This is a genomic window from Mycobacterium paraffinicum (assembly GCF_001907675.1).
Classification (GTDB): domain Bacteria; phylum Actinomycetota; class Actinomycetes; order Mycobacteriales; family Mycobacteriaceae; genus Mycobacterium; species Mycobacterium paraffinicum_A.
Window position 1 is genome coordinate 1 of the sequence record NZ_MPNT01000010.1, and the last position, 57262, is coordinate 57262.

General features: G+C 67.5%; 52 protein-coding genes, 1 tRNA gene and 2 pseudogenes (1 of these 55 cut by a window edge). 34 read left to right on the top strand and 21 right to left on the bottom strand.

The genetic code is table 11. The features are described 5' to 3' along the window. A pseudogene (locus BRW65_RS12705) lies at positions 1-164 on the top strand (acetyl-CoA C-acyltransferase); the annotation flags it as partial. Positions 165-343: 179 nt separating this feature from the next. Then, entirely contained in the window at positions 344-1267 is a 924-nt protein-coding gene (locus BRW65_RS12710) for a tetratricopeptide repeat protein (protein ID WP_073875096.1), read from the top strand. A gap of 84 nt (positions 1268-1351) precedes the next feature. On the opposite strand, the gene glgB is transcribed toward BRW65_RS12710, so the two are convergent. Then, on the bottom strand, positions 1352-3547 hold the full coding sequence (gene glgB / locus BRW65_RS12715; RefSeq protein WP_073875098.1) for a 1,4-alpha-glucan branching protein GlgB: 2196 nt from the start codon (positions 3545-3547) through the stop codon (positions 1352-1354). A 1-nt stretch (position 3548) separates the two neighbouring features. Continuing rightward, the gene (locus BRW65_RS12720; protein ID WP_073875100.1) at positions 3549-5663 is read right to left on the bottom strand and encodes an alpha-1,4-glucan--maltose-1-phosphate maltosyltransferase; all 2115 of its coding nucleotides are present in this window, start codon (positions 5661-5663) and stop codon (positions 3549-3551) included. Between the two features lie 345 nt (positions 5664-6008). Here BRW65_RS12720 and glgP point away from each other — a divergent pair, with 345 nt between their 5' ends. Further along, positions 6009-8654: an alpha-glucan family phosphorylase gene (gene glgP / locus BRW65_RS12725; protein ID WP_073875102.1), complete on the top strand. Its 2646-nt coding sequence runs from the start codon at positions 6009-6011 to the stop codon at positions 8652-8654. Positions 8655-8656: 2 nt separating this feature from the next. Here glgP and BRW65_RS12730 read toward each other — a convergent pair whose 3' ends face one another. Both BRW65_RS12730 and BRW65_RS12735 read right to left on the bottom strand, forming a co-directional pair. After that, a complete protein-coding gene (locus tag BRW65_RS12730) occupies positions 8657-10666 on the bottom strand; it encodes an ATP-dependent DNA helicase (RefSeq protein ID WP_073875104.1) in 2010 nt (669 codons plus the stop codon). Positions 10667-10684: 18 nt separating this feature from the next. After that, complete coding sequence (locus BRW65_RS12735; protein WP_073875108.1) at positions 10685-11998, bottom strand: nicotinate phosphoribosyltransferase; 1314 nt, start codon at positions 11996-11998, stop codon at positions 10685-10687. 67 nt (positions 11999-12065) lie between these two features. Between BRW65_RS12735 and clpS the strand changes: the two genes are divergently transcribed. The 8 genes from clpS to rdgB all read left to right on the top strand — a co-directional run bounded on the left by clpS (position 12066) and on the right by rdgB (position 17993). Further along, on the top strand, positions 12066-12371 hold the full coding sequence (gene clpS, locus BRW65_RS12740) for an ATP-dependent Clp protease adapter ClpS (RefSeq protein WP_073875111.1): 306 nt from the start codon (positions 12066-12068) through the stop codon (positions 12369-12371). 25 nt (positions 12372-12396) lie between these two features. Beyond that, positions 12397-12978 carry a DUF2017 domain-containing protein gene (locus tag BRW65_RS12745; protein WP_073875113.1) on the top strand — a complete coding sequence of 194 codons (582 nt, stop codon included), beginning with the start codon at positions 12397-12399 and terminating at the stop codon, positions 12976-12978. Between the two features lie 17 nt (positions 12979-12995). Then, positions 12996-14039, top strand: a complete 1044-nt coding sequence (locus BRW65_RS12750) for a P1 family peptidase (RefSeq protein WP_073875115.1) — start codon at positions 12996-12998, stop codon at positions 14037-14039. 36 nt (positions 14040-14075) lie between these two features. After that, positions 14076-14756 (top strand): rhomboid family intramembrane serine protease, encoded by a 681-nt coding sequence (locus BRW65_RS12755; RefSeq protein ID WP_084187810.1) that lies wholly within the window; start codon positions 14076-14078, stop codon positions 14754-14756. Continuing rightward, positions 14753-15568: a glutamate racemase gene (gene murI / locus BRW65_RS12760; protein WP_073875117.1), complete on the top strand. Its 816-nt coding sequence runs from the start codon at positions 14753-14755 to the stop codon at positions 15566-15568. Before BRW65_RS12755 ends, murI begins: the two co-directional genes overlap by 4 nt. 190 nt (positions 15569-15758) lie before the next feature. Next, on the top strand, positions 15759-16541 hold the full coding sequence (locus tag BRW65_RS12765; protein ID WP_073875119.1) for a cyclic nucleotide-degrading phosphodiesterase: 783 nt from the start codon (positions 15759-15761) through the stop codon (positions 16539-16541). Between the two features lie 22 nt (positions 16542-16563). Continuing rightward, positions 16564-17343 carry a ribonuclease PH gene (rph, locus tag BRW65_RS12770; RefSeq protein ID WP_073875121.1) on the top strand — a complete coding sequence of 260 codons (780 nt, stop codon included), beginning with the start codon at positions 16564-16566 and terminating at the stop codon, positions 17341-17343. A 44-nt stretch (positions 17344-17387) separates the two neighbouring features. Continuing rightward, complete coding sequence (gene rdgB, locus BRW65_RS12775) at positions 17388-17993, top strand: RdgB/HAM1 family non-canonical purine NTP pyrophosphatase (RefSeq protein ID WP_073875123.1); 606 nt, start codon at positions 17388-17390, stop codon at positions 17991-17993. A 37-nt stretch (positions 17994-18030) separates the two neighbouring features. Here the strand turns inward: rdgB and BRW65_RS12780 are convergent, their stop codons facing one another. Beyond that, positions 18031-18381, bottom strand: coding sequence for a DUF3817 domain-containing protein (locus tag BRW65_RS12780; RefSeq protein ID WP_073875125.1), 351 nt, complete (start codon positions 18379-18381; stop codon positions 18031-18033). Continuing rightward, positions 18378-18758 (bottom strand): hypothetical protein, encoded by a 381-nt coding sequence (locus BRW65_RS12785; RefSeq protein WP_073875127.1) that lies wholly within the window; start codon positions 18756-18758, stop codon positions 18378-18380. Before BRW65_RS12785 ends, BRW65_RS12780 begins: the two co-directional genes overlap by 4 nt. Positions 18759-18855: 97 nt before the next feature. Here BRW65_RS12785 and BRW65_RS12790 point away from each other — a divergent pair. Then, a tRNA-Leu gene (locus BRW65_RS12790) sits at positions 18856-18942 on the top strand. A 115-nt stretch (positions 18943-19057) separates the two neighbouring features. Here the strand turns inward: BRW65_RS12790 and BRW65_RS12795 are convergent. Continuing rightward, positions 19058-19480 (bottom strand): hypothetical protein, encoded by a 423-nt coding sequence (locus BRW65_RS12795; RefSeq protein ID WP_073875129.1) that lies wholly within the window; start codon positions 19478-19480, stop codon positions 19058-19060. A gap of 143 nt (positions 19481-19623) precedes the next feature. On the opposite strand from BRW65_RS12795, the gene BRW65_RS12800 reads away from it, so the two are divergent. The 4 genes from BRW65_RS12800 to BRW65_RS12815 all read left to right on the top strand — a co-directional run bounded on the left by BRW65_RS12800 (position 19624) and on the right by BRW65_RS12815 (position 23531). Next, positions 19624-21132 carry a hypothetical protein gene (locus BRW65_RS12800; protein ID WP_073875131.1) on the top strand — a complete coding sequence of 503 codons (1509 nt, stop codon included), beginning with the start codon at positions 19624-19626 and terminating at the stop codon, positions 21130-21132. Between the two features lie 33 nt (positions 21133-21165). Further along, positions 21166-21657 carry a hypothetical protein gene (locus tag BRW65_RS12805; protein WP_073875133.1) on the top strand — a complete coding sequence of 164 codons (492 nt, stop codon included), beginning with the start codon at positions 21166-21168 and terminating at the stop codon, positions 21655-21657. 738 nt (positions 21658-22395) lie between these two features. After that, positions 22396-23040: a hypothetical protein gene (locus tag BRW65_RS12810; protein ID WP_244168078.1), complete on the top strand. Its 645-nt coding sequence runs from the start codon at positions 22396-22398 to the stop codon at positions 23038-23040. Between the two features lie 182 nt (positions 23041-23222). Continuing rightward, on the top strand, positions 23223-23531 hold the full coding sequence (locus BRW65_RS12815) for a hypothetical protein (RefSeq protein ID WP_073875135.1): 309 nt from the start codon (positions 23223-23225) through the stop codon (positions 23529-23531). Here BRW65_RS12815 and BRW65_RS12820 read toward each other — a convergent pair. Beyond that, positions 23528-23953: a thiol-disulfide oxidoreductase DCC family protein gene (locus BRW65_RS12820; RefSeq protein ID WP_073875137.1), complete on the bottom strand. Its 426-nt coding sequence runs from the start codon at positions 23951-23953 to the stop codon at positions 23528-23530. The two genes, BRW65_RS12815 and BRW65_RS12820, sit on opposite strands and share 4 nt — an antisense overlap. A 156-nt stretch (positions 23954-24109) precedes the next feature. On the opposite strand from BRW65_RS12820, the gene BRW65_RS12825 reads away from it, so the two are divergent. The 3 genes from BRW65_RS12825 to BRW65_RS12835 all read left to right on the top strand — a co-directional run bounded on the left by BRW65_RS12825 (position 24110) and on the right by BRW65_RS12835 (position 29592). After that, positions 24110-26695, top strand: coding sequence for an ABC transporter ATP-binding protein/permease (locus BRW65_RS12825; protein WP_073875139.1), 2586 nt, complete (start codon positions 24110-24112; stop codon positions 26693-26695). Next, positions 26692-28428, top strand: coding sequence for an ABC transporter ATP-binding protein (locus tag BRW65_RS12830; protein WP_073875141.1), 1737 nt, complete (start codon positions 26692-26694; stop codon positions 28426-28428). Before BRW65_RS12825 ends, BRW65_RS12830 begins: the two co-directional genes overlap by 4 nt. An 87-nt stretch (positions 28429-28515) precedes the next feature. Continuing rightward, positions 28516-29592 (top strand): phosphotransferase family protein, encoded by a 1077-nt coding sequence (locus tag BRW65_RS12835; RefSeq protein WP_073875143.1) that lies wholly within the window; start codon positions 28516-28518, stop codon positions 29590-29592. On the opposite strand, the gene BRW65_RS12840 is transcribed toward BRW65_RS12835, so the two are convergent. The 4 genes from BRW65_RS12840 to BRW65_RS12855 form a co-directional block, all read right to left on the bottom strand. Beyond that, the gene (locus BRW65_RS12840) at positions 29585-32899 is read right to left on the bottom strand and encodes a helix-turn-helix transcriptional regulator (RefSeq protein WP_244168079.1); all 3315 of its coding nucleotides are present in this window, start codon (positions 32897-32899) and stop codon (positions 29585-29587) included. The two genes, BRW65_RS12835 and BRW65_RS12840, sit on opposite strands and share 8 nt — an antisense overlap. A gap of 101 nt (positions 32900-33000) precedes the next feature. After that, positions 33001-33426: a pyridoxamine 5'-phosphate oxidase family protein gene (locus tag BRW65_RS12845; protein WP_073875145.1), complete on the bottom strand. Its 426-nt coding sequence runs from the start codon at positions 33424-33426 to the stop codon at positions 33001-33003. Positions 33427-33472: 46 nt separating this feature from the next. Continuing rightward, positions 33473-34294, bottom strand: a complete 822-nt coding sequence (locus BRW65_RS12850) for a mycofactocin-coupled SDR family oxidoreductase (RefSeq protein WP_073875147.1) — start codon at positions 34292-34294, stop codon at positions 33473-33475. Beyond that, positions 34294-35487, bottom strand: a complete 1194-nt coding sequence (locus BRW65_RS12855) for an acyl-CoA dehydrogenase family protein (RefSeq protein WP_073875149.1) — start codon at positions 35485-35487, stop codon at positions 34294-34296. The genes BRW65_RS12850 and BRW65_RS12855 overlap by 1 nt, the downstream gene beginning before the upstream one ends. 172 nt (positions 35488-35659) lie before the next feature. Between BRW65_RS12855 and fabG the strand changes: the two genes are divergently transcribed. The 6 genes from fabG to BRW65_RS12885 all read left to right on the top strand — a co-directional run bounded on the left by fabG (position 35660) and on the right by BRW65_RS12885 (position 41153). Next, positions 35660-36394: a 3-oxoacyl-ACP reductase FabG gene (gene fabG, locus BRW65_RS12860; RefSeq protein WP_073875390.1), complete on the top strand. Its 735-nt coding sequence runs from the start codon at positions 35660-35662 to the stop codon at positions 36392-36394. After that, complete coding sequence (locus BRW65_RS12865; protein WP_073875151.1) at positions 36391-37617, top strand: acetyl-CoA C-acetyltransferase; 1227 nt, start codon at positions 36391-36393, stop codon at positions 37615-37617. The genes fabG and BRW65_RS12865 overlap by 4 nt, the downstream gene beginning before the upstream one ends. Further along, positions 37614-38837, top strand: a complete 1224-nt coding sequence (locus BRW65_RS12870) for a CoA transferase (protein ID WP_073875153.1) — start codon at positions 37614-37616, stop codon at positions 38835-38837. The genes BRW65_RS12865 and BRW65_RS12870 overlap by 4 nt, the downstream gene beginning before the upstream one ends. Next, the gene (locus BRW65_RS12875) at positions 38834-40027 is read left to right on the top strand and encodes an acyl-CoA dehydrogenase family protein (protein ID WP_073875155.1); all 1194 of its coding nucleotides are present in this window, start codon (positions 38834-38836) and stop codon (positions 40025-40027) included. The genes BRW65_RS12870 and BRW65_RS12875 overlap by 4 nt, the downstream gene beginning before the upstream one ends. A gap of 2 nt (positions 40028-40029) precedes the next feature. After that, positions 40030-40722, top strand: coding sequence for a GntR family transcriptional regulator (locus BRW65_RS12880; protein ID WP_073875157.1), 693 nt, complete (start codon positions 40030-40032; stop codon positions 40720-40722). A gap of 77 nt (positions 40723-40799) precedes the next feature. Then, a complete protein-coding gene (locus BRW65_RS12885; RefSeq protein ID WP_073875159.1) occupies positions 40800-41153 on the top strand; it encodes a hypothetical protein in 354 nt (117 codons plus the stop codon). Here the strand turns inward: BRW65_RS12885 and BRW65_RS12890 are convergent. After that, on the bottom strand, positions 41150-42124 hold the full coding sequence (locus BRW65_RS12890) for a GlxA family transcriptional regulator (protein ID WP_073875161.1): 975 nt from the start codon (positions 42122-42124) through the stop codon (positions 41150-41152). The two genes, BRW65_RS12885 and BRW65_RS12890, sit on opposite strands and share 4 nt — an antisense overlap. Before the next feature lie 75 nt (positions 42125-42199). On the opposite strand from BRW65_RS12890, the gene BRW65_RS12895 reads away from it, so the two are divergent. Beyond that, positions 42200-42856 (top strand): DJ-1/PfpI family protein, encoded by a 657-nt coding sequence (locus tag BRW65_RS12895; RefSeq protein ID WP_073875392.1) that lies wholly within the window; start codon positions 42200-42202, stop codon positions 42854-42856. Further along, positions 42857-43165 (top strand): hypothetical protein, encoded by a 309-nt coding sequence (locus tag BRW65_RS12900; protein ID WP_073875163.1) that lies wholly within the window; start codon positions 42857-42859, stop codon positions 43163-43165. Here BRW65_RS12900 and BRW65_RS12905 read toward each other — a convergent pair. The 6 genes from BRW65_RS12905 to BRW65_RS12930 are packed head-to-tail and all read right to left on the bottom strand — an operon-like array spanning position 43139 to position 50188. Further along, complete coding sequence (locus BRW65_RS12905; RefSeq protein WP_073875165.1) at positions 43139-44689, bottom strand: class I adenylate-forming enzyme family protein; 1551 nt, start codon at positions 44687-44689, stop codon at positions 43139-43141. The two genes, BRW65_RS12900 and BRW65_RS12905, sit on opposite strands and share 27 nt — an antisense overlap. After that, positions 44682-46286: a class I adenylate-forming enzyme family protein gene (locus BRW65_RS12910; protein ID WP_073875167.1), complete on the bottom strand. Its 1605-nt coding sequence runs from the start codon at positions 46284-46286 to the stop codon at positions 44682-44684. The genes BRW65_RS12905 and BRW65_RS12910 overlap by 8 nt, the downstream gene beginning before the upstream one ends. Next, positions 46276-47766, bottom strand: a complete 1491-nt coding sequence (locus BRW65_RS12915; protein WP_073875169.1) for a class I adenylate-forming enzyme family protein — start codon at positions 47764-47766, stop codon at positions 46276-46278. The genes BRW65_RS12910 and BRW65_RS12915 overlap by 11 nt, the downstream gene beginning before the upstream one ends. Beyond that, positions 47766-48563 (bottom strand): enoyl-CoA hydratase/isomerase family protein, encoded by a 798-nt coding sequence (locus BRW65_RS12920; protein ID WP_073875171.1) that lies wholly within the window; start codon positions 48561-48563, stop codon positions 47766-47768. Before BRW65_RS12920 ends, BRW65_RS12915 begins: the two co-directional genes overlap by 1 nt. Continuing rightward, positions 48554-49366 carry an enoyl-CoA hydratase/isomerase family protein gene (locus BRW65_RS12925; protein ID WP_073875173.1) on the bottom strand — a complete coding sequence of 271 codons (813 nt, stop codon included), beginning with the start codon at positions 49364-49366 and terminating at the stop codon, positions 48554-48556. The genes BRW65_RS12920 and BRW65_RS12925 overlap by 10 nt, the downstream gene beginning before the upstream one ends. A gap of 9 nt (positions 49367-49375) precedes the next feature. Next, positions 49376-50188: an enoyl-CoA hydratase/isomerase family protein gene (locus tag BRW65_RS12930; RefSeq protein WP_073875175.1), complete on the bottom strand. Its 813-nt coding sequence runs from the start codon at positions 50186-50188 to the stop codon at positions 49376-49378. A gap of 133 nt (positions 50189-50321) precedes the next feature. On the opposite strand from BRW65_RS12930, the gene BRW65_RS12935 reads away from it, so the two are divergent. Together BRW65_RS12935 and BRW65_RS12940 are read left to right on the top strand one after the other, a co-directional pair. After that, positions 50322-51050 carry a hypothetical protein gene (locus BRW65_RS12935; RefSeq protein ID WP_073875178.1) on the top strand — a complete coding sequence of 243 codons (729 nt, stop codon included), beginning with the start codon at positions 50322-50324 and terminating at the stop codon, positions 51048-51050. Beyond that, the gene (locus BRW65_RS12940) at positions 51025-51924 is read left to right on the top strand and encodes an enoyl-CoA hydratase/isomerase family protein (protein ID WP_073875180.1); all 900 of its coding nucleotides are present in this window, start codon (positions 51025-51027) and stop codon (positions 51922-51924) included. Before BRW65_RS12935 ends, BRW65_RS12940 begins: the two co-directional genes overlap by 26 nt. A 20-nt stretch (positions 51925-51944) precedes the next feature. On the opposite strand, the gene BRW65_RS12945 is transcribed toward BRW65_RS12940, so the two are convergent. Then, entirely contained in the window at positions 51945-52757 is an 813-nt protein-coding gene (locus BRW65_RS12945; protein WP_073875182.1) for a TetR/AcrR family transcriptional regulator, read from the bottom strand. A 226-nt stretch (positions 52758-52983) separates the two neighbouring features. Between BRW65_RS12945 and BRW65_RS12950 the strand changes: the two are divergent. Both BRW65_RS12950 and BRW65_RS12955 read left to right on the top strand, forming a co-directional pair. Continuing rightward, a pseudogene (locus BRW65_RS12950) lies at positions 52984-53188 on the top strand (SDR family oxidoreductase); the annotation flags it as partial. A gap of 46 nt (positions 53189-53234) precedes the next feature. After that, complete coding sequence (locus tag BRW65_RS12955) at positions 53235-54242, top strand: dihydrodipicolinate synthase family protein (protein WP_073875184.1); 1008 nt, start codon at positions 53235-53237, stop codon at positions 54240-54242. A gap of 87 nt (positions 54243-54329) precedes the next feature. Here the strand turns inward: BRW65_RS12955 and mbp1 are convergent, their stop codons facing one another. Further along, positions 54330-54569 carry a microaggregate-binding protein 1 gene (mbp1, locus tag BRW65_RS12960; RefSeq protein WP_073875186.1) on the bottom strand — a complete coding sequence of 80 codons (240 nt, stop codon included), beginning with the start codon at positions 54567-54569 and terminating at the stop codon, positions 54330-54332. 281 nt (positions 54570-54850) lie between these two features. Between mbp1 and BRW65_RS12965 the strand changes: the two genes are divergently transcribed. The 3 genes in view from BRW65_RS12965 to BRW65_RS12975 are tightly spaced (at most 30 nt apart) and all read left to right on the top strand, a layout consistent with a single transcriptional unit that may run on beyond the window. Continuing rightward, positions 54851-55693 (top strand): enoyl-CoA hydratase, encoded by an 843-nt coding sequence (locus BRW65_RS12965; protein ID WP_073875188.1) that lies wholly within the window; start codon positions 54851-54853, stop codon positions 55691-55693. A gap of 30 nt (positions 55694-55723) precedes the next feature. Then, a complete protein-coding gene (locus tag BRW65_RS12970) occupies positions 55724-56926 on the top strand; it encodes an amidohydrolase family protein (RefSeq protein ID WP_073875190.1) in 1203 nt (400 codons plus the stop codon). Positions 56927-56937: 11 nt separating this feature from the next. Continuing rightward, positions 56938-57262, top strand: the start of a protein-coding gene (locus BRW65_RS12975; RefSeq protein ID WP_073875192.1) for an acyl-CoA synthetase. Its footprint extends 1298 nt past the window's final position; only the first 325 of its 1623 coding nucleotides appear in the window; the start codon lies at positions 56938-56940; the stop codon falls past the right edge of the window.

A 57262-nucleotide genomic window follows, 5' to 3' on the forward strand; every position in this document is an offset into this window, starting at 1 on the left:
TCAACGGCGGCGCGATCGCCGTCGGGCACCCGATCGGCATGTCGGGCGCGCGGATCACGCTGCACGTGGCGCTGGAACTGGCGCGGCGCGGCGGCGGATACGGCGTCGCCGCGCTGTGCGGCGCCGGTGGGCAGGGCGACGCCCTGATCCTGCGGGCACAGTAAGGCGGCCGGAACGCCGGCGCGCTGACGTTGCTGGGTCCAGACGCGTCCGAAGTTTTGTGATCTTCGTCATACCGCCCGGGGAACGGCCTCGCAGCGCGATTTTCCGGCGGCAGCGGTGGGTTTGAGGGTCCGCCCCACCGGGTGGATCGGTCACCGACGCGCATGACAAACTTGACGGCGTGACGCGTCCACGACCCTCGATCGGCCCCGCGATGGCCGGCGCCGTCGACCTGTCCGGCCTCAAGCAGCGTGCCCAGCAGCAACCGCCGGGCGGCGGGCCAGGCGGTGGCGGCCCGTCGGCCGCCGAGGGCGGCCCGGGAGCCACCGCGATCACCGAGGCCAATTTCGAGGCCGAGGTCCTGCTGCGGTCCGAGGAAGTGCCCGTCGTGGTGCTGCTGTGGTCCCCGCGCAGCGACGCCTGCGTCCAGCTGTTGGACACGTTGTCCGGCATGGCCGCCCAGGACAACGGACAGTGGTCGTTGGGCACGGTCAACGTCGACGTGGCGCCCAGGGTGGCCCAGATATTCGGTGTCGACGCGGTGCCCACCGTCGTGGCTTTGGCCGCCGGGCAGCCTATTTCGAGTTTCCAGGGCCTACAGCCGCCGGATCAGCTGCGCGGCTGGTTGGACCAGATTCTTTCCGCGACCGCCGGGAAGCTCAGGGGCTCAGGCGGTCCCGGCGCTACCGACGAGGTCGACCCCGAGTTGGCCGCCGCCCGTGAGCAACTGGAAGCCGGCAACTTCGAGGGCGCCCGAGGGGCGTACCAAGCGATACTGGACGCCAATCCGGGCAGTGCCGAAGCCAAGGGCGCGATCCGGCAGATTGACTTCCTCACGCGCGCGACCGCGCATCCACCGGACGCCGTGGCCACCGCCGATGCGGCACCGAGCGACGTCGACGCGGCCTTCGCGGCCGCCGACGTCGAAATCCTCAACCAAGACGTGAGCGCGGCGTTTGAGCGCCTGATCGCCTTGGTGCGCAACACATCCGGTGATGAGCGCACCCGGGTGCGCACCCGGCTGATCGAGCTTTTCGAACTCTTCGATCCCGCCGATCCCGAAGTCGTCGCCGGGCGGCGCAATCTCGCCAACGCCCTCTACTGAGGTTCGCGGTCCGCGGGTTCTTGCGGCGAAAGCGGCGGCCGGATTTCAGCAACAAGTCGACGTTCGCGCTGGACGGCCGGCGGCCTACTCGGGCTCGAGCCACAGGGCCGAGTTGGGCGGTAGCACCAGCACCGCCGAGGCGGGACGCCCATGCCAGGGGTCCTCGGTGGCATCCACTCCGCCCATGTTGCCGATACCGGAGCCGTTGTAGTCCGTCGCGTCGGTGTTGAGCACCTCGCGCCAGCGACCGGCGGACGGCAGCCCGAGCCGGTAACCGCTGTGCTCGCTGCCCGCGAAGTTGAAGATGCACGCCATCACGGATCCGTCGCTGCCGTAACGCAGGAAGCTGAGCACGTTGTTGGCCGAGTCGTTGGCATCGATCCAGGAGTATCCGTCGGGGATGGTGTCCTGGCTCCACAGCGCGGGGTGGCTGCGGTAGATGGCGTTGATGTCACGCACCAGCCGCGCGACGCCGTTGGAGAACCCTTGCTCGTCGAGCTGCCACCAGTCCAAGCCGCGTTCCTCGGACCATTCGGCGCGCTGGCCGAATTCCTGCCCCATGAACAGCAATTGCTTGCCGGGATGTGCCCACTGGTAGGCGAGCAGGCTGCGCAGGCCGGCGGCCTTGACGTGGTTGTTGCCCGGCATGCGGCCCCACAGGGTGCCCTTGCCGTGCACCACCTCGTCGTGACTGATCGGCAGCACATAATTCTCGCTGAACGCATACAACATCGAGAACGTCATCTCGTGGTGGTGGTAGTTGCGGTAGATCGGGTCCCGGCTGATGTAGTCGAGCGTGTCGTGCATCCAGCCCATGTTCCACTTCATCGAAAAGCCCAGGCCGCCAAGGTTTGTCGGACGCGTGACGCCCGGCCACGACGTCGACTCCTCGGCGATGGTGACGATGCCCGGGGCGCTCTTGTGCACCGTGGCGTTCATCTCCTGCAGGAACTGGACGGCCTCCAGGTTCTCCCGGCCGCCGTAGATATTGGGCGTCCAGCCGCCCTCGGGGCGCGAGTAGTCCAGGTACAACATGGAAGCGACCGCGTCCACCCGCAGTCCGTCGACGTGGTACTCCTCGAGCCAATACAGCGCGTTGGCCACCAGGAAGTTGCGCACCTCGGCGCGTCCGAAGTCGAAAACGTAAGTGCCCCAGTCGAGTTGCTCACCACGCTTAGGGTCTGCGTGTTCATAGAGCGGGGTGCCGTCGAAACGTCCCAGCGCCCAGGCGTCCTTCGGGAAGTGCGCCGGCACCCAGTCCACGATGACGCCGATGCCGGCGCGGTGCAGTGCGTCGACCAGGGCCCGGAATTCGTCGGGCGAGCCGAACCGCGACGTCGGCGCGTAGTACGACGTCACCTGGTAGCCCCAGGACCCGGCGAACGGGTGCTCGGCGACGGGGAGCAGCTCCACGTGGGTGAAGCCGTGCCCCACCACGTAATTCGTCAGCTCCTCGGCGAGCTGCCGGTAACCGAGCCCGGGACGCCACGAGCCCAGGTGTACCTCGTAGGTGCTCATCGGTTCGAACACCGGATTGCGTCGGGCGCGCTCCTCCATCCATTCGGTGTCCTGCCAGGTGTAACTGCTGCGCGTGACGCGGGAGGCGGTGTGCGGCGGGACTTCGGTCGCGAAGGCCATTGGGTCGGCGCGCTCGGTGACGACGCCGTCGGCGCCGTGCACGCGAAACTTGTACAGGCCGCCGATGGGGAAGTCCGGCCAGAACAGCTCCCACACGCCGGACGAGCCGAGCGAGCGCATGGGAGCGTCGCTGCCGGTCCAGCCGTTGAACTCGCCGATGAGGCTGACGCCCTTGGCATTGGGCGCCCACACCGCGAAGGACACCCCGTTGACCACGCCGTCGGCGGTGGTGAACGAACGCGGATGCGCGCCAAGGACTTCCCACAGCCGCTCGTGTCGACCCTCGCCGAACAGGAATAGGTCGACCTCACCCAGGGTGGGCAGGAACCGGTACGCGTCGGCGACGGTGTACGGGTCGGCGCCCTCGTATCTGATTTGCAGCCGGTAGTCGATCAGGTTGGTGAACGGCAGGACCGTGGCAAACAAGCCGGATTCGATGTGCTCCAAGGGAAACCGATCGTCTCCGACGAGTGCGACCACCTCGGCCGCATGCGGGCGGAAGGCCCGGATGACGGTGTGATCGGCGTACTCGTGGGCGCCCAGGATGCCGTGCGGGTTGTAATGCGTGCCGGCCAGCAGGCGGGCCAGGTCGGTCGGGTCGGGCGCCAGGTGCGTCCTGGCCAGTTGGTCGGCTTGGCTCATGTCACAATCCCTCCGGTCCGTTCGGTGGCCTGCGGAGCAGCTTCGTTCGCGACTCCTGCGGGACGAGTGGCATGTTGATCACATGCGCGACCGCTCGCGCAGGGTCGATGCGAACGTAGTTTGCTTGCCCCCATTGAAATTCTTGGCCGGTGATTTCGTCGCGCACCCAAAATCGTTCGTAGGGCTCCATACCCAAAGCCGCCATGTCCAAAAACAGGGTGGCTTCTTCGGGGCCGAACGCGTTGAGCGTCACCACCACCAACACGCAGTCGCCGGTCGCCGGGTCGAACTTGCTGTAGGCCAGCAATGCGTCGTTGTCCACCGCGTGGAAATGAATGGTTCTCAACTGCTGCAGCGACGGATGTAGCCGGCGAATCGAGTTGAGCAGCGTGATGAACGGCTCCAGCGAGCGGCCCTCGGCCAGCGCGCCCGCGAAATCGCGAGGCCGCAGTTCGTATTTCTCCGAGTCCAGGTACTCCTCGCTGCCCTCCCGCACCGCGCGATGTTCGAACAGCTCGTAGCCGGAATACACGCCCCACGCCGGACTCATGGTCGCCGCCAACACCGCGCGGATCGCGAACATGCCGGGGCCGTTGTGCTGCAAGATGGCGTGCAGGATGTCGGGCGTGTTCACGAACAGGTTCGGCCGCCGGAAGTCCGCGGCGGCGGCGATGGCGTCGCCGAATTCGGTGAGTTCCTGCTTGGTAGTGCGCCAGGTGAAGTAGCTGTAGGACTGGGTGAACCCGAGCTTGGCCAGACCGTACTGCCGGGCCGGCGGCGTGAACGCCTCCGACAGGAACAGCACGTCGGGGTCAATGCCCTTCGCCTGGGCGATCAGCCACGCCCAGAAGTTCGGCGGCTTGGTGTGCGGATTGTCCACCCGAAAGAACTTGACGCCGTGGTCCATCCAGTGCCGCACCACGCGCAGCACCTCGTCGTAGAGACCCGCCGGGTCGTTGTCGAAGTTCAGCGGATAGATGTCCTGATACTTCTTCGGCGGGTTCTCCGCATAGGCGATGGTGCCGTCGGGCAATTCGGTGAACCACTCCCGGTGGTCCCGCGCCCAGGGGTGGTCCGGGGCGCACTGCAGCGCCAGGTCCAAGGCCACCTCCATGCCCAGTTCGCGCGTTGCGGCGACGAAGGCGTCGAAATCCTCGATGGTGCCCAACTCCGGGTGGATGGCGTCGTGGCCGCCCTCATCACTGCCGATCGCCCACGGCGAACCCACATCTCCGGGGGCGGCGGTCGGAGAGTTGTTGCGCCCCTTGCGATGTACCTTGCCGATCGGGTGGATCGGCGGCAGGTAAACGACGTCGAATCCCATCGCCGCGATCCGCGGAAGCTGGGCGGCCGCCGTGGCGAACGTGCCGTGCACGGGCTTGCCGTCGGCGTCCCAGCCGCCGGTCGAACGCGGGAACATCTCGTACCAGGCGCCGAAGCGGGCCAGCGGCCGGTCCACCCACACTCCGTACTGCTCGCCGCGGGTGACCAGATCGCGCAACGGATACTCGGCCAGGATCTCGTCGATTTCGGGCGCGAGGGCCAACGCGGTGCGGGTGACGGGGTCACCCGGATTGCGCAACGCCGCGGCGGCCGCCAGCAGCGGCTCGCGCTTGGCGCGCGGCACCCCCGTCGCTGCGCGCTCGAACAGCCCGGCCCCGACCAGCAGGTCGTTCGATAGTTCCGTCTCGCCCTGGCCGGCCTCGAGCTTGGCGACTACGCCATGCCGCCAGGAGTCGATGGGGTCGCCCCAGCCGTCCACGCGGAAGGTCCACAGGCCGACCCGGTCGGGCGTGAATTGCCCGTGGAACACGTACGGCTCGAGGCCCATCGTCATCGGCAGCAGCAGCGGCTTGACCCGTTGCTGGTCCACAACGCCGTCGACTTCCGTCGCGGCTTGGACGGGGGCTTGAACTGCTTTGATTCGGCGGGTTTCCGTTACCTGCGGATAGCGCGGCCCGTGGTAGCGCACGACCAGCGTCGCCGCGACGGCCTCGTGGCCTTCCCGCCACACCGCCGCGCTGACGGGGACGATCTCACCGACCACGGCCTTGGCGGGGTACGCGCCGCATGAGACGACGGGTTGGACGTTATCGATCTCAACACGACCAGGCACAACACTCCGTTCCGATTTGCCCGTTTCTCCCGGCCCGATCTCTCGGGTCGCGGAGCCGCCGGCAGTTCCGACTGGCCGACTCCTGCTCGATCCGCTTCCTCGGACTCGGACCGCATCGTCGTCGGCTGGTTCCGATTGTGTGCGGGCAAACCGCGTGTGCTCCGTCGCGGGATGCCTCTCGTCTGGCGAAAACTTCCTGTCGTGCGGAACTTCCTCTGCGGGGAAGCGCCGTTGCGGCCCCAATAACTAACCGATACCCACCCTAGTGTCCGGTCACACCCCCGGCGGGAAAAGCTCTCCTCCGCCGTCGTGCGCGACGCGAAATCCTCAGTAAGGTAAGGATGCGTGAAAGCCCTCCGCCGCTTTACCGTCCGTGCTCACCTTCCCGAACGGCTGGCCGCGCTGGACCAGTTGTCGACCAACTTGCGATGGTCATGGGACAAACCGACCCAGGACTTGTTTGCGACCGTCGACGTGGACCTGTGGGAGCGGTGCGGGTCTGATCCGGTGGCATTGCTGGGCGCGGTGAATCCGGCACGGCTCGACGAGTTGGCGCTCGACGAAAACTTCCTCGGGCGGCTCGACGAGTTGGCCGCCGAACTGAACGATTACCTGTCCCGGCCGCTGTGGTATCAGCAGCAGCAGGCCGACGGTGTGGCGATGCCGACGGCCATCGCCTATTTCTCGATGGAGTTCGGCGTAGCCGAGGTGCTGCCGAATTACTCGGGCGGCCTGGGCATCCTCGCCGGGGACCACCTGAAGGCGGCCTCCGACTTGGGGGTACCGCTGGTGGCGGTGGGCCTGTACTACCGGTCCGGGTATTTCCGTCAGTCGCTGACCGCGGACGGCTGGCAGAACGAGACGTACCCGTCGCTCGACCCGCAGGGGTTGCCGTTGCGGCTGCTCACCGACGCCACCGGGGATCCCGTCCTCGTCGAGCTGACGCTTCCCGACTCCGCCCAGCTGCACGCGCGGATCTGGGTCGCGCAGGTGGGGCGGGTTCCGCTGCTCCTGCTCGACTCCGACGTCCCCGAAAACGAGCACGAACTGCGCAGCATCACCGACCGGTTGTACGGCGGTGACCAGGAACACCGGATGCGTCAGGAGCTGCTGGCCGGCATCGGTGGGGTGCGGGCGATCCGCGCGTTCACCGCCGTCGAAGGCCTGCCGGCGCCCGAGGTGTTCCACATGAACGAGGGGCACGCCGGCTTCCTGGGTGCCGAACGCATCCGCGAGTTGATGACCGATGCCGGACTCGACTTCGACACCGCGCTGGCCGTCGTGCGTTCCAGCACGGTGTTCACCACCCACACCCCGGTGCCCGCCGGTATCGACCGATTCCCGATCGACATGGTGCGGCTCTACTTCGACGGGCACATCGAGGAGGACCCCGGGAAGAAGGCGGAAAAGGCGGGTGGCAAGAACGCGCCCGCGTTGTTGCCCGGCGTGCCGACCGCCCGCATACTCGCGCTCGGCGCCGAGGACGACCCGACCAAATTCAACATGGCCCACATGGGATTGCGGTTGGCGCAGCGCGCCAACGGCGTCTCGCTGCTGCACGGCGAGGTCAGTCGGGCCATGTTCAACGAGCTGTGGCCCGGATTCGACTCGAACGAGGTGCCGATCGGGTCCATCACCAACGGAGTGCACGCGCGCACCTGGGCGGCGCCGCAATGGTTGCAGCTGGGTCGTGAGCTGGCCGGTTCCGATTCCTTCGGTGATCCCGGCGTCTGGCTGCGGCTGAACCAGGTTGATGCGGGCCATCTCTGGTGGATCCGTTCGCAACTGCGCACGTCGCTGGTCGATGACGTCCGGCGCCGGCTGCGCAAGTCCTGGCTCGAACGTGGCGCATCGGACGCCGAACTAGGTTGGATAACAACGGCATTCGATCCCAACGTGCTCACCATCGGGTTCGCCCGGCGGGTGCCGACCTACAAGCGGCTGACGCTGATGCTGCGCGACGCGGAGCGGCTCGAACGCCTGCTGCTCGACGAGGACAGGCCCATCCAGCTGATCGTCGCCGGGAAGTCGCACCCCGCCGACGACGGCGGCAAGGCGCTGATCCAGCAGGTGGTGCGCTTCGCCGACCGCCCGGAGGTGCGCCACCGCATCGCGTTCCTGCCGGACTACGACATGTCCATGGCCCGGCACTTGTACTGGGGATGCGACGTCTGGCTGAACAACCCGCTGCGGCCGCTGGAAGCCTGCGGCACCTCCGGGATGAAGAGCGCGCTCAACGGCGGGCTGAACCTGTCCATCCGCGATGGCTGGTGGGACGAATGGTACGACGGCGAAAACGGTTGGGAGATACCGTCTGCCGACGGTGTGGCCGACGAGGGCCGCCGCGACGACCTGGAGGCCAGCGCGCTCTACGACCTGCTGGAACAGGCCGTCGCGCCCAAGTTCTATGAGCGCGATGAACACGGCGTGCCGCCACGGTGGATCGAGATGGTGCGGCACACGTTGCAAACGCTCGGGCCCAAGGTGCTGGCCTCGCGCATGGTGCGCGACTACGTGGAGCGGTACTACACGCACGCCGCGCAGTCGCTGCGTAGGACCGTCGGGCCCGCCGAGGAGGGCGAGGACGTCGGTGAATTCGGCGCCGCGCGCGAGGTGGCCGGCTATCGTCGGCGCGCCGAAGAGGCGTGGCCGAAGATCACCATCACCGATGTGGACAGCACCGGGCTGCCGGACACGCCGGTGCTCGGCTCCAAGCTGACGCTGACCGCCACGGTGGCCCTGGACGGGCTCGCGCCCGACGAGGTCACGGTTCAAGGGCTGGTGGGAAGGGTGGACGCCAGCGACGCGCTGCTGGATCCGGTCACCGTCGAGATGTCGTACACCGGGACCGCCGAAGGCGGCAACCAGGTGTTCTCGACGACGTTGTCGTTACCGCTGGCCGGGGCGGTCGGGTACACGGTCCGCGTGCTGCCTCGCCATCCGATGCTTGCTTCCAGCGCCGAGCTCGGCCTGGTTACCCTGGCCCGCTGAGCTCACGCGGGCTGGCTTTCGGAGGCGGTGCGCAGCCGCTCCAGCGCGGCGCGAACCTGGGCCGGGTCCGTGGTCTGCCAGAACGGCGGCAGCGAGGCGCACAGGTAGCGGCCGTAGCCGGCCGTCACCATCCGCGAGTCCAGCACCGCCACCACTCCGCGGTCGCTGACGCGCCGCAGGAGCCGACCCGAGCCCTGAGCCAGCAGCAGAGCAGCGTGGCTGGCGGCGACGGCCATGAAGCCGTTGCCGCCGCGCGCGGCGACCGCGCGTTGGCGCGCGCCCAGTAGCGGGTCGTCCGGCCGGGGAAACGGGATGCGATCGATCAGCACCAGGGACAACGACGGACCTGGCACGTCAACGCCCTGCCACAGCGACAGGGTGCCGAACAGCGAGGTCGGCGCGTCGGCGCTGAACTGCTCGACCAGCGCGGAGGTGCTGTCGTCGCCCTGGCATAACACCGGCATCGACAGCCGCTGGCGCATGGCCTCCGCGGCGGCCCGCGCGGCCCGCATCGACGAGAACAGTCCCAGGGTCCGGCCGCCCGCCGCGGTGATCAGCTCTTCGATTTCGGTCAGCTGCTCGGCGGAACCCGTGCTGTCGCGGCCCGGCGGCGGCAGGTGGGCGGCGACGTAGAGGATCCCGGCCTTGGCGTGGTGGAACGGCGAGCCGACGTCGATGCCGCGCCAGCGCGCGTCGTTGGTGTCCGCAGCGGTCAGGCCCCACGCCGTCGCCATCGCGTCGAACGACCCGCCGATGGCCAGCGTGGCCGACGTCAACACCGTGGTGGACCGGGAGAACACCCGGTCGCGCAGCAGGCCCGCGACCGACAACGGCGCCACCCGTAGCACCGGGCGCATGGCGCCCCTGTTGTCCTCGTGATCCAGCCACACCACGTCGGTCCGGTCCGGAATCGCCGGGGCGAAGGACGTGAGGACGCGCGAGGCGGTGTCGGAGATCTCGCTCAGCGCCGCCACCGCTTCGGCCCGGGCCGCGGCGGCTTTCGCATCGCTTGTGCTGTCGATCGCCGAGCGTGCCGCGCCGGCCGCGTCGCGCAGCGCGGTCAGGTAGGTCGCCAGCTCGTCGTCGAGGCGGTCGATACGGCCCGGAGCGGCCTCGTGAATCGCCGCGGCGAAGTTGGCCGTCGCCGCGTCCAGGCGTTGTGTCAGTTCGGGATTCACCAGCCGGGCGATCCGGCGCGCCGCCACCCCCAGGGCGGCGGGCGTCAGCTCGGCGGTGGCCACCGACGTCACCCGGTCGACCAATTCGTGGGCCTCGTCCACCACCAGCAGCTCGTGCTCGGGCAGCACCGCCGATTCGGCCACGGCGTCGATGGCGAGCAGCGCGTGGTTGGTCACCACGATGTCGGCGGCGCCGGCTTTGCCCCGCGCCCGTTCGGAGAAGCACTCGGCGCCGAACGGGCAACGCGCGACGCCCAGGCATTCCCGCGCCGACACGCTGACCTGCGACCAGGACCGGTCGGGCACGCCGGGTTTGAGGTCGTCGCGGTCGCCGGACTCGGTCGTCGACGCCCATGCGGTGAGCCGTTGGACGTCGCGGCCCAAGGCGGTGGCGGCCATGGGATCGAAGAGCTCTTCCTGCGGCCGGTCGCCGGCGGCGTCCTCGGCCTCCGCGCCGCCGTTGTGGATCTTGTTCAGGCACAGATAGTTTCGACGCCCCTTCAGCAGCGCGAACCGCGGGCGGCGGGGGAGCGCATCGGCGAGCGAATCGACGAGCCGGGGCAGGTCGCGATCGACGAGCTGGCGCTGCAGCGCGATGGTGGCCGTGGACACTACGACGGGCGAGTCGTCGTCGATGGCGCGGAGGATCGCGGGGACCAGGTAGGCCAGCGACTTCCCGGTGCCGGTGCCGGCCTGCACCACGAGATGCTCACCGGTGGTGAACGCCCGCGCGACGGCGTCGGCCATCTCGAGTTGGCCGCTGCGCTCGCTGCCGTCCAGCGCGGCCACGGCGAGGGCCAGCAACTCGGGTACGGACACTTCGGACGTGGCTATCCTCTTTGCTCTGCGGTGCTACGGGCGGGCGGCGGGAATCTGCGTCGTCGGGATCGCGGGCTCGCCCTGCGACAGGTTCAAGCCCTCCCACGGCAGACTGCGCAGCCCGGAAGCTACCAGCTCGCGCGCCGCGGCCACATTCGGTTTGGACACCAGGTCGCCGCCGCGCACCAGCGGGACGGTCAACGCCCGCGACGGTTCGGTGACCGTGGGCGGGCGGCACACCGGATACACCACCTCCTCGGTGACGGTCCCGGACGAGCGCATCAGGCGCAACGCCTCCTTGCGGCCGCCGCGGGATTCCTTGTGGCTGCTGCGCTTCTGCACCGGCAGGCCGTCCACTTCGACCAGCTTGTAGACCATGTTCGCCGTGGGTGCGCCCGAACCCGTCACGAGCGACGTGCCGACGCCATAGCTGTCGACCGGTTCGGCGCCCAAGGCGGCGATCGAGAACTCGTCGAGGTCGCCGGAGACCACGATGCGGGTCCTGGTGGCGCCCAGCCGGTCGAGCTGATCGCGGACCTGGCGGGTCAGCACGCCCAGCTCGCCGGAGTCGATGCGGACCGCCCCGAGCGACTCCCCGGCCGCAGCCACGGCGTTGGCCACGCCGGTCGTCACGTCGTAGGTGTCCACCAGCAGCGTGGTGCCGGCGCCCAGCGCGTCGACCTGGGCGCGGAATGCGGCCAGTTCGGTCACTTCGGCGGGTTCGCCGCTCGCGTGCAGCATCGTGAACGCGTGCGCGGAGGTGCCCTCCGCGGGAATGCCATATCGGCGCCGGGCCTCGAGGTTGGAGGACGCGGCGAAGCCGGCGATATACGCGGCGCGCGCCGCGGCGACCGCGGCGTGCTCGTGGGTTCGGCGCGATCCCATCTCGATCAGTGGGCGGTCCCTGGCAGCGCTCACCATCCGCGCCGCCGCCGACGCGACCGCCGTGTCGTGATTGAAGATCGACAGCGCCAGCGTCTCGAGCACGACGCACTCGGCGAACGTGCCGGTCACCGACAGCACGGGCGACCCGGGGAAGTACAGCTCGCCTTCGGCGTAACCGTCGATGTCGCCCCCGAAACGGAAATCGCGCAAGTAGCGCAACGTATCTGGATCGAGGAATTCCGCCAGTGACTCGCACGCCTCGTCGCCGAAGCCGAATTGCGGCAACGCCTCGAGCAGCCGCCCGGTGCCGCACACCACGCCGTAACGGCGGCCCTCGGGAAGCCGGCGTGCGAACAATTCGAAGGTCGTCGTGCGCTCGGCCGTGCCGTCTCGCAGCGCCGCCGCCAGCATCGTCAACTCGTACTTGTCGGTAAGCAGCCCAGTTACGACCGGGTCATTCATTCCATAACGGTATCGGCTGCCGTCGGGGGCTCGGAAACCTCACCTAACCCTCGGTATCGTGTGAGCCATGGTTGTAATGTCAGCGCCCACTAAGCCGGGCACTACAGCACAACGCGAGTCCGCCCCGGTAGACGTCACGGCTAGTCCGTGGGTCACGATCGTGTGGGATGACCCGGTCAACCTGATGACCTACGTGACGTATGTGTTCCAGAAGTTGTTCGGTTATAGCGAGCCGCACGCCACCAAGCTGATGCTGCAGGTGCACAACGAAGGCAGGGCGGTGGTGTCGGCGGGCAGCCGGGAATCCATGGAAGTCGACGTGTCCAAGCTGCATGCCGCCGGTTTGTGGGCGACCCTGCAGCAGGACCGGTAATCCTCGAGGGCCTCGGCGATTAGCTGTGCGCAAATGGAAGCGCGTCGAGACCGCGGACGGTCCCCGGTTCCGGTCCGCGCTGGCGGCTCACGAAGCTGCCCTGCTGAATAACCTGGCGACCGCCATGGTCGGGTTGCTCGATGAGCGTGAATCTGCCTCTCCCTCAGACGAACTCGAGGAGATCACCGGCATCAAGACTGGAAGCAGCGAGCCTCCCAGGGATCCGACGCTGCGCCGGCTGCTGCCCGATTTCGTCCATCCGGACGACGCTGACCCCTCGGGCCCCGACGTCGCGGAAAGTCTCAACGCCGCGCTGCGCAGCCTGCACGAGCCCGAGATCATCGACGCCAAACGCCTTGCCGCGCAGCGGTTGTTGGATACCGTTCCCGAGGGCGGCGGCCGGTTCGACCTGAGCGAGGAGGACGCGAACGCCTGGGTCGCCGCGGTCAACGACATCCGGCTGACGCTGGGGGTCATGCTCGACGTCGGTCCGCAAGGCCCGGAGCGCCTGCCCACCGACCATCCGCTGGCGGTGCACTTCGACGTTTACCAATGGCTGACCGTCCTGCAGGAATACCTCGTCCTGGTGCTGATGGGGCCCCGATGAGCCTCGATGGCCGCCGGATGGACGCCATCACCGACGTCGGGGGCATCCTCGTCGGGCATCACCAACGGCTCGACCCCGACGCGACCATGGGCGCCGGATGGGCCTGCGGCGTCACCGTCGTGCTGACGCCGCCCGGGACGGTGGGCGCGGTGGATTGCCGCGGCGGTGCGCCCGGCACCCGGGAGACCGACCTGCTCGATCCCGCCAACACCGTCCGGTACGTCGACGCGGTATTGCTCGCGGGCGGCAGCGCCTACGGTCTGGCGGCGGCCGACGGCATCATGCGCTGGCTGGAGGAACGCGGCCGCGGCGTGGCTATGGATGGCGGGGTGGTGCCCATCGTGCCCGGCGCGGTGATCTTCGATCTGCCGGTCGGCGGCTGGGAATGCCGTCCTACCGCGGAGTTCGGTTACCAGGCGTGCGAAGCCGCCGCGGGCGGCGAGGGACCGCCGGCCGTCGGGAGCGTCGGCGCCGGCGTCGGGGCGCGCGCGGGGGCGCTCAAGGGCGGCGTCGGGACGGCCTCGACGGCTTTGCCGTGCGGGGTGAGCGTCGGTGCGGTCGTCGTGGTGAACTCCGCCGGCGACGTCGCCGACCGGTCGACCGGCCTGCCGTGGATGGCGGACTTGATCGACGAGTTCGGGCTGCAACCACCACCGGCCGAGCAGGTCGACGCCTTCGCGCGGCTGCCCACCAAGGCGGCTCCGCTCGAGAACTCGCTCAACACCGTCATCGGGGTGGTGGCGACCGACGCGGCGCTGAGCCCGGCCGCGTGCCGCCGCGTCGCCGTCGCCGCCCAGGACGGCCTGGCCCGCGCCGTCCGCCCCGCGCACACCCCGTACGACGGCGACACGATCTTCGCGTTGGCGACCGGGGCGGTGGAGGTGCCGCCCGTGGCCGATTCGCCGGCCTCCTTCTCGCCGGAGATGCGGCTCGCCGCGGAGGTGGGTGCCGCGGCGGCCGACTGCCTGGCGCGGGCGGTGTTGGTCGGAGTGTTCGCCGCGGATTCGGTGGCGGGGATACCGACCTTCCGCGGCCTGTTGCCCGGGGCGTTCGCCCGATGAGGAGTTCGCTGTCGTCGGTGCCGGTAACCTGCAGCTATGGGTAAGACGACCCCGAAGGGACGCCCCGGCGCGCCCGCCGGCTCGGCGAAGCGGCCGACGTGGATGGTGGGCGGGGCCACGATCCTCACCTTTGTCGCCCTGCTCTACCTGATCGAGCTCATCGATCAGCTGACGCGGCATTCCCTGGACGAAAACGGCATCAGGCCGCTCGAGGCCGATGGGCTGTGGGGGATCGTCTTCGCCCCGGTCCTGCACGCCAACTGGCAGCATCTGATGGCCAACACGATCCCGCTTCTGGTGCTGGGTTTTCTGATGACGCTGGCCGGGCTGAGCCGATTCGTCTGGGCCACGGCGATCGTATGGATCCTCGGCGGTTTCGGCACCTGGCTGATCGGCAACGTGGGCAGCGCCTGCGGGCCGACCGATCACATCGGGGCGTCCGGCCTGATCTTCGGCTGGCTGGCCTTCCTGCTCGTGTTCGGGATCTTCGTGCGCAGGTTCGCCGACATCGCGATCGGACTGGTGGTGTTGTTCGCCTACGGCGGCGTGCTGCTGGGTGCCATGCCGGTGCTCGGCAGGTGCGGCGGCGTGTCGTGGCAGGGTCACCTCTGTGGCGCGATCGCCGGTGTCATCGCCGCGTACTGGTTGTCCGCGCCGGAACGCAAGGCCCGCGCGAAGAGAAAAGCCGGCGCCGTGACGCCGCGCCCCACGACATGACCTCGCCGTTGGCGCCCGTCGGGATCTTCGACTCCGGCGTCGGAGGACTGACCGTCGCGCGGGCCATCATCGACCAACTGCCCGACGAGGACATCGTCTACGTCGGCGACACCGGCCACGGGCCGTACGGTCCACTCACCATCCCCGAAGTCCGCGCGCATGCGCTGGCCATCGGCGACGACCTGGTGGGCCGCGGCGTCAAGGCTTTGGTGATCGCGTGCAACACCGCGTCGGCGGCCTGCCTGCGGGACGCCCGTGAGCGTTACGACGTGCCGGTCGTCGAGGTCATCCTGCCGGCGGTGCGCCGCGCGGTCGCCACGACGCGCAACGGTCGCATCGGCGTCATCGGCACGCGGGCGACCATCAACTCGCACGCCTACCAGGACGCGTTCGCCGCGGCCCGCGACACCGAGATCACCGCGGTGGCCTGTCCGCGCTTCGTCGACTTCGTCGAGCGCGGCGTGACCAGCGGACGCCAGGTGCTGGGGCTGGCCGAGGGGTACCTGGAGCCGCTGCAGCGCGCCCAGGTCGACACGTTGGTGCTCGGGTGCACCCACTACCCGCTGCTATCCGGGTTGATCCAGTTGGCGATGGGCGAGCACGTGACGTTGGTGTCCAGCGCCGAGGAAACCGCCAAGGAGGTGCTGCGGGTGCTCACCGAGCGCGACCTGCTGCGCCCGCATGACGCGCCGGCCGCGACCCGGGTCTTCGAAGCCACCGGCGATCCCGAGGCGTTCACCAAGTTGGCGGCCCGATTCCTGGGTCCCGCGGTCACCGGCGTGCAGCCCGTCCACCATGTGCGGATCGACTAGTGCCAGCGATGGCGACCCACTTCGCCCGGCTTCGCCGCGCTTGTGATCGCCATGTGCCAGCGATGGCGACCCACTTCGTCCGGCTTCGCCGCGCTTGTGATCGCCATGTGCCAGCGATGGCGACGGCGAGATTCTCATCACACGAATGCGGCGATGTTTTCGTCACGGTCGCATCGGGCATGGCACAGTAGTGTCCGTGCGAATAACCGTGCTCGGCTGCTCGGGCAGCGTGGTGGGGCCGGATTCGCCCGCGTCGGGTTATCTGCTCCGGGCACCGGACACTCCGCCGTTGGTCATCGACTTCGGCGGCGGCGTATTGGGCGCTCTGCAGCGCTTCGCCGATCCCGCCTCCGTGCACGTGCTGCTGTCGCATCTGCACGCCGATCACTGCCTCGATCTGCCCGGCCTGTTCGTGTGGCGGCGCTATCACCCCTCGCGCCCCGGCGGCAAGGCGTTGTTGTACGGCCCCGGTGACACCTGGTCCCGGCTGGGTGCCGCCTCGTCACCATATGGGGGCGAAATCGATGATTGCTCAGACATTTTCGACGTTCGGCACTGGGTCGACGGCGAACCGGTGACGTTCGGGTCGCTCACGGTGACGCCGCGGGTGGTGGCCCACCCGACGGAGTCCTACGGCATGAGGATCACCGATGCCACCGGCGCCTCGTTCGTCTACAGCGGCGACACCGGTATGTGTGATCAGCTGGTCGAGCTCGCTCGCGACGCCGACGTCTTCCTCTGCGAAGCCTCTTGGACCCACTCGCCGGATCGCCCGCCCGCTCTGCACCTGTCGGGCACCGAGGCCGGCAGGACCGCGGCGCAGGCCGGCGTTCGCGAGCTGCTGCTCACGCACATCCCGCCGTGGACCTCGCGTGAGGACGTGATCAGTGAGGCCAAGGCCGAGTTCGACGGTCCCGTGCACGCGGTCGTGTGCGGAGAAACGTTCGACATCCGCCGCTCTGAAAGGGTCTGAGCGCCCGCGTTAGGGTGGCGTCGTGACCAGACGAGAAGACGGACGCCTCGATGACGAGCTTCGCCCCGTAGTCATCACCCGAGGGTTCACCGATCACCCGGCGGGGTCGGTGCTGATCGAATTCGGCCACACCAAGGTCATGTGCACCGCCAGCGTCACCGAGGGCGTCCCGCGCTGGCGCAAGGGGTCGGGCCTGGGATGGCTGACCGCCGAGTACGCAATGTTGCCATCGGCCACCCACACGCGCTCCGACCGCGAAGCCGTCAAGGGACGGCTGTCCGGGCGCACCCAGGAGATCAGCCGGCTGGTCGGCCGCTCGCTGCGGGCCTGCATCGACCTGGCGGCGTTGGGGGAGAACACCATCGCCGTCGACTGCGACGTGCTGCAGGCCGACGGCGGCACCCGCACCGCCGCCATCACCGGCGCCTTCGTCGCGCTCGCCGACGCCGTGACCTACCTGGCGGCGGCAGGCAAGCTGTCCGATCCCCGGCCGCTGTCGTGCGCCATCGCGGCGGTCAGCGTCGGGGTGGTCGACGGGCGAATTCGGGTGGACCTGCCCTACGAGGAAGACGCGCGGGCCGAGGTCGACATGAACGTCGTCGCCACCGACACCGGGACACTCGTGGAGGTGCAGGGGACCGGCGAGGGGGCGACCTTCCCGCGTTCGACGCTGGACAAGATGCTCGACGTCGCGCTGGCCGCCTGCGACAAGTTGTTCGCCGCCCAGCGCGAGGCGCTGGCCCTGCCGTACCCGGGCGAGTTGCCCGAGGGGGCGCCGCCGCCGAAGGCGTTCGGCAGCTGACCGTGCCAGATGGTGATGACCCGCGGCGCCCGGCTTCGCCGCGCTTGCGATCATCACGCCTCCTGGTCGCCAGCCGCAACGGCAAGAAGCTGGCCGAGCTGCGCCGGGTGCTCGACGCGGCCGGCCTGACGAAGCTGACGTTGGTGTCGTTGCACGACGTGCCCCCGTTCGACGAGGCGCCCGAAACAGGCGCCACCTTCGAGGAGAACGCGTTGGCCAAGGCGCGGGATGCGTTCGCCGCGACGGGCCTGGCGGCGGTCGCCGACGATTCCGGTCTGGAGGTTGCCGCGCTGAACGGGATGCCCGGCGTGCTGTCGGCGCGCTGGTCGGGCAACCACGGCGACGACGCCGCCAACACCGCTCTGCTGCTGGCCCAGTTGCGCGACGTGCCCGACGACCGGCGCGGCGCGGCGTTCGTGTCCGCCTGCGCCCTGGTCGGGCCGTCCGGCGAGGTCGTCGTCCGCGGCGAGTGGCCCGGGAGCATCGCTCGGGAAGCGAGGGGCGACGGCGGTTTCGGCTATGACCCGGTCTTCGTTCCGCACGGTGCCGACCGCACCGCGGCGGAGCTCAGCCCCGAGGAGAAGGACGCGGTCTCCCATCGCGGCCGCGCGTTGGCACAGCTGGTGCCGGCGCTACGCGGCCTGGCTTAGGGGCAGCGGAGTGTGAAGCCAGCCGCACGCTCGAGCCCTACAGGCCGAAGCGGGTCTTAACGTCCTTGGTCTGGAAGTGCTCGACGATGATGCCCAAGAGCGGGATCGTCCCGGCAAGCAGCACCCCGATCGTCTTGGGAATCGGCCACCGCACCTTGATCGCCAGGTTGAAGGCTGTCAGCACGTAGACGAAGTAGACCCAACCGTGGACCACCTCGATCCAGCGGATCTCGTGGTGAAAGGCCAGATGCGAGACGATCTCGTAGCACAACGCGATCAGCCACAGGCCCGTCGTCCACGCCATGATCCGGTAGCCGAGCAACGCGGTGCGGATCTTCTCGACGGGGAATGCCGACGCGGGCGCGCCGGGCGTCTCCGGTGTGGTCATGCGGTGGTCCTGTTCTGTTTCTCGGTGTCGTGTTTGGCCAGCTCGGCCAGGTAGGCGTTGTACTCCGCAAGCGCGGGATCGTCGGACGGCCGCGGCACCGGTTTGGGTCGCTCGGGTAGCAGGCCGGGGGGAATCTCGGTGAGGGCGGTGTCGTGTCGGGGCTCCGGCGGCAGCTCTTCGTAGCGCACGTATTTGCGGTACGCGTAGACGCAGAACCAGGCGAACAGTGGCCACTGCAACGCATAGCCGAGGTTCTGGAACGTGCCCGAAACGGACTGGAACCTGGTCCACTGCCACCAGCCCAGTGCCAGGCAACCGCAGGCCGCGACGATCACCAAGGCGATCAGCGCAGGCCTGCGACGACGCGTAGTGGACACCCCTTGACGGTACCGCTCACGATTTGGGTCCGACGAATTCGTCGAGGCGCGCCACCGGCAGGTCCGTCAGCCAACTGAGCGGTACGATCGGCACGCTGCGGGCGTGGTGGAATTGGCAGACACCCCGGCTTTAGGTGCCGGTGCTCGAAAGAGCGTGGGGGTTCGAGTCCCTCCGCCCGCACCAGTGTTTGCTCAGCTCAAGGAATCGGTTTCGGGCCTTTTGCGGGCTTCGTGGACACCAAATGGACACGGGATTCCGGCGAAAATTTTGCGTGGGAGATCTCAGCAAACACCGGTCATCAGGCGTGTGCGCGGGCGTGCGGCGGTAGTCCCCGGTTCCCGTTTGCCTTGTAGAGGGCGCGGTCCAACTCACGGAGGTCGTAGCCGCACCGCTGGCTGACCCGCTGGCACACGTCGAGGTAATCCAGGTAAGGCGGCAGTTTGCCGACTGGCGGTTTGGGGATCATCCTCTGTTCCACAAACGAGTTGACCGCGCGCCGGTCGATCACAGTGTGCCGCTTGTCGTTCCACACCATCAGCAAGGCTGACGCCACCGGAACCGCGACGCCGTAGAGCAGGCCCATCACACGGTGCTGGATGGTCAGGGGAGCGGTCAGGGCGGTCCGGGCGATATCGCGGATATCGTCGTCGAGGTTGCGGTCCAGCGTTTTGCGGTGCATGGGCCAGTAGCTCCCCTTCAGTTTCCACTCCGCGACGGCCATCAGGACGGCGCGATCCTAGTAACCACGGGCGTTGGAACGTACGACAGCCGCGACGTCCATGGAAACCGGCGTCGCCGACCACCTCGGCGGGGTAGGTTTATAGGGCTGTTGTACTGCGCCGATGTTCGTGCGGGGGCGGTGGAGTGCTAGATATCGCGGACCTGATCGCGAAGGCTGGGGGAAACCCGTGGGAGATAAATCGGAGCCTGCAGGCGGGCAGCCCCTGGCAGATCGACCGTCTTGCCCAGGTATTTCACGACGCAGGCCGGTGCACAGCTGCGGCCAGTGAGGATTTTGATCAAGCCAAGAAGCGATTCGATGCGGCCTGGAACCACCAAGATGGCGATCATCCGATCAACGACTCCGCTGAAGTGGAACGCGTGACAAAGGGTCTCGGGTGGCAATCTGAACGGCTGCCCAAGATTGGGTCGGATTTGGAAAATGTCGCCGCTGCTTTAGCGGAGGCGCAGCAACGAGGCACGACTGAAATCCGCACGCTGAATCACCAGTTGGAGCTGCTGGACAAAGTCGTCGTCGCGGCGCAGAAAGACCTTGAAGACCCCACCCTCGATGCGAAGAGCCGACATGCGCTGATGACGTTGATTGAGGACGCCAAAGCCGATGAGGCAGACGACGTTCGCGACGCCCTGGTGCAGATGCGGTTGATCCGTGGCGTGTACACCGGCACGCTTCACGCGGCGCAGGCTGACCTCGTCAAGGACGGCTACGACCCGGCCGGGATCTGGGCTGATGATGCCCACGTCGGCCCCGGCGGACCACCTCTTAACACAGGCGGCACTGGTCCGCGGATCGACGGTCCCGGCACGCCGCCCCTGCTTGAAGGCCAGAACACGAGAGACCAAGACGACCTGGACTTGTCAATTCCCGGAACGGGAATCGCGCTTGGCGGCGACGGCGCTCACGGTTACCCCAACATCCTGGTTCCACCCGACGGTGATGCACCTGGCATCAACGGTCCGAACCCGATTCCGCATCCGGAAGGGACGCGTCCGTTGCCGACCGGAACCGCAGTCGGCCCCAATGGTGAGCACTACGGCTTCTACGGTCTTGTCCCGTATAAGGGACCCGATGGCCAGCCCAACAAGCAATTCTCTGTGCCCGACACTGTGGTGGTCGACCTCGCGCACCCCGACAAGGTGCTGTTCACACTTCACGGCATCTCTCAAGCCAGCGGCGCATTCGACCCGAACACCGGGAAGATGATCATCATGGGAAACAACCAAAACGGGCAGCGCGGATTGTGGGAATCTGCACCGGTGAACCAGAACGGCAACTGGGGAAATACGTTGCAACCCAAGGGAACTTTCAACGGCGCGCTCAACGGTAACCGGGAAAGCCAGATCGTGGCCCTACCCCAAGGGAAAGGCTTCATGGTGGTCGGCGCGGCTGCTGACAAGCCGATCCAAGGTGCCGTCGCCAGCACTCCCCAAGGCCTGCTCAATGCAACACCGACGCCGCTCGTCGGACAGCTGCCAGACACCCAAATCCCTTATGGGCCTGCCATTACCGACATACGACAGGTAGACGGCAAAGACGTTGTCACCATGCGCGTCAGCACGTACGGGCTCGGTGTCGACGTCTACGATCCGAAGACCTACACAACAACTTTCACGGTCACTCCGGGAAGCTGAAAGGGGCTCAAGCCGATGCCAACCGTCCGTCGAATGCTCACTGCAGCCGCCTCGGTCATCAGCGTGACCGCGATGTCGGCGTGCACCCAGTCACACGCTGACCCGGCATTTCCCGACCCGTCCGGCTACCCGCGCGTCAACGTGTTCGATTACGGGATCGAGCTGCCAAATCCTCAGCGCGATCCCACCACCGCCATCTATTTCCTGACACCCGAAGGGATTCCGTGCAACTTCCACACCGGTAGCGTCGAATGCATCGGCAATATCCCGGGCGTACCGGATAGTGACAAGAGCCCGTTCACTTCGGTGTCGACAGACAGCGGCATTCGGGCAGCCACAACAACTCCGTACAGTGATGGGTCGGTTCAGGGACACCCGCTCAAGCCGCTGCCCCCGCTGCAAGCCTTAGCCGCTGGCGGGACATTTTGTGGGGTCGACAGCTCGGGCGCTACCGCTTGCAAGGACTCCCGAGGCCGAGGTTTCGTGATCTCGCAACAAGGGACTCGCTGGCTGCCCCACGTCTAAGCCGCCAGCTCGGCGTGCCACCCGGATGACTCGCAAATTGCAAGCAGCTGAACGTGTCTCGGATCGCAGCACATCGGTGGATTCTGCCGAGGCCAGACCGCCCTCTACTCCGACAATTTTCCTCTTGGTCGTCGTCAGCGGGTCATCATTGTTGTGTCAAAAGCGTCCGCGTGACCTTCTAGTTGTCTTTATAGATACTGTCCATCAAGAGGGCCGCGCGATCAGGCTACATACAAAATTTCGCTGGAATCCCGGCACCCTGATTTCCCCGTCCAGAACGCGACTGACCAATTTCGTGATCTGTAGTGGATCGCTCAAGACCCAAGACCCCCATCTTCAACTCGTGATTCTCCCGCGAGGTTAGCTTCCCCCAGGAACGCAGCAGCGCGGAGAAGAACCGAGGGGCAACGCGTGACCAGTTCCCTAGCCGCCGAGCCTGGCAAATGGTCGTGAGCGGACTCCCAGGACACCAAGTGGACACAAAACTCCGGCAGTTACAGCTAACTAGCGTTAAGTCGCGAAGCGTGTTTATGCAGCTAGATGCGAACTTAGGCCGCTGACCGGGATAGCTGATGAGGGTTCGAGTCCCTCCGCCCGCACCAGTGTTTACGCAGCTCGAAGCCGTGTTCGTGGTCCAGTGGGATGCTCCGGGCACCTTCGCGGCGGGCATGCGAACTGTCGCCACGGCATCTCATCGATCCGCACCTCCAGTTCGATGTCCAGGCGGATGATTGGTTCATGCCCGAAGTTGCTCTTGTTCGACGCACCGATGGCTCGTGGACGACGGGCTTTTTCGCGGCGGCGCCGCGGGTGACCCCCGGGGTGGGGGCGAAATCTGCAATTGCTGCAGCCACGGTCGCCGTGTTTGTTGCCGCATGCCCGTGTCCCGTCGGTTCGGCAGACCCCACGTCCGAAAGTCCACCGTTCCCCATCGGTCAGATGGGCGTGCCCGTGCATGCCCGGGCGGCCAGCGGCGCGACCGCCGACATCACCGTCAACAGTGCAACGTGGTTTCCACCCGGGTGCGCCTCTCATTTTGCGAGTCCGACGGATGGCTCCGCTTGCAACGTGGTCGAACTGACTATCACCGCGACGTCCCACCGGTTCTTCCAGTTCGACCGGAACCACGTGTTTGCCGGATACGGTGGCGGTAATCAGCCATGGACCCATCCCGACGACGCACCCCGGCCGGCAACGCTTGCGGTCGACTTCCAGAGGCTCGACAAGATGCCCCCGCTGCAATCGGGCGGCCTTCAAGACGGGCAGAGCGCGCATGGATTCGTCGGCTTCGTTATGCCGACGGCAGGCGACCTGTACATCACGATCAACGATCCCGAGCAACCCGCGCCCTACACCGAAGCGGGCCTGATCGTCCACACCTGATCGGGCGCGATGAACCCACGGTCGTGCTCCCAGCTACCGCCCGCACCAGGGAAACCCGCTTGCTGAGCGGCGGCCTGGGTGCCACTTCAAAATCCCTCCGCCCGCATCACCAATTCGCCTTCGCCAGGCGTTAAACCCTCCATCCGGGGTACGCGCAACTGCACGGACGCGAGGGAGACGCCATGGCCACCGGAAACGACGACGCCGTCACCGCAAAAGATGTGGAGCGCGCGGAACGCAAAGCCGCGGAGGCTCGCGAACGCGCCGCGCATGCGGGCCTGGCGGCGGCCCGCAGTTTCGAGCAATCGGCCCTGCAGCACGAACGAGTCGCGCGCGTCCAAGACCGAATCGTCGAACAAGGCGACTTTCATCAGGCCCCGCACCGGGAATCGGCGGCCAAGCATCGCCAAGCGGCGGACGAGGACCGCAAACTGGCCGAGCTGAAGCGAAAAGAGTCCGAGGCGGACCTGGCCCTCGACGCCGACTTCTAAGGGTCCAAGAAGCGGGCGCGAACCTCCGGCCCGGGCAGCGGACACGTGTCGTACTTGCCGAAGATGCGGTAGCGGACGTCGGCGATCCGGTCGTAGAGCCAGTCGCGCAGCGGAGCGGGGATGACGCGGGCGACCCCGAACAGCTTCCACGGGCCGCCAAGGTAGTCCACCACGCGCAGGGCGGCCGAGGACCGGACGGCGACACGTTCTCCCGGCTGCTCGGGTTCGTCGACGAACACCACGGAGTCCACGTCTTTGATGGTCGGGTGCCGGGCAAAGACCGCCCGGGCGAAGTCGCTGTCCAGGGCCGCGAAGCGCAGCGTGCCGTGGGGATCGAACCGAAGTATGGTCCGCACCGCCGCGTTGCAGACGCCACAGACCCCGTCGTAGAGCAACACCGGCGAAACCGATTCACCGCTCACACATCCAGGCTACCGATCGAGCTCGGCGACCCCGGGTTTGACCTTTGGTAAGGCAACCCTTAGTTTGTGGGCGGGAGCCTATTCAGCGAGGGGTCCGCCCGCCCGTCCGTTCGCTGAGGTCGTCGCGCAGGTGAGCGACGCGAGAAAGGACCGTTGATGGCACGCGGATTCTCCGGTGTGATGCTGCGAAGCTTCGGTGCTCGCGACCACACCGCGACGGTGCTCGAAACCGTACACATCGCACCGCATTTCGTGCGGGTGCGAATGACGTCGCCGACGCTGTTCGAGGACGTGGATGCCGAACCCGCCGCCTGGCTGCGGTTCTGGTTTCCCGACCCGGACGGGTCCAGTACCGAGTTCCAGCGCGCTTACACCATCTCGGAGGCCGACGTCCCCAGCGGCCGCTTCGCGGTCGACATCGTGCTGCACGAGCCCGCCGGCCCGGCGTCGAAGTGGGCTCGCACCGTGCAGCCCGGCGCGACGATCGCCGTCATGGCGCTGATGGGCTCGTCGCGGTTCGACGTGCCCGACGAGCAGCCGGCCGGCTACCTGCTGATCGGTGACTCGGCGTCGATCCCCGGCATCAACGGGATCATCGGCGTCGTCCCCGACGACGTGCCGATCGAGATGTATCTCGAGCAACACGACGACCACGACGTCCTGATCCCGATCGCGTCGCACCCCCGGCTGCGAGTGCATTGGGTGGCCCGGCGCGACGAGAAATCCCTCGCCGCGGCGATTGATAACCGCGACTGGTCCAACTGGTACGCGTGGGCCACGCCCGAAGCGGCGGTGCTCAAGCACGTCCGCACGCGGCTGCGCGACGAGTTCGGCTTCCCCAAGTCCGAGATTCACGCCCAGGCCTACTGGAGCGCAGGCCGGGCGATGGGCACCCGCCGCGGCGACGAGACCGAATCCGCGAATGATGGTGCACGGGGACCGGTTTCGCCCGAGCAAGCGCCCGGCCAGCCAAGCACCCCCGCCGCCCACGGCAATTGGCGCGCCCAGGCCGCCGGGCGGTTGCTCGCGCCGCTGCGCTCGGCCCTGATCCTTTCCGGCGTGCTGCAGGCCGTGATCACGGTGGTCCAGCTGGCGCCGTTCGTCCTGCTGGTCGAGCTGGCGCGCCTGCTGGTGGCCGGGGCGCCCGCGTCCCGGCTCTTCGACGTCGGGATCGCGGCCGTTGCGCTGCTGGGAACGGGCACCGTCCTCGGCGCGGCGCTCACCTTGTGGCTGCACGTCGTCGACGCCCGGTTCGCCGCCGACCTGCGATCTCGGCTGTTGCGCAAGCTATCCCGGTTGTCGCTGGGCTGGTTCACCGCGCGCGGATCGGGCTCGATCAAGCAGCTGTTGCACGACGACACGCTGTCGCTGCACTATCTGGTCACCCACGCCATCCCGGACGCGGTCGCCGCGATCATCGCCCCGGTGGCGGTGCTGGTCTACCTTTTCGTCGTCGACTGGCGAGTGGCGCTCGTGCTGTTCGTGCCCGTCCTGGTGTATCTGGTGTTGACGTCGTCGCTCACCATTCAGTCGGGCCCGCGGATCCCGCAATCGCAACGCTGGGCCGAGAAGATGAGCGGCGAGGCCGGTGCCTACCTGGAGGGCCAGCCGGTGATCCGCGTCTTCGGCGGCGCGGCCGCCTCCAGCTTCCGCCGCCGCCTCGACGAGTACGTCGAATTCCTCGTCTCCTGGCAGCGACCGCTGGCCGGCAAGAAGACGTTGATGGACCTGGTCACCCGGCCCTCGACCTTCTTGTGGCTCATCGTGCTCACGGGCACCCTGCTCACCGTCACCGGGCGGATGGATCCGGCCAATCTCCTGCCGTTCTTGTTGCTGGGCACCACCTTCGGCGCGCGGCTGTTGGGTATCGCGTACGGAGTGGGTGGTATCAGCGCCGGCATGCTCGCCGCCCGGCGGCTGCAGAACACGCTCGACGAGCCGGAACTCGCCGTGCGGCCGCAAGACGGGTCCGGGGATTCGTCGGCCACGGTGGTGTTCGACGGAGTCAGCTTCGGCTATCGGCCGGGAGTTCCGGTGATCCGTGACGTGTCCCTGACGCTGCGGCCCGGCACGGTCACCGCCCTCGTCGGCCCGTCCGGGTCCGGCAAGTCCACGCTGGCCGCCCTGCTGGCCCGGTTCCACGACATTGATCAGGGTGCGATTCGCGTTGGGGGCCAAGACATCCGATCGATGACCGCCGATGAGCTCTACGCGAAGGTCGGCTTCGTCCTGCAGGAGACGCAACTGGTGCACGGCACCGTCGCGGAGAACATCGCGCTGGCCGTCCCCGACGCCACCGCGGCGCGAATCCAGGAAGCGGCGCGCCAGGCCCAGATCCACGACCGGATCATGCGATTGCCGGACGGCTACGACACCGTGCTGGGCGCAGGAGCGGGGTTGTCGGGCGGGGAACGGCAGCGGCTCACCATCGCCCGGGCGATCCTGGCGGACACCCCTGTTCTGATCCTCGACGAAGCCACCGCGTTCGCCGACCCCGAATCGGAATACCTGGTGCAGCAAGCGCTCAACCGGCTGACCCGGAACCGCACCGTCCTGGTGATCGCCCACCGCCTGCACACGATCACGGGCGCCGACCAGATCGTCGTGCTCGACCACGGCCGGATCGCCGAACGGGGTACGCACGACGAGTTGCTGGCCACCGACGGCCGATACCGGCGGCTGTGGGAAGGCGGCCGGCGGGACCGGATCACCGCCAGCGCGGCGCAGGAGGGGACACGATGATTCGCACCTGGTTGGGGCTGGTGCCCGCGGATCGCCGAGCCAAGGTCATCGCCTATGCCGTGCTGGCGCTGCTGTCCGTGGTGGTGCGGGCGGCGGGCACCGTCCTACTGGTGCCGTTGGTCGGCGCCCTGTTCGGCGACCCGCACCGCGCGCTGGGGTGGCTCGGCTGGCTCACGGCCGCCACCGTCATCGGATGGCTGATCGACACCGCGACCGCGCGGATCGGCTTCGACCTCGGGTTCGCCGTCCTCGACCACAGCCAGCACGACGTGGCGGACCGGTTGCCCGGCGTGCGGCTCGACTGGTTCACCACAGAGCACACCGCGACGGCGCGCCAGGCGATCGCCGCCACCGGACCCGAGCTGGTCGGCTTGGTCGTCAACCTGCTGACACCGCTGATCTCCGCCATCCTGCTGCCCGCGGCCATCGCGGTCGCCCTGATCCCGATCTCGTGGCAGCTCGGCGCGGCCGCACTGGGCGGCGTGCCGCTGCTCTTGGGGGCGCTCTGGGCCTCGGCCCGACTCACGCGGCGCGCCGACGCCGCGGCCGACGAAGCCAACAGCGCGCTCACCGAGCGGATCATCGAATTCGCCCGCACCCAACAGGCGCTGCGGGCCGCACGAAGGGTCGAACCGGCGCGCAGCCTGGTCGGCGATGCGCTGGCCGCGCAACACGGCGCGACCATGCGCTTGCTGTCCATGCAGGTTCCGGGCCAGCTGCTGTTCAGCCTGGCCAGCCAGCTGTCGCTCATCCTGCTGGCGGGCGCGACCGCGGCGCTGACGGTCAACAAGACCCTATCGGTGCCCGAAGCCGTCGCAGTGATCGTCGTGATCGTGCGCTACCTCGAACCGTTCACCACGATCAGCGAATTGGCGCCTGCCTTGGAAAGCACCCGCGCCACGCTCGATCGCATCCGATGCGTGCTTACGGCGCCATCGATGAACTCCGGTGCGGCTACGCTGCCCGTCACCGCGACGGCGCCCCGTATCGAGTTCGACGGGGTCGAGTTCCGGTATGACGGTGCGCCCGCGTCGGTGCTCGACGGGGTGAGCTTCACCCTGGCGCCGGGCAGCACGACGGCGATCGTCGGACCGTCCGGATCGGGCAAGAGCACCATTCTGGCGCTGATCGCCGGGCTGCACGAACCCACCCGCGGCCGGGTATTGATCGACGGCGTCGATGCGGCCACGCTGGACGCCGAGGCTCGCAGGGCGGCGAGCAGCGTCGTGTTCCAGCATCCCTACCTGTTTCACGGGTCGATCCGTGACAACGTGTTCGCCGGTGATCCCGGCGCGGGCGATGACCAGTTCAACCGCGCCGTCGCCCTCGCCCGCGTCGACGAACTCATCGGCCGGCTGCAAGACGGCGCCGACACGATCGTCGGCGAAGCCGGCTCGGCGCTGTCCGGAGGCGAACGCCAACGGGTCAGCATCGCACGGGCGCTGCTCAAGCCCGCGCCGATACTGCTGGTCGACGAGGCGACCAGCGCTCTGGACACCGAGAACGAGGCCGCGGTGGTCGACGCGCTGACACTCGACCCGCGGTCGCGCACCCAGGTGATCGTCGCGCACCGGCTGGCCAGCATCAGTCACGCCGACCGCGTCCTGTTCCTCGACGACGGTCGTGTGATCGAGGACGGGACGGTCGGCGAATTGCTCGCGGCGGGTGGACGTTTCGACGAGTTCTGGCGGCAGCAGCACGAGGCCGCAGAATGGCGCATTCTCGCCGACTGATGTGAAGCAGTTGACCGCAACTCTTGCGGTATGCCTTACAGTTTGTCAGTCGGACGGAGCCGTCCGGGTGCAGGAGGCGCGCTGTTCATGAGTGCTGTCGTATCGATTCCGCGGTATCCCGCCGACGTGACCCCGCAATGGCTATCGGCCGCGCTCAGCCGACGCGGCGCACCCGTCGAGGTCGCCGACGTGGACGTGGCGGCGATCGGCACGGGCCAAACGGGTGCGACCTACCGGGTGCGCGCCCGGTACGCCACGGACCCCGGTGACTTGCCGCAGACCTTCGTCATCAAACTGCCGGCCCAGGACGAGACTGTGCGCGACCGGGTCGTCATCGGCTATCGCAGCGAATGCGCGTTCTATTCGTCCGTGGCGCACCGGGTGCAGGTGCCGACGCCGGAATGCTTCTACTCCGAGATCACCGAGGATGCAATGGATTTCGCGTTGCTGCTCGCCGACCAGGCGCCGGCTGTGCAGGGCGATCAGCTCGCCGGGTGCGGCGAGACCGAAGCGCGCCTCGCGGTTACCGCGCTGGCCGGGCTGCACGCGCCCAGTTGGTGTGATCCCGTATGGCTCGACTTCCCGGGCATCGCTTTCGCCAGGCCGGACGAGGCGGGCGCCGGCGGCATGGGTGAAGTGGCGAAGATGAGCGCCGAGATCACGCTGGACAAGCTGGGCGACCGGATGAGCGCCGCGGACCGCGAGACCTTCAGCGCGGCAATGGGTTTGGTCACACCGTGGCTGCTCTGCGAGTATGACCGGTTCGCCCTGCTGCACGGCGACTTCCGCCTGGATAACCTGCTCTTCGATCCCGATCGGACCCGGGTCAGCGTGGTCGACTGGCAGACGCTCGGCGTCGGTTTGCCGGCCAGGGATCTCGCCTACTTCACCGCGACGAGCCTCAATTCGCAGCTGCGCGCGAGCATCGAAGAACGGCTCGCCGCCGACTATCACCGCGCGCTGGTGGCATGCGGGGTCACCGGCTATGACCGCGAAACGTGTTGGCGCGATTACCGGCTCGGGGTGTTGCAGGCGCCGCTGATCTCCGCGCTGGGGTTCGCGTTCGCGGCCGCCACCGAACGGGGCGACGACATGGTCCTGACCATGCTCGGCCGCGGCTGCCAGGCGATCCGCGAGCTGGGGGCGCTGGAACTGATCAGCTGACCGACCGGCGAACCGCTTCCTGCGCCAGCCGCATGCGCGAACCAACGCCTAGCTTCGCGTACACGTGGGTGAGGTGTGTCTGCACGGTGCGCGGTGAGATGAACAGCCGGTCACCGATGTCTTTATTGCCCAATCCCTCGCTGACGAGGCGGACGACGTCGCGTTCCGTCGGGGTCAGCGAGTCCCAGCCCATCGGCGGACGTTTGCGTTCGCCGCGGCCGCGTCGCGCGTAGGCGACCGCCTCATCGGTGGACAGGACCGTGCCCGCGTCCCACGCGGCGCCGAATTCCGTCTCACCTAATGCGTTCCGGCTCGCGGTCACCGACGCCGCGTAGTCGGAGTCGTACACCCGGAAGCGCACGATGCCGGTCCGCTCGCGGACCGCGTGCGCCGCCCCGAAAAGCCGCGCCGCTTCCAGGTGGTTGCCGGCGTCCTGGGTCAAACCGGCGAGCAGCTCGAGCAGGTCGGGAACGAACAAGTGGGCTTGCGTCTCGACCGCACGGGCTAGCGCGTCTTGGACGTCGCGTTCAGCCAGCCCCGGCTTCTTCTCCGCCATGGCCACGCGGGCGCGGGTCGAAAGCGCCTGTACCGTGAACCATCCCCTCGCGTCGGCAAGGTCTTCCTCGGCGAAGCGGCGTGCCGATGCCAGATCGCCACGGGCGAGTGCGACCTGTGCCGAGGGCTTAGCTGTGGTGGTCACAAGCGGCCATGCGCCGAACCGCTCGCGCGTCGTGTCGCTGGCTTCGGCGGCCGCGGCGACATCGCCGTCCGCCAGCGCCGCGAACGCCAGTGCCGCGTACACCACCCCTTCCTGATACCGCCCGATGTCCGCTGCGCCGTCGAGCGCCTCGAGCGCCAAGGTCCGGCCTTCCGCCGCCCGTCCACTGTGTGCCAGTACATGACTGAGTCCGGAGCGGACATTGACCTGCCAGATCAAGGCATGCGCCGCATCCGCTTCGTCCATCAATTCGCGATCCCGGGCTTCGGCTCCGGCGACGTCGCCTCGTACCCATTGCACTCCTGCGAGACACCACCTGCACCCACGCGCATAGCCACGGTCGCCGACCTCGTCGGCGAGGTCTCGGCCCTCTGTGGCGGCGGCGACCGCAACATCCAGATCTCCCGCGCCGACCATGGCGCTGAGCGCCTGGCTGTAGAGGAGTTGACACAGTCGCCAACGGTCGCCCATCGCTCGGATCAGGTTCTCCGCCTCCGACAAGTACGGGCGAGCGATTTCGGCGTTCCAGGCCGCGAGGCGTCCGCAAACGGTGAGGCTGTGGGCCAGCAATACGGGATCGTCCACGTCACGGGCGATGGCCAGCGAGCGTTGAGCCCGTGCAAAACTCTCCGCGTCGCGCATGTTGTCCAGAAATGCCTTGTCGGCCAGCGCGCGAGCCATCGCGCTGGGTGCCACGTCCGCACCCGCGGCCTCGGCGTCGGCCAGGACCAGGTCAAGCCAAGCGGACCCTTCCTTGAGGCGACCCCGCGAAAGCCAGTACGGCTGTAGGGAAGTGACGAGATGTAACGCCCGATCTGTCTCACGGCCTTCGCGGCTCCACGCGAATGCGGCCCGCAGATTGTCGATGTCGATCTCAGCCTGATCGAACAGAGACTCCATGTTCGTATTCACCCGAGCGTCGAGCCCCGCCGCCATCGAGGTGAAATGGTCACGGTGCCGATCCCGGACGGCGATCGCCTCCGCCGACTCGCCCAGCTTCTCCTGCGCATACTGGCGGATGGTTTCCAGCAGCCGGTATCGGGTTAGGCCGTTGACGGACTCGCTTATCACCAATGATTTGTCGACGAGAAGCGCTAGCACATCCAAAACCTGGTGGTGCTCTAAGTCATTGTCGCACACCACCTTCGCGCAGGATTCGACGTCGAAACCGCCCGCGAACACCCCCAGCCGGCGGAACAGGATCCGTTCGGGTTCGGTCAGCAACGCGTGCGACCAATCCACCGACGCACGAAGTGTCTGCTGGCGGCGCACCGCGGTTCGCGATCCGCCGGTCAGCAACCGGAACCGGTCTTGCAGGCCGGCGAGAATCTCCGCGGGTGACAGCGCGCGAACCCGTGCCGCCGCCAACTCAATCGCCAACGGCATGCCGTCCAGGCGACGGCAGATCTCGTCAATCGCGCGCGCATCGGCATCGTTGGTGTGGAAGCCCGGTTGGGCATGGCGGGCGCGATCGTTGAACAGGAGAACGGCATCTTCCGCCAACGACAACGACGGCACGCGCCACGTCACCTCACCGTTCATGCCAATCGGCTCGCGACTCGTCGTCAGCACCGTCAACCGCGGACAGCCCGCCAACGCGGCATTGGCGAGGGCAGCGCTGGCGTCCAGCAGGTGCTCACAGTTGTCGAGCACCATCAACATGTGCCGGTCGCCGATGAATTGCAGGACGCTCTTCTCAGGAGAGCGCCCGGGTTCCTCCGGCAGTCCCAACGCCCGCGCGGTCGTCATCGGCACCAGGGTGGGGTCGGTCAGCGGCGCGAGGTCCACATAACAGACCCCGTCGGCGTAGTCGTTGCAGATGGAGGCCGCGACCCGAGCGGCCAGGCGGGTCTTACCCACCCCACCGGCACCGGTCAATGTCACCAACCTGCTCCGCGCGAGAAGGTCCCGTACCTCGGCCATTTCCGCGTCACGGCCGACGAAGCTGGTCAGCTCGGCCGGAAGATGTTGAGTGACAGGCATTTCACGCTTGCGCAACGGAGGAAAATCGTTGCATAGATCGTGATGGCAGAGTTGCACCACACGTTCCGGTCGGGGAAGGTCCCGCAGGGGGTGGATGCCGAGGTCAATCAACCACAGATCATCCGGGAGTGTGTCAGCCACCAGATCGCTCGTGGTGCCGGACAGCAGCGTCTGGCCGCCATGAGCGAGCTCGCGGAGTCGTGCCGTCCGGTTGATCGCCGGGCCGACGTAGTTGTTCTCGTCGCGCAGCTGAACCTCACCGGTATGCAACCCGATCCGTAGCCGCAATGGCGCCAGGGGTGCACGCTGCAACGCGAGCGCGCACGCCACCGCATCGGACGCCCGATTGAACGCAATCACGAAGCTGTCGCCCTCGCCCTGTTCGACTGGGCGAACGCCGCGGTGAATGCCCACCACCTCGGCCAGCGTCTGGTCCAGGTTGGCGATTGCCGCGGTCATCTCCGCGGGCTGAGAGTTCCAGAGTTGGGTCGAACCTTGGACGTCGGCCAACAACAGTGTGACGGTGCCGGTGGGCAAAGGCTCGTTCATTGCCGCGTCGCTCCAGTCCAACGGCGGCACGTCCGCCCGTGGATCGATTTCGCTCATGTTAGCCAGCATGGCGCGACCGCAACCGGCAAACATCCGCGGATGCGCGTAGATTTCGCGCGACGACGCGAGCGCTACGTGCGGCGTTTGGTTCGAGACCTCTACAGGTCGCCGGTGAAGTCGGCGCTCATCCAGCGGTCGGGGCGGATCGTGTACATCACTTCTTCCACGCCCTCCATGCTTCGGACGAACGCCCGCCCGCCGTCCTCGCCGAGGTATCGGATGGCGATGGCCTCCTGCAGGTCGGCCGGGGCCGGATTGGCGGTCTCGGTGACGGTGCCCTCGACGACCACGTATTGATACGGGGGCTCCTCGCGCTGGACCACCAACGTCACCGCGCCGGCCCGCTCGATGAGTCGCGCCTTGCGGCTGGACGCCCCGGTCATGATCCGGATGTCTCCGCCGGGGGTGTAGTCGTACCAGATCGGGACGCTGGCCGGGGGACGGCCATCGGCCGCCACGGACAACACGGCCACGTGCTTGCCGGCCAGAAATTCCTGACGTTCGCTCTCGGTGAAGGCTTTCATGTGCCCTGCAAGCCCCTATCCCGCGTGATCTATTCCCAACGCCCGGTCAGTATTGCGTCGAGCCCTGGTCGACCGGGATCCGGGCGGCGGTGATCTTGCGCGACTCGTCGCTGGCGAGCCAGCACACGGTATCGGCGATCTCCTCCGGTTCGGCCATCCAGTCGGGCAGGAACGGCGTGAGCACGTTGGACAACTGCGGGTTGGTCTCGACGGCCTTGCCCACGGCGGTGACCATGTCGCCGGTGCCCATCGGCGTGTTCACCGGCCCCGGATGCACGCTGTTGACCCGGATCGAATGCTTGCCCAACTCGGCGGCAAAGGCCCGCGCCATCCCCGTGACGGCGTGCTTGCTGGCGGTGTAGTGCACCATGAACGGCTGCATCTTCATACCGGCCGCGGAACTGATCAAGATGATCGAGCCGCCGCGACCCCCTTCGATGATCTTGTCCGCCCCGGCCATCACTGTGTTCCAGGTGCCCGTCACGTTGATGTCGATGATGTCGCGGAAGTCCTCCGGCGTGATGTTGTTCCAGGGCTGCGGGGCGGCAACGCCGGCGTTGGCGACGATGATGTCCAACCGCCCGAGCGCGGCGACACCGTCGTCGACGGCCCCGCGAAGCGCCTCGAAGTCGCGGGTATCCACGACCGACGCGACGATCCGGCGGTTGGTCTCTTCGACCAGTCGTACGGTCTCGTTTAGGTCCTCGGGAGTGGCCGGGTCATATGGGACGCAGGGCGGCAGCTTGCCTGCGATGTCGACGGCGATGATGTCGGCGCCCTCTTGCGCCAGCCGCAACGCGTGCGCCCGGCCCTGGCCGCGGGCGGCCCCGGTGATGAAGGCGACTCTGCCCGAGAGCTTGCCCGCCATTAACGCTCCTTCGTTGTGGTCGTGCGCTGCACCGCTTTGACGAGGTTGGATCCGATGATCAGGCGCTGAATCTCGCTGGTGCCCTCGTAGAGCCGCAGCAGCCGCACGTCGCGGTAGATCCGCTCGACAGGGACCCCACGCATGTAGCCGCTGCCGCCGTGCACCTGCACCGCCAGATCGGCGACGTTGCCGGCCATCTCGGTGCAGAACAGCTTGGCCGCCGACGGCGCGACCCTGCGGTCCTCGCCGGAGACCCACAACCGCGCGGCCTCGCGCACCAGCGCGCGGCCGGCGAGCACTCCGGTCTGCTGGTCGGCGATCATCGCCTGAACCAACTGGAACTGTCCGATCGGCGTGCCGCCCTGCGTCGCGGTGGCGGCGTAGGAGACGGATTCGTCGAGCGCGCGTTGCGCGGCGCCCACCGCGAGGGCCGCGATGTGGACCCGGCCCCGCGCCAGCGAGGTCATCGCCGCTCGATAGCCGATGTCTTCGCTGCCGCCGATCAGTGCGCCGCCCTCCACCCGGACGTCGTTGAAGCCGACGTCGGCGGTCCACGCGCCTTCCTGGCCCATCTTGGCGTCCTTGGCGCCGACTTCGACGCCCGGTGCGTCCGCCGGGACCAGAAATACGGCGATCCCGGGACCCTGGTCGTCGGCCGGCCGGGTGCGCGCGAACACCACGAACAGGTCGGCGACGGGCGCGTTGGTGATGAACCGCTTCTGCCCGGAGATCACCCAATCGCCTTGGTCGCGAACGGCTTTGGTCCGCAGTCCGGCCGGGTTCGATCCGGCGCCCGGCTCAGTCAACGCAAACGAGGCGACGACGTCGCCGGACGCCATCGATTCCAGCCAGCGGGCCTTTTGCTCGTCGGTGCCGAAGCCGACCAGGACCTGGCCCGCGATGCCGTTGTTGGTGCCGAACATCGAGCGCAGCGCCAGCGATGTGTAACCCAATTCCATGGCCAGCTCGACATCTTGCATCAGGTTCAGGCCGAGGCCGCCCCACTGCTGCGGGACCGCGTAGCCGAATAGCCCCATCTTCTTGGCCTGCTCACGCAGGTCATCGGGCACCCGATCCTCGGCGAGAATCTCCTGTTCGCGCGGGACCACGGCCGTGCGAACGAAGTGACGGGTCTGGGCCAAGATCTCCTGGAAATCGTCGTCGGAGACCTCGGGTTGTTCGGCAGTGGTCATAGGCGGACGCTCCATCGTTGGCAGTGGCGGGTCGCTCAGCCGCGAGCGGCCGGCCGGTTCAAGGGCGCGGGGTGGGAACCCGGCACCGGAGCAGATCCTATATGAAATATGATATTCGACTGCCGGGGTGTCCCCGGGGACGAAAGCAGGGGGAGGCGGGAATCAGGTGTCGATGCTGACAGGTCAGACCGCGGTGATCACCGGCGGTGCGCAGGGACTGGGTCTGGCCATCGCGGAACGCTTTGTCGCCGAGGGGGCGCGAGTCGTGCTGGGCGATGTCAATCTCGAAGAAACCCGGGTGGTGGCGAAGCAGTTGGGCGGTGACGACGTCGCGGTCGCGGTCCGCTGCGATGTCACGCAGGCGGCCGACGTTGAGACCCTGATTCAGACCGCCGTCGAGCGTTTCGGCGGCCTGGACATCATGGTCAACAACGCCGGGATCACCCGCGACGCGACGATGCGCAAGATGACCGAGGAGCAGTTCGATCAGGTCATCGCCGTGCACCTGAAGGGCACCTGGAATGGGACCCGGCTGGCCGCCGCCGTCATGCGGGAAAACAAGCGCGGCGTCATCATCAACATGTCCTCGGTGTCGGGGAAGGTCGGCATGGTCGGCCAGACCAACTACTCGGCCGCCAAGGCAGGCATCGTCGGCATGACCAAGGCTGCCGCCAAGGAGCTGGCCCACCTGGGCGTCCGGGTGAACGCGATCGCCCCCGGTTTGATCCGCTCCGCGATGACGGAGGCGATGCCGCAACGCATTTGGGATTCGAAGGTTGCCGAGGTGCCGATGGGTCGGGCCGGCGAGCCCAGCGAGGTCGCCAGCGTGGCGCTGTTCTTGGCTTCCGACCTGTCCTCGTACATGACCGGCACCGTCATGGAGATCACCGGCGGCCGGCATCTATGAGCGCGATGCGCGAGACCGTTGTCTGCGAACCCGTCCGGACCCCGATCGGCCGCTACGGCGGGGTGTTCAAGTCGCTGACCGCCGTCGACCTCGGGGTCGCGGCGCTGAAGGGTCTGCTCGAACGGACGGGAATCTCGCCCGACGCGGTGCAGGACGTCATCCTCGGCCACTGCTACCCGAGCAGTGAGGCGCCCGCGATCGGACGGGTGGTGGCGCTGGATGCCGGGCTGCCGGTGACCGTTCCGGGGATGCAGGTCGACCGCCGCTGCGGCTCGGGCCTGCAGGCGGTGATCCAGGCGTGCCTGCAGGTGGGCAACGGCGACCACGACCTCGTCGTCGCCGGCGGCTGCGAAAGCATGAGCAACGTCGCGTTCTACTCCACCGACATGCGGTGGGGCGGCGCGCGAACCGGCGTCCGGGTGCACGACGGGCTGGCGCGTGGCCGCACCACCGCCGGTGGTCGGCACCACCCGGTGCCCGGCGGCATGCTGGAGACGGCCGAGAACCTGCGCCGCCAGTACGGCATCCCGCGGCTGGAACAAGACGAGCTGGCCGTGCGGTCGCACCAGCGCGCGGTGGCCGCGCAGAAGGACGGCGTGTTGGCCGAGGAGATCATTCCCGTCTCGGTGCCCACCCGCACGGGCGAGGAGCTGATCGACACCGACGAACATCCGCGCGCCGACACCTCGGTCGAGTCGTTGGGCAAGCTCAAACCCGTGCTGGCGAGCGAGGATTCGGAGGCGACGGTCACCGCCGGCAACGCCAGCGGGCAGAACGATGCGGCGTCGATGTGCGTGGTGACCACGCCGGAGAAGGCGCGCGAATGCGGTCTGACGCCGCTGGTGCGGCTGGTGTCGTGGGGGTTGGCCGGGGTGGCGCCCCGCATCATGGGCATCGGCCCGGTGCCGGCCACCGAGGCGGCGCTTGGTAAGGCAGGCCTGCGGCTGTCCAACATCGACCTGATCGAACTGAACGAAGCCTTTGCCGCGCAAGCGCTCGCCGTGATGCGCGAATGGAACTTCGGCGCCGCCGACCACGAGCGGACGAACGTGCACGGATCGGGAATCTCCCTGGGCCACCCGGTTGGTGCGACGGGTGGGCGGATGCTGGCCACACTGGCGCGCGAGCTCAACCGTCGCGAGGCGCGCTATGGGTTGGAGACCATGTGCATCGGCGGCGGCCAGGGTCTCGCCGCGGTGTTCGAGCGGGTCGCCTCGACGTGACCGGCCCGCTGAGCGGACTCACCGTCGTGGAGGTGTCCAGCTTCGTCGCCGCCCCGCTGTGCGGCATGACGCTGGGTCAGCTTGGCGCCGAAGTGATCAGAGTCGACCCGATCGGCGGTGCCTCCGACGTCCGGCGCTGGCCGTTGGCGCCGGACGGCACATCGATCTACTGGACCGGCCTGAACAAGGGGAAGCGTTCGGCCACCATCGATTTGCGCTCCCGGGACGGGCAGGAACTGGTTCAGCGGCTCATCGCCGAGGGGGACGGTGTGGTGGTGACCAACGCCGCCGGGCTGTCTTGGCTCGGTCACGACGTGTTGGCCGCCAAACGTCCCGACGTCATTCACGTCCAACTGCTCGGGCGTGGCAACGGTTCCACTGGCGTGGATTACACGGTCAACGCCGGTGTGGGGTTCCCGCTCGTCACCGGCCCGGCCGAGCACGCCGGGCCGATCAATCACGTGCTGCCGGCCTGGGACGTGTGTTGCGGCCTGTACGCCGCGCTGGCCGTCGTCACCGCCGTTCGCCGGCGCGAGGAATCCGGGCTGGGCGCGCGAATCACCCTGGCGCTGGAGGATGTCGCGCTGGCCACCGCCGGGAACCTGGGACTGTTGACAGAGCCGCAGGTCACAGGCGCCCAGCGGCAACGCCTGGGCAACGCCATCTATGGCCAGTACGGACAGGACTTCGCCAGTGGCGACGGCGCCCGGTTCATGGTGGTCACCCTGACCCGCAAGCACTTTCGCGATCTGGTCCACGTGACGGGCACCGGCGCCGCGGTGTCGGCGCTGGCCGAGGCGCTGGATGTCGACTTCGACTCCGAGGGTGACCGCTACCGGTACCGCGACGTCCTGTCCGGCCTGTTCGCCACCTGGTTCAGCGATCACTCGGCCGACGAGGTCACGGCCACGCTGTCGAAGACCACGGTGCTCTTCGAGCGTTACCGGACCTTCGCGGAGGTCGCCTCCGGGCCCAAGGTGACCGCCAACCCCGTGTTTTCCCCGTTACATCAACCCGGTCTGGGCGACTACTTGGCGGCCGGGCTGCCGATCGCGTTCGACGGCCAACACCCCGCCAGTGCGGCCGCGCCCGCCCTGGGGCAGGACACCGCCGAGGTCCTCTCGCGGCGCCTGGGCTTGACATCGGCCGACATCGAACGGCTCACGCACGCGAACACGATCGACCAGCGCGGAAACCCGAAACCGAAAGACGACGCATGACCAGACTCGCACAGACTCTCGGGCTGACCGAATTCCAGACCGAAATCATCGCCGCGGTGCGGCAATTCGTCGAGAAGGAAGTCATCCCGAACGCCGCGGAGCTCGAACGCGGTGACACCTACCCCCAACACATCGTGGACCAGATGCGTGAGATGGGCTTGTTCGGGTTGATGATTCCCCAGGAGTACGGCGGGCTGGGGGAGTCGCTGCTGACCTATGCGCTGTGCGTCGAAGAGCTGGCCCGCGGCTGGATGAGCGTGTCCGGCGTGCTCAACACCCACTTCATCGTGGCCTACATGCTGCGCCAGCACGGGACCGACGCTCAGCAACAACGGTTTCTGCCCCGCATGGCGACCGGTGAGACGCGCGGCGCCTTCTCGATGTCGGAGCCGGAGCTGGGCTCCGACGTCGCCGCGATCCGCACGCGGGCCAAGCGCAATCCGGATGGCACCTACACGATCAACGGTCAGAAGATGTGGCTGACCAACGGCGCCACCTCTACGCTGGTGGCTGTCCTGGTGCGCACGGACGAAGGCTCGGACAAGCCGCACCGAAATCTGACCGCGTTCCTCGTCGAGAAACCCGTCGGTTTCGGCGAAGTCGTTCCGGGGCTGCAAATTCCGGGCAAGATCGACAAGCTGGGCTACAAAGGCATCGAAACGACGGAGATGATTTTCGACGGCTACCGGGCCAGCGCCGACGACATCCTCGGCGGCGCCACCGGGCAGGGCTTCTTCCAGATGATGGACGGCATCGAGGTCGGCCGCCTCAACGTGTCGGCCCGCGCCTGTGGCGTCGGCATCCGCGCCTTCGAGCTCGCGGTCCGCTACGCCCAACAGCGCCACACCTTCGGCAAGCCTATAGCCGAGCATCAGGCCATCGCCTTCCAGCTGGCCGAGATGGCCACCAAAGTCGAAGCGGCGCACCTGATGATGGTCAACGCGGCGCGGCTAAAGGATTCGGGGGAGCGCAACGACGTCGCCGCCGGGATGGCCAAATACCTGTGCAGCGAATACTGCACCGAGGTCACCCAGCAGAGCTTCCGGATCCATGGCGGCTACGGCTATTCCAAGGAATACGAGATCGAGCGGCTGATGCGGGATGCGCCATTCCTGCTGATCGGCGAGGGCACCAGCGAAATTCAGAAGAACATCATCAGCAAGCGGCTGCTAGCCGAGTACCAGGTGTAGCCATGACCGTTCCGGATTTCGCCGCGCGGCCCCAACTCTCCGACGATGTCGCGCGGTTGATCCGCCAGCGGATCTTCGACGGCGCCTACGTCGCGGGGTCCTACGTCCGCCTGGATCAACTTGCCGCCGAATTGGGCATCAGCGTCACGCCGGTGCGGGAAGCGCTGTTCGCCCTTCGCGCGGAAGGCCTGATCGACCAACGGCCCCGGCGGGGTTTCATGGTGTTGCCGGTGACCGGGCGCGACGTCACCGACGTCGCGAACGTGCAGGCGCACGTCGGCGGCGAACTCGCTGCCCGGGCGGCGATCAACATCACCGACGACCAACTGCGCGAACTCAAACAGATCCAGGCCGAGCTCGAAGACGCCTACGCCGGTGACGACGATGAGCGGACGGTGCGACTCAACCATCAATTCCATCGGGCCATCAACGTCGCCGCCGACTCCCCGAAATTGGCCCAGCTGATGTCCCAGATCACCCGCTATGCACCGGAATCGGTGTTTCCCGCCATCGAGGGCTGGCCGGAACAGTCGATGCGCGACCATCGCAGGATCCTGTCGGCGCTGAAGAAGCGCGACGAGGAGCTCGCCCGTGCGGCGATGTCACGGCATCTCGCCGCGGGGGCGGTCCCCCTGATCGACCATCTCACCGCGCGTGGCGTCGTCGTCGAGGGCACCCCTCCGGCGTCGGGCTGACTGTTGTTTCCCGCACACGCCTCGGCATATCCTGCGTGGCAGGGGGCAACAACATAGAGCGAGGAACAGTGCCCCGAATGATTCGCACGTCGGCCATCTTGGGTGTAGCCGTGGTCGCGATGGCTTTCGCACCGCCGGCCGTCGCCGACCCACTCGACCCGATTCCCGGCAACGGCGTCTTTGTCGTGGGCCCCGACATCGCACCGGGGCTCTATCACACGGGCGGGTCGGGATCGGCCTTCGGAGTCTGGATCAACAACGTGCCCACCCAGGACTCGATGTGCTCGTGGTTCACCTACAGCACGCCCGATGCGAACAAGGAGCATGTGCTTCAGACGAATACCTCGATCGGCCCGATGTACGCGAACATCAACACGGCGGTCAAGGCCTTCGAGTCGCAGAACTGTCAACCCTGGACACGGGTCTCCTAGGGCGTCTCGCCGGCGCACGCGAGCGTGTCGTGGTTCTTGTCGCGAAAGGCGTTGCGATAGCTCTGCGGCGCCACTCCCACCAGGCGCCGGAACTGTTCGCGGAAATTGGTCACTGATGCGAAACCGACTCGGCGCGAGATGGTTTCGACGCTGTCGGGGCTGCGTTCGAGGAGTTCCTCGGCGTGCTTGATGCGGACGCTGTTCACCCACTGCATCGGCGTCTGGCCCGTTTCCGTCTTGAACCGCCGGTTCAGGGTTCGCTCGCTGGTGGCGGCCTGTCGGGCGATGTCGCTAAGCGTCAGAGGTAGGTGGGCGTTGCTCTCGAGCCAGACCAGCAGGGCGTCGAGTTCGGTGTCGGCCCTCGCGCGGTTGCGAATGACGAACTGAGCCTGGTCGCCGGTGCGGTGTAGGGGCGTGACCGCTAACCGGGCGGCATCTGCGGCCGCCGCTGAACCGTAGTCGCGCGAAACCATATGGAGGCACAAGTCAAGTCCCGCGGACGCTCCGGCCGAGGTGAGGATCTGGCCCTCGTCGACGTAAAGCGCGGCGGCATCGAGTTCGACGTCGGGGTGGACGGCGGAAAACAGCTCGGCGGCCGACCAATGAGTGGTAGCGCGCTTGCCGTTCAGTATCCCGGCGGCGGCGACTGTGAAGGTGCCGCTGCAGATGGAGGCGATGCGAATCCCCATGCCGTGCGCGGACTTCAGCGCCGTGATCACGTCCTCTCGTACGGGCACGGAGACGTCGTTGCGCCCGGGCACCACGATGGTGTCGGCGGTCGCGAGGTCCGCCAGGCCGTAATCGGTGACGATCCGCACCGGTCCGGCCGGCACGACGGGGTCAGCGCCGCAAACCCGAACGCGGTACCCCGGCGCGCCGGTCGGGAGGCAGACGCGACCGAACACCTCGATCGCGATCGCTAAGTCGAAAGCGATGACGTCCGGCTCGGCCAGAATCGCGACGGAGTGCATGCGTTGGCAATATACCGGCCCATGGTGTCAATCCAGCCACTGTTTTTACCGGGTGCGGTCGATGACGATGACGTGATGCACGCGCAGATCGTCTTGTACGACGGATTCGACCCCCTCGACGTCATCGCGCCGTTCGAAGTCCTGGCGGCGGGTAGCGAGCGCGTGGGAGGCGACCTGACGGTGACGCTGGTGTCGGCCGAGGGGCCACGCAGTGTCGTCGGCGGCACTCGCGGATTGGCGCTGACCGCCGCCGCGGCGCTCGATCCGTCCGAACGCGGCTGCGTGATCGTGCCCGGCGCGAGCGGTCCGATTGCCGGCGACCCGGACGACGGTGTCGAGACCATCCCGGTGCTGCTGGCCCGAGCGGCACAGACGGACCTGACGCCGTTGTTGCGGAAGGCATTCGACAACCCGGAGGTGACGGTGGCCGGCGTCTGTGGCGGGTCCGTGGTGATGGCGATGTCCGGCCTGATCGAGGGGCGCCACGCGGTGACTCATCACCTGGGCCTGGAGCTGCTCGAAGCCGCCGGTGTGCATGCGGTGGCGGCGCGCGTGGTCGACGACGGAGACCTGATCACGGCGGGCGGCGTCACCTCGGGGCTGGATCTGGCCCTGTACCTGCTGGACCGATGGTATGGCCCGCGAATCGCGCATGCCGTCGAGGGGCTCTTCGAGTACGAGCGTCGGGGCACCGTGTGGCGCCCGGCTGGGCGAGAACCGGTGGAGGCATAGGTGGGCATCGGCGGTGACTGGGACGTGGCGATCAAAACCCCGATCGGGACCCTGGCGGTGCGATATGCGTTCGCCGAGTTGCCGGACGGGCTGGCCGGCACGGCAACGTACAAGGGCGAGACAGTTCCCTTGCAGGACTTGACGAGTGGCCCGGCCGCCGAGGGCATGCGGTTGACCTGGCGTCAATCGGTGACCAAACCGATGCGGCTCAACCTATCATTCGACGTCGTGGTCGACGGGGATCGGATGGCCGGGCATTCCCGCGCGGGCCGGTTACCGCGGTCAGCGGTCTCCGGTATCCGCCTTTGATCCGGACGCCTCGATCAGCATCTCCCGCAGCCGGCCGGCGTCCACCTTGCCGGTGCCTCCGCGCGGGACGCCGTCATCGGATTCCAACAACAACCATGCCGTCGGAATCTTGAACGCGCTCAGCAGCTTTCGCGCACAACGACTCAGGTGATCGGCGGACACGTCCCCGTCACACACCACGGCCGCGCCCACGCGTTGGCCCGTCGTCCCCGGCACGCTGGTGACAAAAGCGCTCTGGACGCCCTGGATGGTGCGCAGCGCCCGTTCGACTTCGCTGGGATAAACGGTGGCGCCGCTGACCTTGAACATGTCGTCGGAGCGCCCGTGGTAGAACAGAAAGCCGCCCTCGTCGAGGCGGCCCAGGTCGCCGGTGGGGTAGAAGCCATCGACGGTGAACACCTCTTCTCGGCTGCGGCCGCAGAGGCCGCGCAGCGTGTGCGGACCCCGAATCTGGATCATGCCCACCGCCCCGGCCGGGACTGACGCACCGCTGTCGGTGTCGACGATGCGAACCTGCATGCCCGCGAAGGGCTTTCCGCAACTGCCCCAGGCGGGCGTGGGCATGTCGGTGTCGGCGGGATAGCCGCAGTACGGGCCGAACGCCTCGGTCATGCCGAACAAGGTGGCCCGCGCGCCGGGCTGAGCCCGCCGGTCGGGCGGGAGCAGCGCCTGCAGGCTCCCCGGCCGGAGGGCCGACAGGTCGGCGCCGACCGCGGCGGCGTGCCGGGCCAGCGTCTCGGCCTGGTCGGGCCAGCCGCGGAACAGCGTCACGCGCTCGGCTTCCAGCAGCCGCAGCGTGGTCTCCGGCCGCGGTGTCTCCTCGGTCACCAGGGTGGCGCCTGCCATCAGCGTCGACAGGATCCCGCTGCCGAAGCCGCCCACCCAGAAGAACGGCATCGGTAGATACAGCCGGGTGTCGGCGGAGATGCGGCGCGCGGCCAGACCCGACCGCACGGCGCCCAGCGCGCTGCCGTGAGAATGCATGACTCCCTTCGGCGCACCGCTGCTGCCGGAGGTGAACATGATGACCAACAGATCGGCTGCCGTGACCCTGCCCGTCATGGCATCGACGAGCCGGCGGGCCCGTTCGCCGGCGGTGGCATCGGCGAGCCGATCGGCCGTCCACACCTGGCGCAGGGCGGGAAGCTCGGTCCGCGGCGCCAGGTCGTCGAGATAGCGGTGCCCGCGGAACTCCTCGACGCTGATCAAGAACTGGACCGCGGCGGCCCGCAGTTGCGCGGCCAGTTCGCCCGCGGCGAGCAGGGTGCTCAACGGAACCAGCACGGCGCCGATGCGGGTCAGGGCGAGCGCCACCTCCACCCAGCGGGTGCCGTTGGGCATGATCAGCCCGACCCGGGTGCCCTTGCCGACGCCGGCCTCGACGAACACCGCGGCGAGATCCCTTGTGGCGGCGTCAAGTTGACCGTAACCGGTTCGCGATGTCGGGTCGATCACCATCGGCTTGTCGCCATAGAGCGCGGCCCGCGAACGCACCAACTCGTCGATCGTTGTCGAGTCAGGCATCGAGCAGCTTCCTCAGGTGCTGCCTGTCGACTTTGCCGCTGGAGAGCAGCGGCAGCTGGTCGCGCGAGAGGGCCAGGAACCGCCGGGGGATCTTGTATGCCGACAACTCCGTCTTCAGCCCGTCCCGCAGCGCCGCCTCGTCGAAGGCGGCGCCGTCGGGCACGACCACGACCGCACCGACCAGCTGTCCGCGCTGCGCGTCCGGGACGCCCATGACGTGGGCCGCCAACCCGCCGGTGACCTTGGCGATCGCCCTTTCCACCTCGTCGGCCGAGACATTGGCGCCCGCCGTCTTGATCATCGTGCTGAGCCGGCCGGCGTAATAGAAGAACCCGTCGGCGTCGGCGCGCACCAAATCCCCGGTGTGAAACCAACCGTCGGCGTCGAAGCAGTCCTCGCGACTGCGTCGGTAATAGCACTGCATCACGTACGGTCCGCGGATGCACAGCTCCCCGACCCTGCCGGCGGCGACCGCTAGTCCGGTTTCGGTGTCGACGATCCTGGTATCGAAGCCGGGTGCGGGTTTGCCGAACGATCCGCGCCTGGTCTCGGGTTGATCGGTTTCGTCGTCGCTGATCAGCACGACGCTGCCGGCTTCAGTCATGCCCAGCATGTTGTGCCGGAGCTCGGGATCGGCCGGTCGGACCTCGGGTGCCATGATCGGGTACAGGTTGCCGCGACGCATCGATGACAGATCCCGGCGCGGGAAGCTCGGATGGTCGGCCAGGTGCGCGATCCCGGCGCTGAAACCGTTGGTCAGGGTGGGTTTTTCGGTTTCCAGCAAGTCGAGCGTCTTCCCGGCGTCCTCCGCGTTGGAGCACACCAGCGTGGAGCCGGCGACCAAGGTGGCGAGCAATCCGAACGCGAGGCCGCCGATCCAGAAGAACGGCGAATTGCAGAACAGCTTGTCCTCAGCCGTCAAACCGCGAACGTCGTTCAGGTTGCGCTGGTGCTCGAGCAGGGCGCCGTGCGTGTGCACGACGCCCTTGGGGGCGCTGCTGGAGCCGGACGTGTACACGATGGCCAGGGGATCGCAGCCCCGGACGTCATCTTGCGTCGCCGCCAGCAACTCGAGGGTCACGGTGTCGGCCAGCCGGTAGAACCGGTCGATGTCGCGGATGCGCCGCACCGCACCGGGCTGGTAGCTGATGCCGACCTGCCGCAGTTGGGGTGCGGCCGGGGCCAAGAGCCGGCAGTCGGATTCGAAATCGGGGTCCGACAGCACCTGTTCGAGCCGTTGCACGTAGTCGTGGGCGCGGAAAGATGCGGCGCTCAGCAGGATTTCGACGTCGCTGTCGCGCAGCTGCTCGTGCATCTCACGGGCGGTGACGAAGGTGGAAAAGGGAACCACCACGGCGCCGATGCGCGCCGCCGCCAGCATCGCGACGACGAAATCCGCGCCGTTGGGGTAGAGCAGGCCGACATGGGTGCCCTTGCCCGCGCCGACCGCGATCAGCCCGCGGGCGAGATCGGCCGAGCGGACCTCGGCTTGGCCGTAACTGATCCGTTCACCGTCGCAGATCAGCAGCGGATGTTCCCCGCGTGCACGGGCCCGGCGCGTCAGGACCTCGCCGACCGTCGGGCTGTCACCGGGCATGGTCACTGTGGGTGGCGGCGGTGCTGAAGAAGCGCTGGACCGCGCCCAAATCGGCCTTGCCCGACGGGGTCCGCGGGATGGTGTCGACGATCGCTATCTCGCTGGGAATCTCGTAGCGCGCCAGCCGTGTTCCGAGGAATTCCACCAGCGCGTCGGCGTCGACGGATGCGGGCCCGCGCAACTCCACCATCGCGACCGGCGTCGCGCCGAGACGCTCGTCGGACCGGCCGACCACCGCCGCGCCCGCCACCGCCGGGTGGCTCTCCAGGGCGGCGCGGACGTCGTCGGGCATCACCTTGAACCCACCGCGGATGATGGCCTGATCGGCGCGCCCGACGATCCAGACGAAGCCGTCCGCGTCGATGCGCGCCATGTCCGTGGTCCGCATCCACTGGGCCGACGGCCCGAGCTGACCCGGCTTGACCTCGAGCAGACCGACCCGGTCGGCGCCCAGCGGGGTGCCGTCGTCCGCGACCACCCGCAACTGCGCACCCGGGTTGGCGCGGCCGACGCTGCCCCGTTTGGTGGCCCAATGCCGTTGGTAATCCGGCAACGTCCAGCCGGCGACACCGCCACCGAATTCCATTGCGGCGTAGGAGGTCAGCACGGGTATGCCGTATTTGGCGGTGAAGGCGTCGGCGTCGTCAGGCGTCAGCGGGGCGGTGCCGCAGGTGACCGCGCGGATGCTCTCCAGGTCGGCCCGCGGCACGTCGGAGTGCAACACCGTTCGGAGGGCGGCGGGTACCAGCGACACCGTCCGCGGCCGGTGCCTGCGCACCGCGTCGACCCACGCGTTCAGCTCGAAGCGTTCGAGCAGGGCGAACGGCCGCGCGTCGGCGATGCATTGCAGCACTCGGAACACCCCACCGATGTGCACCAGCGGGGAGTTGACGATCGCGACGCCGCGGCGTAGCTCCGTCGGCGCTGCGGCGCGGCCGGGTTCGGCGCCCATCACGCTGTGCGCCAGCATGTCGTAGCCGAGGTCGATCCTCTTGGGCGGGCCGGTCGTACCGCTGGTCAGCATTCGTACCGCGACCCCGGACCCTGGGCGGGCCTGGAACGCAGCAGGAGTCGGCGAGCGGCCGGCCGGGTTGGCGTCCAACCGGCCCGAAATCGGCACCGTCGTGGCGTGGCTCGTCGGGGGCAGCAGTGTGGTCAGATCGTCGCTTTCCCCGACGATCAGCGAGAGCCGGAGTCCGGCAATGTCGGTCTTGGTGCGCTCGTCGCCGCGAGCCGGGTTGATCACGACGACCGTTCCGCCGCCCAGTAGCACCCCGAGAAACGCGGCGACCTGACCGGGCCTGTTGCGCAGCAGCATCCCGACGTCGGGCCCACGCTCGGCGACGAGACAGGCGATGCGCTGTGCCATGGCGCCGACCGTGGCCCAGGAGATCCATTGGCCGTCATACTCGATGGCGTGCGCCGCTGGCTGCAGGCCGAGGACATCAGCGATGCGGCGACTGAGCGGGTGGGCAGGCATCAGCGGGTCTTCGGGGTGCGCGCCGCACCTTCGCCGTCGGCCTGCTGGGCGGCGAGCTCGGCGGTGCCGAGCGGATTGCCCAGCCGGGTATAGATCAGCCCCTGCTCGAGGGCCGCCCGATACGGCTTGTCGAGCGATTCCCAGATCGCCTTCACCGTGCCCTGAGTCGCGGTCGGGGGCTTGGCGGCGATGGTCGCGGCGATCTCGTGCGCGCGGTCCCAAAGCCGGTCGGCGGCGACTACCTCCGAGACCATCCCGATCCGTAGGGCGGTTGCGGCGCCGACCCGTTCGTCGTTACCCATCAGCGCGATGCGCAGTGTCTCGCCCAAGCCGATGCGCCTCATCAACCCGATCGGTTCCAAGGCGCAGACCAGGCCGGCCGATACGTGCGAGTCGAAGAACGTGGCGTCCTCGGAGCAGATGACCACGTCCGATTCGTTGATGAAGTAGAACGCGCCAGCGGTGCACATGCCCTGAACGGCGCACACGACCGGCTTCCACATCTTCTGCCACTTGGGGCTGAGCGACTCGCCGGGATCTTCGTGATTCCAGACGTTTTCGGGTTGCCCGTATGGCGTCTTGATATCCAGCCCGGCGCTGAACGCACGATCGCCGGCCGCCCTCAGCACCACCGCGTTCACCGAGTCGTCGAGTTTGACCGTGCGCCAGGCGTGGGCCATCTCCTCACACATGGTGCGGTTGAACGCGTTCAGCTGGCCCGGCCGGTTCAGCGTGATCGTCGCGACCCGGTCGGTCTCGTCGACCTCGAGCAGGATGGTTTCGAACGTCATCGACATTGCCAATCCGGCTTGCGTTTCTCCATGAAGGCCTTCGGCCCTTCGGCCGCGTCCTCGGTGCGCAACACGCGCTCGCGGAACGTCTCGGCCATGATCTCGGCCTCGTGCAGCGGCACATTGAGGCCCTTGACGATGGCCAGCCGAGTTCCCCGGACCGCCAGTGGCGCATTGGAGTTGACGATCTCGGCGATCTCGCGCGCCCGCTCCAGAAGACGGTCGTGCTCCACGACCTCGCTGATCAGGCCGAGCTCGTAGGCGCGTTGTGCGCCCATCCGCTCGTGCTTGCCCATCAACGCCATTCGCAAGGCGATCGAGCGGGGCAGAACGCGCGACACCCGCACCATCTCGCGTCCGGCCACCAACCCGATGCTCACATGTGGATCGAAGAAAGTGGCTTGTTCCGAGGCGATTACGATGTCCGACGTGGTTACCCAGTCCATACCGGCGCCGCAGCACAACCCGTTGACCGCGGTAAGCACGGGCTTGGCGGCCGTGCGGAACGGCGGGGTGCCCTCCTGCGGCGCCTCCCATTGGTCGTAGGTCGACAGGTACGGGCGCTCGTAGATCACCTTGCCGTCTTCGGGGATGGTTTTGACGTCGGCGCCCGTGCAGAACGCGCGGCCCGTGCCGGTCACGATGGTCAGCCACACCTTGTCGTCGCTCTCGGCCTCGTCGTATGCGGCCCGCAGTTCGGTGATCATGTGCGGACTGAGCGCGTTGAGGGCATCGGGGCGGTTCAGCGTGATGGTGGCGGTGTGCCCGTCGACCTCGTAGGTGATGGTGTCGAACGAGTCAGTAGGCATCCTGCTCCCTCATCTGCCCTGGAACTTCGGCGCGCGCCGTTGGCGGAAGGCTTCCAAGCCCTCCTTGAAATCTGCTGTTCGGCAGGAGAGTTCGAGGTTGAAGAGCTCCTGGGTCATCGATTCGCTTAGCGTCGCGTGCTGGCCGAAGCTCAGCGCCTGCTTGGCCAACCCCATCGCCGCCGTCGGCCCGGAGGCCAGGCGCTCAAGCAACTCATCGGCGGCGGCGTCGAGCCCACCGGGACTCACCGCCTGGTGGATCAATCCCCAGTCCGCCGCGTCGACGGCGCTGACCTTCTCGCCCAGCAACAGCATTCGCCTGGCACGGGCGACGCCGACCAGCCTGGGCAGCAGCCAGGTGGCGCCCGAATCGGGGCTGAAGCCGCGGTCGATGAAGGGCTCCCAGAACACCGCGTCGGTGGCGGCGATGGTGAAGTCGGCGGCCAGCGCGAGGTTGCAGCCGAACCCCGCGGCCCATCCCCGCACGCTGCACAGCACCGGCAACTGGACGCTCGCGACGAGTTCGATCACTCGGTGGGCGCCATGGGGGATCCGGCGCACCAGATCGCCGGTACGGGGCCGCTGCCGGTCGTTGGTGGCGACCCAGTCCACGCCGGCGCAGAAGTCATCGCCGCCCCGGATGTGGATTGCCCTAAGTGAATCGTCGACGGCGGCGGCCGTCAGCGCATCGACCAAATGCCCAATCATAGTGTCGCTCAACGAGTTACGCCGCGATGGCCGATCAAGCGCCATCCGCAACACCGCGCCGTCCCGGTGCACTGTCACCGAACCGTCGGCACCGGCCGCGTCGGCCCCCTGACTCACCGTCGGATCCGGCCTTTCTGCCGATACGGTTACCCATACAGTAGGGAATACGATTGATACGCTGTATAAGTTAGCAGGGTACGCTTCCGCCGGAAATAGCCGGGCCGGAAACCCAAGCGAAAAGAGATGAAGCATGGCCTTGCAGGAGGGCGCAGCCCGGCGGCCAGTCTCACCCGAGTCGACGCGCGCCGGCGACGCCAGGTTCGGCGAGCGGCCCCTGGCCCAGACCGTGGCCGCCGCCGGCGCCATGCGTCGCCTGAGCTCACTGCTGGTCTCACTCGAACATCCCCATCCCTCGGTCGACACCATGCTGGCGAAGTTCGCGGAGTGGGAGCGCGAGCTGTCCGCCCTGGCGCCGAAGGACAACGCGCCACGGATCGGTGAGCTCCCCGATGATCCCCGGCGCGTCTATCTCAACCATGCCACTGACATCGGTGCCTACAACCCTTGCTTTCCGGAATACCGGTTCGACGACCTCGATGCCGACAAGGCGACCGGGCGAATCAACTTTCCCCTGGTCTACGAGGGTCCACCGGGGTTGGTGCACGGAGGCTTTCTGGGCGTTTTCTTCGACTGCGTCATTCAGCACCACAATTGCGTCACCGGCCTGTCCGGGAAAACCCGGTCGCTCGGGGTGACGTTTCGCCGGCCGACGCCGGTGTTGACCGAGCTGCGGTTCGACATCGCTCGCTCGCAGATCGAACGCGGCATCATCTCGACGGCGCGGCTCCTGCTCGACGACGAAGTGCTCTGCACCGGCGAGGTGAACACGTTGGCGTCACCGCCGGAAAAGCTCGCCGGGTTTCAATTCGGCAAGCGGCGAAAGGAATCCGATAATGAGCAGCCCGAACGCCTCGGATGATCGTGTGCTGTTCGAGGTCGACCACGACCGCCGCATCGCAACGATCACGCTGAACAATCCGGCGCAACGCAATTCGTATGACGCCGCGATGCGCGAGGCCGTCGCCCGCTGTCTGGACCAAGTAGCCGAGGACGACGACCTGACGGTGGTGCTGTTGCGCGGTGCCGGTGGCGTCTTCTCCGCCGGGGCAGACATGAACAATGCCTATGGCTGGTACGGCAAGCAAGGCCAAGGGGACGGCGGCGACCCGCCGGCCAAGCGCCGCCCCAGTCAGCGCCGGCGACTCACCGTCGACCGCAAGTCTTTTGCCTTCTACCACAACTTCATGGGCTTCCCCAAAGTCACGGTGGGCGAGATCGCCGGCTATGCGCTCGGCGGCGGCTTCGAGATGGCGCTGATGACCGACATCTCCGTGATTGCGCGCGACACGAAGATCGGGATGCCGGCGACCCGCTTCCTCGGCCCGGCGCTCGGCAGCCTGCACATGTTCTTCCATCGACTGGGACCGGTGCTCGCCCGGCGGCTGCTGCTGACCGGGGACGTCATCGAGGCAGGCCAGCTTGAGCATCTCGGAATCTTCACCGACACATGCGATTCCGCCGCCGTGCCCGCCCGGGCGCAATATTGGGCCGAGAAGGCGGCAAAGATGCCCGCCGACGGGGTGGTTATCGCCAAGGAGGCTTTCCGTCTGGTCGAACAGAGTCAGGCATACCAGGGCGAGGAAGTCGCCAGCTACCTCTTCCACGCCTTCGGCACCAACCTGCAATTCGGCCCGGACGAGTTCAACTTCGTCAAGACCCGCGCGCAGCACGGAACCAAGGAAGCGTTCCGGCTCCGCGACGAATACTTCGACGTGCCCGAACCGGAGGTTTAACAAGCCGATTCGGTGTCGGGCTAACGCGCGACGGGGGCCTTGGTCCGCGCCCGCGACCCGGGCGCCTTGGCGGCCTTGCGCGTCCGTGACGGCGCCACCTTTCCGCTTTTCGCCCCCTTGCCCTCCTCGATCAACCGACTGGCGTGATCGAGGATGCAACCGAGGCCGTATTCGAAATTGGTCTCGTCTGGGGCGCCGATCCGGTGACCGATCCCGCTCACCTGCGCCAGCAGCGGGGTCTTCTCCGGGTCGATGGCGACGGCGTCCTCGATGGCGCGCGCGCCCTCACCGGAGGATTGGTTCTTTTCGTACAGCCGCTGCAGCACCACCGATCCGCGTACGTGCACCGAAACCGCCGAGTAGGTGTCGAAGGCATCCTCGGGCGACAGGCCGGCTTCGACGAGGTTGGCGACGGCCTTCTCCATCTCCTCGGCGCCCAGCCGTGCCGCCTTCGGGCTGAGCGCGGCCCGAATCAAAATCAGGTCGCACAGAATTGGGTTGCCCATGAAGGTCTTCCGCATCAGGCGCGCATGGTTGCGCAACGTCTCGCGCCAGTCGCTGGCCTCGACGTAGGGAGTGGCGAAGACATACTTGCTCAACGCGCGATCGGTCATCGCGTTGAGTAGGTCGTCCTTCTTGCGGAAGTACCAGTAGATACTGGTGACGCCGACGCCGAGATGTTTGCCTAGTAGCGGCATACTCAAGTTGTCGATCGAGACTTGCTCCGCGAGTTCGAATGCGCCACTGATGATGTCATCGGGATTGATGGATCCGCGTTCGCGTCGCTGACGCTTGTCGGCGGTGGCCTGCTTTGCCACTACGGGCACCTCCATCACGATGTATCCTGTGCATGCGGTCGGAGAGCCGCGCCAACTCACCTGCGCATACGTAGGCGTGTCGCCGTTCGACGATGGCCGTCAACCGGGCTTCCGAACGCTTTTCCATCTGCTACTGTAATACCTATCGTAGGCTTTTTGGTAACAAGGCTGGACGGGCGAAGATGACCGCGCACAAGCCATTGAACGAGTCACCCACTGAGCCACGGGAATTGCCATGGATTTAGGCCCGGCGAATGCCGCAACGGTTGACGACCCCTACGCGCTGATGGAGACCATGGCCAAGCACTTTGGCCACCTGGCGCACATGCCCCGGGGCAGGCCTGCCGGAGGAGGTCGGGCCGGTGGTCGCCTTCCTCGCGTCGTGGCGCAACTCGTACATGACCGGGGTCAACATCAACGTCGACGGCGGTTCGGACTTCACCTGACCGCCTGGATCTAAAAGAAGCTCGGCTAGAGAAGAAGGGGTGGACCGTGGCGACGGCAAGCGAGGCGCGCGCCTGGGCGCGCGGGGCACTCCGGGGAATAGGCGACTCCCTCTACACGCCGTTCTGCGGCCCGGACGGAGACGACATCGACTGGGAGGCATATCGGACGCTGGTCCGCTACTGCGTGGGCGACCTCGGTCATCCGATGTTGTGGTGCACCAGCGGGCTCTCCGAATTCTGGTCGTTGACCCTCGACGAGCGAAAGCGCTTGCTGGAGGTCGCAATCGAAGAGGGGCGCGCCGCCAACCCCGACGTCGTCGTGCAAGCGTGCACGGCGGCCCTCTCGGCGAAGGACTGCCTGGACCTGACGCTGCATGCCCAGGAGGCGGGCGCCGACATCGTCTACATCCAGACACCCATGATGGAGGTGCACGGCGGCGAGGGTGTGCTGCGGTTCTTCAAATACATCGCCTCGCGCACCGACATCGCCCTGGGCATGTTCAACTCGCCGTCTTCCGGCTATGTGCTGACTGCAGCTGAAAGCGCGCGGATCTACGACGAGGTGCCGGCGGTGTGCGCCACCAAGGAGGGCGCCTTCCGGCCGGCGAGCAGCCGCCTGCTGCACGAGCTGGCGCCCGGCCTGGTGCTGTGGGAGTGCGACAAGACGGTGTACCGCGCGGGTTGGCTGCGTGACGGGATCGTGTGCCCCGCGCAGCTAGGCACCACGGGCTACCTGTTCGAGACGCCGCAGCGGAGATTGTTTTCCGAGTACTGGGATTTGGTGCAAAGCGACAAACTGCTGGAGGCGATGGACTTCGGCCGCGAGTCGGGCCTGGACCGCTTCGACCTCGACGTCGGATCTTGGTGGACGTGCTATCCCGGGCGGCCCGACTATTTCACGCATTGGGGCGGCGCGTTCAAGTACGCCGCCTCGCTACTCGGATTGCCGACCGGCGCCTACCCGCATTCGCGCCCGCCCCAAGCGGAGCTGCCGCCAGAAGCCAAGTCGCAGATCGAGGAGGCGTATCGCCGCCTCGGGCTCGTCCAAGCGTAGCGGCTCGGCAAAAGGCCTGCGTCCCAGGCCGACTGGCGAGCAAGGGCCCGGCCAACCGGTGACCGGGCCCTTGCCACCCCATTTTTCTTACTGCTGTTCGGCCTTCTCGCGCGCCTCCGCGGTTTTGGCCTTGGCCCGCGCCTTCTCGGCGGCGGCTTCCTTCTTCGCCGCGCTCCGTTGCGCGTCGGCCTTGTCCTGCTGGGCCTCGCCCTCGTTGATCAGATCGTTGCGGCCGATGATCGTTCCGACGATCTCCTTGGCCTTTCCGAAGACAGCCTCCACGATGCCCTGGATGGCCTCGACCGGACCGCTCTTGATGTCCACCATTGCTTTCCCCTCCCTGCTAGTGGGTATCTCTGTTGGCTTTCCCAATTCGGCGGTCGGGGAAAACGTGGTGTGGACGTGGTCCTCGCCACACCCCGGCCGCCGGCCGATCGGCGGCCCGGTATCGCGTACTCGAAGGAGCGGTTCAGCAAGCAGAAAGCCGCTGCTCGGCCAGGGTTCGCAGGGGCGTGGCGGCGGTTGTGGAAAACAGTACCGATAGGTATACAGTATGCGTACAAAATACCGCGGGATTCGTCGCCCATCGTGAGGAGGTATCGGGGGTTATGTCCGGCAGCGACGGCGCTTCCGAGGACGCAGTGCTCTACGAGGCCACCGGCAGCGGCGTCGCGATTCTGACCTTCAACCGGCCGGACCGTCTCAACGCCTGGGGCCCGGACATCGCCGCCGGCTTCTACTCCGCGATCGACCGGGCCGAACAGGACCCGGCCATCCGGGTGATCGTGCTGACCGGACGGGGCAAGGGTTTTTGCGCCGGCGCGTATCTGGGCGCGCCGAGTTCCGCGCCGACCTTCGGCGACACGATGGAGAAGGCGAGCGGGGCCAATCTCGCCGACTTGGTGGGCGAGCGGCCACCGCACTTCGTGACCACATTGCGCAAGCCCGTCATCGCGGCCGTCAACGGCGCTTGTGTCGGCATCGGTCTGACGCAGGCGTTGATGTGCGACGTCCGGTTCGCGTCCGCCGGAGCCAAATTCGCCGCGGTCTTCGCCCGCCGCGGGCTGATCGCCGAGTTCGGCATCTCCTGGATACTCCCGCGCCTGACCACGTGGGGCGTCGCCTTGGATCTGCTGTTGAGTGGCCGCACCTTCCTCGCCGAAGAGGCGGCCGAACTCGGCCTGGTCAAGGAAGTGGTCGCCCCCGAGGATTTGATGAAGCGTGCGCTGGACTATGCGGAGGACATCGCCCGCAATTGTTCGCCGGCTTCGATGGAAGTGATCAAAAGACAGGTGTACGGGGACGCCACCCGCGACGTCGTCGATGCCACGTCGCGCGCCGAGGCGTTGCTGCACGAGGCGATGCCGCGGCCGGACGTCGTCGAAGGCATCACCAGCTTCCTCGAGAAGCGGCCTCCCCGATTTCCCTCGCTCAACTCGACCGACGCTTAGTGTTCGCCGGTAACGCCCGAAAGGAAGATCATGGCCAGTTTGGGTTATAAGGCGATCGACGTCGACAACCACTACTACGAGCCCCTGGACGCGTTCACCCGCCACCTCGACAAGGCGTTCAAGAGCCGCGGCGTCCAGATGGTCACTCAGGGCAAGCGCACTCTGGCCGTGATCGGCGGTCGCGTCAACAACTTCGTGCCGAACCCCACGTTCGACCCGATCATCGTGCCGGGTTGCCTGGATCTATTGTTCCGCGGTGAGATTCCCGAAGGCGTCGACCCGGCGTCGCTGATGAAGGTCGAGCGGCTCGCCGAGCATCCGGAGTACCAGAATCGCGACGCTCGGGTCGCGGTGATGGACACCCAGGACATCGAAACCGTAGTCATGCTGCCGACTTTCGCGTGCGGGGTGGAGGAGGCGCTCAAGCACGACATCGAGGCGACGATGGCGTCGGTGCACGCGTTCAACCTGTGGCTCGACGAGGACTGGGGCTTCGACCGACCGGATCACCGCATCATTGCCGCGCCGATCATCTCGCTGGCCGATCCGGCGAAGGCGTTGGAAGAGGTGGAGTTCGTGTTGGGGCGCGGCGCCAAGCTGGTGCTGGTGCGCCCGGCGCCGGTGCCCGGCCTGGTCAAGCCGCGCTCGTTGGGGCATCCCAGCCATGACCCGGTGTGGGCCCGGCTGGCCGAGGCGGGAGTCCCGGTCGGATTCCACCTCAGCGACAGCGGCTATCTGCACATCGCGGCCGCGTGGGGCGGTAAGGCGACGTTCGAGGGGTTCGGCGCGAAGGACCCGCTGGATAACGTGCTGCTCGATGACCGCGCCATCCACGACACGATGGCCTCGATGATCGTGCACGGCGTGTTCACCCGCCATCCGAAGCTCAAGGCGGTCAGCATCGAGAACGGCTCCTACTTCGTCCACCGGCTGATCAAGCGGTTGAAGAAGGCGGCCAACACCCAGCCCCGCGACTTTCCCGAGGATCCGGTCGAGCAGCTGCGCAACAACGTATGGATCGCCCCCTACTACGAGGACGACCTGGCCGAGCTGGCCAGTGTGATCGGCATGGACAAGATCTTGTTCGGTTCCGACTGGCCGCACGGCGAGGGTCTCGAGACGCCGGTCTCGTTCGCCGAGGAGCTCACCGGCTTCAGCGAAGCTGACATCCGAAAAGTGATGCGCGACAACGCTCTCGACCTGCTCGGCGTTCCGGTCGCCTCGGCCATCTAGCCGCCCGCGCTATGAGCGAATGGACCGTGGGCGCCGTTCTGGACGCCATCGCCGACGTCGTGCCCGATCGCCTGATGACCGTGTGCGGAGATCGGAAAAGCACGTTCGCAGAATCGGCGCGCCGCACCAACCGATTGGCGAATTACCTCGAGGACAAGGGTTTCGGCGTCTACGCCCCGCGCGACGAGCTGCAGCGCTGGGAGTGCGGTCAGGACCGGATCGCGCTCATCATGTACAACGACCTTTACCCCGACATGGTGATCGGATGCCTCAAGGCGCGCACCGTCCCGGTCAACGTGAATCACCACTACTCGCCCCGGGAGATCCGCGAGCTGC

Bases quoted from the DNA above. Each gene is read 5' to 3' on its own strand.
- BRW65_RS12735 (WP_073875108.1), bottom strand. From the start codon at position 11,998: ATGAATGACCCGGTCGTAACTGGGCTGCTTACCGACAAGTACGAGTTG.
- BRW65_RS12875 (WP_073875155.1), top strand. From the start codon at position 38,834: ATGACCAGACTCGCACAGACTCTCGGGCTGACCGAATTCCAGACCGAA.
- BRW65_RS12865 (WP_073875151.1), top strand. From the start codon at position 36,391: ATGAGCGCGATGCGCGAGACCGTTGTCTGCGAACCCGTCCGGACCCCG.
- BRW65_RS12940 (WP_073875180.1), top strand. From the start codon at position 51,025: ATGAGCAGCCCGAACGCCTCGGATGATCGTGTGCTGTTCGAGGTCGAC.
- BRW65_RS12890 (WP_073875161.1), bottom strand. From the start codon at position 42,124: ATGCACTCCGTCGCGATTCTGGCCGAGCCGGACGTCATCGCTTTCGAC.
- BRW65_RS12815 (WP_073875135.1), top strand. From the start codon at position 23,223: ATGGCCACCGGAAACGACGACGCCGTCACCGCAAAAGATGTGGAGCGC.
- BRW65_RS12855 (WP_073875149.1), bottom strand. From the start codon at position 35,487: ATGACCACTGCCGAACAACCCGAGGTCTCCGACGACGATTTCCAGGAG.
- BRW65_RS12825 (WP_073875139.1), top strand. From the start codon at position 24,110: ATGGCACGCGGATTCTCCGGTGTGATGCTGCGAAGCTTCGGTGCTCGC.
- BRW65_RS12915 (WP_073875169.1), bottom strand. From the start codon at position 47,766: ATGCCTGCCCACCCGCTCAGTCGCCGCATCGCTGATGTCCTCGGCCTG.
- BRW65_RS12810 (WP_244168078.1), top strand. From the start codon at position 22,396: ATGCCCGAAGTTGCTCTTGTTCGACGCACCGATGGCTCGTGGACGACG.
- BRW65_RS12795 (WP_073875129.1), bottom strand. From the start codon at position 19,480: ATGGCCGTCGCGGAGTGGAAACTGAAGGGGAGCTACTGGCCCATGCAC.
- BRW65_RS12840 (WP_244168079.1), bottom strand. From the start codon at position 32,899: ATGAGCGAAATCGATCCACGGGCGGACGTGCCGCCGTTGGACTGGAGC.
- BRW65_RS12920 (WP_073875171.1), bottom strand. From the start codon at position 48,563: ATGTCGATGACGTTCGAAACCATCCTGCTCGAGGTCGACGAGACCGAC.
- fabG (WP_073875390.1), top strand. From the start codon at position 35,660: ATGCTGACAGGTCAGACCGCGGTGATCACCGGCGGTGCGCAGGGACTG.
- BRW65_RS12850 (WP_073875147.1), bottom strand. From the start codon at position 34,294: ATGGCGGGCAAGCTCTCGGGCAGAGTCGCCTTCATCACCGGGGCCGCC.
- mbp1 (WP_073875186.1), bottom strand. From the start codon at position 54,569: ATGGTGGACATCAAGAGCGGTCCGGTCGAGGCCATCCAGGGCATCGTG.
- murI (WP_073875117.1), top strand. From the start codon at position 14,753: ATGACCTCGCCGTTGGCGCCCGTCGGGATCTTCGACTCCGGCGTCGGA.
- BRW65_RS12830 (WP_073875141.1), top strand. From the start codon at position 26,692: ATGATTCGCACCTGGTTGGGGCTGGTGCCCGCGGATCGCCGAGCCAAG.
- BRW65_RS12835 (WP_073875143.1), top strand. From the start codon at position 28,516: ATGAGTGCTGTCGTATCGATTCCGCGGTATCCCGCCGACGTGACCCCG.
- BRW65_RS12805 (WP_073875133.1), top strand. From the start codon at position 21,166: ATGCTCACTGCAGCCGCCTCGGTCATCAGCGTGACCGCGATGTCGGCG.
- BRW65_RS12880 (WP_073875157.1), top strand. From the start codon at position 40,030: ATGACCGTTCCGGATTTCGCCGCGCGGCCCCAACTCTCCGACGATGTC.
- BRW65_RS12780 (WP_073875125.1), bottom strand. From the start codon at position 18,381: ATGACCACACCGGAGACGCCCGGCGCGCCCGCGTCGGCATTCCCCGTC.
- BRW65_RS12845 (WP_073875145.1), bottom strand. From the start codon at position 33,426: ATGAAAGCCTTCACCGAGAGCGAACGTCAGGAATTTCTGGCCGGCAAG.
- glgB (WP_073875098.1), bottom strand. From the start codon at position 3,547: ATGAGCCAAGCCGACCAACTGGCCAGGACGCACCTGGCGCCCGACCCG.
- BRW65_RS12935 (WP_073875178.1), top strand. From the start codon at position 50,322: ATGGCCTTGCAGGAGGGCGCAGCCCGGCGGCCAGTCTCACCCGAGTCG.
- BRW65_RS12945 (WP_073875182.1), bottom strand. From the start codon at position 52,757: ATGGAGGTGCCCGTAGTGGCAAAGCAGGCCACCGCCGACAAGCGTCAG.
- clpS (WP_073875111.1), top strand. From the start codon at position 12,066: ATGGTTGTAATGTCAGCGCCCACTAAGCCGGGCACTACAGCACAACGC.
- BRW65_RS12905 (WP_073875165.1), bottom strand. From the start codon at position 44,689: ATGCCTGACTCGACAACGATCGACGAGTTGGTGCGTTCGCGGGCCGCG.
- BRW65_RS12750 (WP_073875115.1), top strand. From the start codon at position 12,996: ATGGACGCCATCACCGACGTCGGGGGCATCCTCGTCGGGCATCACCAA.
- BRW65_RS12755 (WP_084187810.1), top strand. From the start codon at position 14,076: ATGGGTAAGACGACCCCGAAGGGACGCCCCGGCGCGCCCGCCGGCTCG.
- BRW65_RS12925 (WP_073875173.1), bottom strand. From the start codon at position 49,366: ATGCCTACTGACTCGTTCGACACCATCACCTACGAGGTCGACGGGCAC.
- BRW65_RS12970 (WP_073875190.1), top strand. From the start codon at position 55,724: ATGGCCAGTTTGGGTTATAAGGCGATCGACGTCGACAACCACTACTAC.
- BRW65_RS12965 (WP_073875188.1), top strand. From the start codon at position 54,851: ATGTCCGGCAGCGACGGCGCTTCCGAGGACGCAGTGCTCTACGAGGCC.
- BRW65_RS12885 (WP_073875159.1), top strand. From the start codon at position 40,800: ATGATTCGCACGTCGGCCATCTTGGGTGTAGCCGTGGTCGCGATGGCT.
- BRW65_RS12910 (WP_073875167.1), bottom strand. From the start codon at position 46,286: ATGCCCGGTGACAGCCCGACGGTCGGCGAGGTCCTGACGCGCCGGGCC.
- BRW65_RS12895 (WP_073875392.1), top strand. From the start codon at position 42,200: ATGCACGCGCAGATCGTCTTGTACGACGGATTCGACCCCCTCGACGTC.